General features: G+C 71.5%; 54 protein-coding genes and 2 tRNA genes (1 of these 56 only partly in view). 47 read left to right on the top strand and 9 right to left on the bottom strand.

Going from position 1 to position 57,303, the window contains the following annotated elements:
- A protein-coding gene (locus UW392_RS27540; protein WP_320777824.1) for an aminodeoxychorismate lyase crosses the window boundary here: on the top strand, positions 1–629 show its 3' portion. 193 nt of this gene lie to the left of the window's left edge; only the last 629 of its 822 coding nucleotides appear in the window; its start codon lies beyond the left edge, outside the window; its stop codon occupies positions 627–629.
- Positions 630–670: 41 nt separating this feature from the next.
- Positions 671–1,495, top strand: a complete 825-nt coding sequence (locus UW392_RS27535) for a GNAT family N-acetyltransferase (protein ID WP_320777823.1) — start codon at positions 671–673, stop codon at positions 1,493–1,495.
- Here UW392_RS27535 and UW392_RS27530 read toward each other — a convergent pair.
- Complete coding sequence (locus tag UW392_RS27530; protein ID WP_320777822.1) at positions 1,492–2,007, bottom strand: DsbA family protein; 516 nt, start codon at positions 2,005–2,007, stop codon at positions 1,492–1,494. The genes UW392_RS27535 and UW392_RS27530 overlap by 4 nt on opposite strands.
- A gap of 262 nt (positions 2,008–2,269) precedes the next feature.
- Between UW392_RS27530 and UW392_RS27525 the strand changes: the two genes are divergently transcribed.
- Together UW392_RS27525 and UW392_RS27520 are read left to right on the top strand one after the other, a co-directional pair.
- A complete protein-coding gene (locus UW392_RS27525) occupies positions 2,270–2,713 on the top strand; it encodes a hypothetical protein (protein ID WP_320777821.1) in 444 nt (147 codons plus the stop codon).
- A gap of 146 nt (positions 2,714–2,859) precedes the next feature.
- Positions 2,860–3,012 carry a hypothetical protein gene (locus UW392_RS27520; protein WP_320777820.1) on the top strand — a complete coding sequence of 51 codons (153 nt, stop codon included), beginning with the start codon at positions 2,860–2,862 and terminating at the stop codon, positions 3,010–3,012.
- An 81-nt stretch (positions 3,013–3,093) separates the two neighbouring features.
- Here UW392_RS27520 and UW392_RS27515 read toward each other — a convergent pair whose 3' ends face one another.
- Both UW392_RS27515 and UW392_RS27510 read right to left on the bottom strand, forming a co-directional pair.
- A complete protein-coding gene (locus UW392_RS27515) occupies positions 3,094–3,654 on the bottom strand; it encodes a CGNR zinc finger domain-containing protein (protein ID WP_320777819.1) in 561 nt (186 codons plus the stop codon).
- Between the two features lie 365 nt (positions 3,655–4,019).
- Entirely contained in the window at positions 4,020–4,433 is a 414-nt protein-coding gene (locus tag UW392_RS27510; protein ID WP_030577202.1) for an SsgA family sporulation/cell division regulator, read from the bottom strand.
- Positions 4,434–4,624: 191 nt separating this feature from the next.
- Between UW392_RS27510 and UW392_RS27505 the strand changes: the two genes are divergently transcribed.
- The 9 genes from UW392_RS27505 (at position 4,625) to UW392_RS27465 (ending at position 13,541) form a co-directional block, all read left to right on the top strand.
- Positions 4,625–5,104, top strand: coding sequence for a TIGR02611 family protein (locus UW392_RS27505; protein ID WP_320777818.1), 480 nt, complete (start codon positions 4,625–4,627; stop codon positions 5,102–5,104).
- A gap of 90 nt (positions 5,105–5,194) precedes the next feature.
- A tRNA-Val gene (locus UW392_RS27500) sits at positions 5,195–5,266 on the top strand.
- A 959-nt stretch (positions 5,267–6,225) separates the two neighbouring features.
- Positions 6,226–7,518: a sugar ABC transporter substrate-binding protein gene (locus tag UW392_RS27495; RefSeq protein ID WP_320777817.1), complete on the top strand. Its 1,293-nt coding sequence runs from the start codon at positions 6,226–6,228 to the stop codon at positions 7,516–7,518.
- On the top strand, positions 7,518–8,489 hold the full coding sequence (locus UW392_RS27490; protein ID WP_320777816.1) for a sugar ABC transporter permease: 972 nt from the start codon (positions 7,518–7,520) through the stop codon (positions 8,487–8,489). The genes UW392_RS27495 and UW392_RS27490 overlap by 1 nt, the downstream gene beginning before the upstream one ends.
- Positions 8,486–9,388 (top strand): carbohydrate ABC transporter permease, encoded by a 903-nt coding sequence (locus UW392_RS27485; protein ID WP_320777815.1) that lies wholly within the window; start codon positions 8,486–8,488, stop codon positions 9,386–9,388. Before UW392_RS27490 ends, UW392_RS27485 begins: the two co-directional genes overlap by 4 nt.
- A gap of 12 nt (positions 9,389–9,400) precedes the next feature.
- Entirely contained in the window at positions 9,401–10,033 is a 633-nt protein-coding gene (locus tag UW392_RS27480; RefSeq protein ID WP_320777814.1) for a hypothetical protein, read from the top strand.
- A 116-nt stretch (positions 10,034–10,149) separates the two neighbouring features.
- A complete protein-coding gene (locus UW392_RS27475; protein WP_320777813.1) occupies positions 10,150–12,909 on the top strand; it encodes a Tat pathway signal sequence domain protein in 2,760 nt (919 codons plus the stop codon).
- Positions 12,910–12,960: 51 nt separating this feature from the next.
- Positions 12,961–13,407 (top strand): SRPBCC family protein, encoded by a 447-nt coding sequence (locus UW392_RS27470; RefSeq protein WP_320777812.1) that lies wholly within the window; start codon positions 12,961–12,963, stop codon positions 13,405–13,407.
- A gap of 62 nt (positions 13,408–13,469) precedes the next feature.
- Positions 13,470–13,541 (top strand) — tRNA-Val (locus UW392_RS27465).
- 78 nt (positions 13,542–13,619) lie between these two features.
- Here UW392_RS27465 and UW392_RS27460 read toward each other — a convergent pair.
- A complete protein-coding gene (locus UW392_RS27460) occupies positions 13,620–14,345 on the bottom strand; it encodes a 3'-5' exonuclease (protein ID WP_320777811.1) in 726 nt (241 codons plus the stop codon).
- Between the two features lie 167 nt (positions 14,346–14,512).
- On the opposite strand from UW392_RS27460, the gene UW392_RS27455 reads away from it, so the two are divergent.
- The 3 genes from UW392_RS27455 (at position 14,513) to thrS (ending at position 18,377) form a co-directional block, all read left to right on the top strand.
- A complete protein-coding gene (locus UW392_RS27455; protein ID WP_320777810.1) occupies positions 14,513–15,076 on the top strand; it encodes a DUF4365 domain-containing protein in 564 nt (187 codons plus the stop codon).
- Positions 15,073–16,275: a hypothetical protein gene (locus UW392_RS27450; protein ID WP_320777809.1), complete on the top strand. Its 1,203-nt coding sequence runs from the start codon at positions 15,073–15,075 to the stop codon at positions 16,273–16,275. Before UW392_RS27455 ends, UW392_RS27450 begins: the two co-directional genes overlap by 4 nt.
- 125 nt (positions 16,276–16,400) lie before the next feature.
- Entirely contained in the window at positions 16,401–18,377 is a 1,977-nt protein-coding gene (gene thrS / locus UW392_RS27445; protein WP_320777808.1) for a threonine--tRNA ligase, read from the top strand.
- Positions 18,378–18,407: 30 nt separating this feature from the next.
- On the opposite strand, the gene UW392_RS27440 is transcribed toward thrS, so the two are convergent.
- On the bottom strand, positions 18,408–19,088 hold the full coding sequence (locus UW392_RS27440; protein WP_320777807.1) for a potassium channel family protein: 681 nt from the start codon (positions 19,086–19,088) through the stop codon (positions 18,408–18,410).
- Between the two features lie 68 nt (positions 19,089–19,156).
- On the opposite strand from UW392_RS27440, the gene UW392_RS27435 reads away from it, so the two are divergent.
- The gene (locus tag UW392_RS27435; protein WP_320777806.1) at positions 19,157–19,717 is read left to right on the top strand and encodes an HIT domain-containing protein; all 561 of its coding nucleotides are present in this window, start codon (positions 19,157–19,159) and stop codon (positions 19,715–19,717) included.
- A gap of 41 nt (positions 19,718–19,758) precedes the next feature.
- On the opposite strand, the gene UW392_RS27430 is transcribed toward UW392_RS27435, so the two are convergent.
- Positions 19,759–21,462, bottom strand: coding sequence for a hypothetical protein (locus UW392_RS27430; protein ID WP_320777805.1), 1,704 nt, complete (start codon positions 21,460–21,462; stop codon positions 19,759–19,761).
- A gap of 256 nt (positions 21,463–21,718) precedes the next feature.
- On the bottom strand, positions 21,719–23,923 hold the full coding sequence (locus UW392_RS27425) for an elongation factor G-like protein EF-G2 (protein ID WP_320777804.1): 2,205 nt from the start codon (positions 23,921–23,923) through the stop codon (positions 21,719–21,721).
- Positions 23,924–24,237: 314 nt separating this feature from the next.
- Here UW392_RS27425 and pgsA point away from each other — a divergent pair, with 314 nt between their 5' ends.
- The 15 genes from pgsA to UW392_RS27350 all read left to right on the top strand — a co-directional run bounded on the left by pgsA (position 24,238) and on the right by UW392_RS27350 (position 39,494).
- On the top strand, positions 24,238–24,933 hold the full coding sequence (gene pgsA, locus UW392_RS27420) for a phosphatidylinositol phosphate synthase (RefSeq protein WP_320777803.1): 696 nt from the start codon (positions 24,238–24,240) through the stop codon (positions 24,931–24,933).
- A complete protein-coding gene (locus UW392_RS27415; protein ID WP_320777802.1) occupies positions 24,930–25,865 on the top strand; it encodes a phosphatidylinositol mannoside acyltransferase in 936 nt (311 codons plus the stop codon). Before pgsA ends, UW392_RS27415 begins: the two co-directional genes overlap by 4 nt.
- Entirely contained in the window at positions 25,862–27,022 is a 1,161-nt protein-coding gene (locus UW392_RS27410) for a glycosyltransferase family 4 protein (RefSeq protein WP_320777801.1), read from the top strand. Before UW392_RS27415 ends, UW392_RS27410 begins: the two co-directional genes overlap by 4 nt.
- Before the next feature lie 58 nt (positions 27,023–27,080).
- Positions 27,081–27,626 (top strand): hypothetical protein, encoded by a 546-nt coding sequence (locus tag UW392_RS27405; RefSeq protein ID WP_320777800.1) that lies wholly within the window; start codon positions 27,081–27,083, stop codon positions 27,624–27,626.
- Positions 27,627–27,777: 151 nt separating this feature from the next.
- Positions 27,778–28,692 (top strand): pyridoxal 5'-phosphate synthase lyase subunit PdxS, encoded by a 915-nt coding sequence (pdxS, locus tag UW392_RS27400; protein ID WP_320777799.1) that lies wholly within the window; start codon positions 27,778–27,780, stop codon positions 28,690–28,692.
- Entirely contained in the window at positions 28,689–29,297 is a 609-nt protein-coding gene (gene pdxT, locus UW392_RS27395; RefSeq protein ID WP_320777798.1) for a pyridoxal 5'-phosphate synthase glutaminase subunit PdxT, read from the top strand. Before pdxS ends, pdxT begins: the two co-directional genes overlap by 4 nt.
- 48 nt (positions 29,298–29,345) lie before the next feature.
- Positions 29,346–30,098 (top strand): YebC/PmpR family DNA-binding transcriptional regulator, encoded by a 753-nt coding sequence (locus tag UW392_RS27390; RefSeq protein WP_320777797.1) that lies wholly within the window; start codon positions 29,346–29,348, stop codon positions 30,096–30,098.
- Between the two features lie 116 nt (positions 30,099–30,214).
- A complete protein-coding gene (ruvC, locus tag UW392_RS27385; RefSeq protein ID WP_320777796.1) occupies positions 30,215–30,778 on the top strand; it encodes a crossover junction endodeoxyribonuclease RuvC in 564 nt (187 codons plus the stop codon).
- Complete coding sequence (ruvA, locus tag UW392_RS27380; protein WP_320777795.1) at positions 30,775–31,380, top strand: Holliday junction branch migration protein RuvA; 606 nt, start codon at positions 30,775–30,777, stop codon at positions 31,378–31,380. The genes ruvC and ruvA overlap by 4 nt, the downstream gene beginning before the upstream one ends.
- 72 nt (positions 31,381–31,452) lie before the next feature.
- Positions 31,453–32,523, top strand: coding sequence for a Holliday junction branch migration DNA helicase RuvB (gene ruvB / locus UW392_RS27375; RefSeq protein WP_320777794.1), 1,071 nt, complete (start codon positions 31,453–31,455; stop codon positions 32,521–32,523).
- Between the two features lie 167 nt (positions 32,524–32,690).
- Positions 32,691–33,194 carry a preprotein translocase subunit YajC gene (gene yajC / locus UW392_RS27370; RefSeq protein WP_320777793.1) on the top strand — a complete coding sequence of 168 codons (504 nt, stop codon included), beginning with the start codon at positions 32,691–32,693 and terminating at the stop codon, positions 33,192–33,194.
- 142 nt (positions 33,195–33,336) lie between these two features.
- Entirely contained in the window at positions 33,337–35,133 is a 1,797-nt protein-coding gene (gene secD, locus UW392_RS27365) for a protein translocase subunit SecD (protein WP_320777792.1), read from the top strand.
- Position 35,134: 1 nt separating this feature from the next.
- Positions 35,135–36,247 (top strand): protein translocase subunit SecF, encoded by a 1,113-nt coding sequence (secF, locus tag UW392_RS27360; protein WP_320777791.1) that lies wholly within the window; start codon positions 35,135–35,137, stop codon positions 36,245–36,247.
- Positions 36,244–36,783 carry an adenine phosphoribosyltransferase gene (locus UW392_RS27355; RefSeq protein WP_320777790.1) on the top strand — a complete coding sequence of 180 codons (540 nt, stop codon included), beginning with the start codon at positions 36,244–36,246 and terminating at the stop codon, positions 36,781–36,783. The genes secF and UW392_RS27355 overlap by 4 nt, the downstream gene beginning before the upstream one ends.
- A 185-nt stretch (positions 36,784–36,968) precedes the next feature.
- Positions 36,969–39,494: a RelA/SpoT family protein gene (locus tag UW392_RS27350; RefSeq protein WP_320777789.1), complete on the top strand. Its 2,526-nt coding sequence runs from the start codon at positions 36,969–36,971 to the stop codon at positions 39,492–39,494.
- Between the two features lie 82 nt (positions 39,495–39,576).
- On the opposite strand, the gene UW392_RS27345 is transcribed toward UW392_RS27350, so the two are convergent.
- Entirely contained in the window at positions 39,577–40,806 is a 1,230-nt protein-coding gene (locus tag UW392_RS27345; RefSeq protein WP_320777788.1) for a DUF349 domain-containing protein, read from the bottom strand.
- Positions 40,807–40,941: 135 nt separating this feature from the next.
- Positions 40,942–41,781, bottom strand: a complete 840-nt coding sequence (locus UW392_RS27340) for a peptidylprolyl isomerase (protein ID WP_320777787.1) — start codon at positions 41,779–41,781, stop codon at positions 40,942–40,944.
- 192 nt (positions 41,782–41,973) lie between these two features.
- Between UW392_RS27340 and UW392_RS27335 the strand changes: the two genes are divergently transcribed.
- The 15 genes from UW392_RS27335 to UW392_RS27265 all read left to right on the top strand — a co-directional run.
- On the top strand, positions 41,974–42,696 hold the full coding sequence (locus tag UW392_RS27335) for an MBL fold metallo-hydrolase (RefSeq protein ID WP_320777786.1): 723 nt from the start codon (positions 41,974–41,976) through the stop codon (positions 42,694–42,696).
- A gap of 13 nt (positions 42,697–42,709) precedes the next feature.
- The gene (gene hisS, locus UW392_RS27330) at positions 42,710–43,978 is read left to right on the top strand and encodes a histidine--tRNA ligase (protein ID WP_320777785.1); all 1,269 of its coding nucleotides are present in this window, start codon (positions 42,710–42,712) and stop codon (positions 43,976–43,978) included.
- Between the two features lie 176 nt (positions 43,979–44,154).
- The gene (locus UW392_RS27325) at positions 44,155–44,796 is read left to right on the top strand and encodes a vitamin K epoxide reductase family protein (protein ID WP_320777784.1); all 642 of its coding nucleotides are present in this window, start codon (positions 44,155–44,157) and stop codon (positions 44,794–44,796) included.
- A 79-nt stretch (positions 44,797–44,875) separates the two neighbouring features.
- Positions 44,876–46,231, top strand: a complete 1,356-nt coding sequence (locus tag UW392_RS27320; RefSeq protein ID WP_320777783.1) for a replication-associated recombination protein A — start codon at positions 44,876–44,878, stop codon at positions 46,229–46,231.
- Positions 46,232–46,526: 295 nt separating this feature from the next.
- Positions 46,527–47,141 (top strand): 30S ribosomal protein S4, encoded by a 615-nt coding sequence (rpsD, locus tag UW392_RS27315; protein WP_030681098.1) that lies wholly within the window; start codon positions 46,527–46,529, stop codon positions 47,139–47,141.
- Positions 47,142–47,334: 193 nt separating this feature from the next.
- The gene (locus UW392_RS27310) at positions 47,335–47,790 is read left to right on the top strand and encodes a DUF948 domain-containing protein (RefSeq protein ID WP_320777782.1); all 456 of its coding nucleotides are present in this window, start codon (positions 47,335–47,337) and stop codon (positions 47,788–47,790) included.
- A gap of 7 nt (positions 47,791–47,797) precedes the next feature.
- Positions 47,798–48,172 (top strand): hypothetical protein, encoded by a 375-nt coding sequence (locus UW392_RS27305; protein WP_320777781.1) that lies wholly within the window; start codon positions 47,798–47,800, stop codon positions 48,170–48,172.
- Positions 48,172–50,844: an alanine--tRNA ligase gene (gene alaS, locus UW392_RS27300; RefSeq protein WP_320777780.1), complete on the top strand. Its 2,673-nt coding sequence runs from the start codon at positions 48,172–48,174 to the stop codon at positions 50,842–50,844. Before UW392_RS27305 ends, alaS begins: the two co-directional genes overlap by 1 nt.
- Positions 50,845–50,855: 11 nt before the next feature.
- Positions 50,856–51,320, top strand: a complete 465-nt coding sequence (gene ruvX / locus UW392_RS27295; RefSeq protein ID WP_320777779.1) for a Holliday junction resolvase RuvX — start codon at positions 50,856–50,858, stop codon at positions 51,318–51,320.
- A gap of 121 nt (positions 51,321–51,441) precedes the next feature.
- Positions 51,442–53,127 (top strand): endolytic transglycosylase MltG, encoded by a 1,686-nt coding sequence (gene mltG / locus UW392_RS27290; RefSeq protein WP_320777778.1) that lies wholly within the window; start codon positions 51,442–51,444, stop codon positions 53,125–53,127.
- Positions 53,108–53,947: a shikimate dehydrogenase gene (locus tag UW392_RS27285; protein ID WP_320777777.1), complete on the top strand. Its 840-nt coding sequence runs from the start codon at positions 53,108–53,110 to the stop codon at positions 53,945–53,947. The genes mltG and UW392_RS27285 overlap by 20 nt, the downstream gene beginning before the upstream one ends.
- A gap of 232 nt (positions 53,948–54,179) precedes the next feature.
- Positions 54,180–55,364, top strand: a complete 1,185-nt coding sequence (gene aroC, locus UW392_RS27280) for a chorismate synthase (protein ID WP_320777776.1) — start codon at positions 54,180–54,182, stop codon at positions 55,362–55,364.
- Positions 55,361–55,876: a shikimate kinase gene (locus tag UW392_RS27275; RefSeq protein WP_320777775.1), complete on the top strand. Its 516-nt coding sequence runs from the start codon at positions 55,361–55,363 to the stop codon at positions 55,874–55,876. The genes aroC and UW392_RS27275 overlap by 4 nt, the downstream gene beginning before the upstream one ends.
- Positions 55,873–56,967, top strand: coding sequence for a 3-dehydroquinate synthase (gene aroB / locus UW392_RS27270; RefSeq protein WP_320777774.1), 1,095 nt, complete (start codon positions 55,873–55,875; stop codon positions 56,965–56,967). Before UW392_RS27275 ends, aroB begins: the two co-directional genes overlap by 4 nt.
- Positions 56,968–57,140: 173 nt before the next feature.
- Positions 57,141–57,303: Pro-rich N-terminal domain-containing protein (locus UW392_RS27265; protein ID WP_320777826.1), on the top strand; the 163-nt coding region annotated here is incomplete at its 3' end.

The following is a 57,303-nucleotide window of genomic DNA, read 5'->3' as shown; positions in this document are numbered from 1 at the left end:
TCGACGAGGTGCGCCGGGCCTGTGCGGCCGTCCTGGACGCCGACCGGAAGCCGCTCGGGCGGCTGCGCATCACGTACACCGGCGGTGTGTCGCCGCTGGGCTCCGAACGCGGCGACCAGGCCCGTACCCTCGTCGTCGCCCTCGGGGACGCGACGCGCCGGCCCGACTCCACCGCCGTGATCACCGTCCCGTGGACCCGCAACGAGCGCTCCGCCCTGACCGGCCTGAAGACCACCTCGTACGCCGAGAACGTCGTCGCCCTGGCCCGCGCGCACCGGGACGGCGCGACCGAGGCGCTGTTCGCCAACACGGTGGGCCGGCTGTGCGAGGGCACGGGGTCGAACGTCTTCGTCGTCCTGGACGGCGAGATCCACACCCCGCCGGTCGCCTCCGGCTGCCTCGCGGGCATCACGCGCGCGCTGGCCGTGGAGTGGACCGGGGCCCGGGAGACCGACCTGCCGCTGGACGTCCTCGAGCGCGCCGACGAGGTCTTCCTGACGTCCACCCTGCGTGACGTCCAGGCCGTGCACCGGGTCGACGCCCGGGACCTGCCCGGCGCACCCGGACCGGTGACCGCCAAGGCCATGCGGATCTTCGACGAGCGCGCCGGTGCCGACCTGGACCCGTGACCGGCGGATCCGGGCTCCCGCACGCGGGTAGAACCCCTTCGATGACCACCACCCTGCGGCCGGCCGAGCCGCTCCAGCGCGATGCCGACGGGACCCGTTCACGCCGCTACCAGGTGTGTGTGAACAGCCGTCCGGTCGGCGCGGTCCACCTCGGCACGCACCCCGTCCTCGGCGACGAGGTGGCCCGGATCCGTGACCTGCGGATCGCGGAACCGGACCGCCGCCGGGGCCGGGGCACCGTGGCGGCGCTCGCCGCGGAGGAGGTGGTACGCGGCTGGGGCTGCCGGCGGATCGAGGCCGCGGTACCCGCCGGCGCCGCACCGGCGCTGACACTGGCGACCGCGCTCGGTTACGTGCCCGTCAGCCGCCTCATGGAGAAGCCCGTCGGCGGCACCCCTCCCGCACTGCCCGCGGAGAGCCGGAGCCGGCCCATGACCGAGGCGGAGTTCGCGGACTGGAGCCGGCACCGGCAGGACGCGTACGCCCGGGAGCGGGCCGCCCGGGGCGAACCGGAGGCCGAGGCCGGCGCCCTCGTCCGAAGAGGCCACCCCGCGGTGCTCCCCGACGGCGCGGGCACCGCGGGCACGACACTCAGCGTCCTGGAGCACGAGGGGACGGCCGTCGGCACGCTGTGGCTGGGCGAACACGAGGGGCGGGCCTTCGTACACGACGTGGAGACGGACGAGCGGCACCGCGGCCGGGGCCACGGCCGGACGCTCATGCGCCTGGCGGAGGCCCAGGCGCACGCGGCCGGCCACCCGACGATCCGCCTGAACGTGCGGGCGGACAACGTCCCGGCCGAGCGCCTCTACGCCTCACTCGGCTACCGGACCCTCGTCCACCACCTGTACAAGGAGCTGGTCTAGGCTCCGGCCAGCAGACGGTCGGCGATCTCCTCGACGCGCTCCCGCAGCCCCTCCTGGCTGCTGCCGCCGTCGAGGCGCTCACCGCCGATGACGTACGTCGGGGTGCCGGTCACCTTGATCGCCTTGCCCTCGGCCTGGTCGGCGTCCACGGCCAGGATGTGCCGGCCGTCGATCAGCGCGGTGTCGAACTCCTCGGCGTCCAGCCCGAGTTCCCGGGCCACTTCGACGAGGAGGGACTCGCCCGCACGGGCCAGCTCCTCGACGCGGCCCAGCACGGCCTCGACGTACGGCCACCCCTTGCCCTGCTCCGCCGCCTCCTCCGCGGCCTGCGCGGCGGCGAACGCGTACTTGTGCTTCTCCAGCGGGAAGTGCCGCAGCCGCACGTCGAGCCGGTCGCCGTAGCGGGCGCGCAGGGCGCGGACGTCGTCGAGGGCGCTGTGGCAGTCGGGGCACTGGAGTTCGCACCAGACGTCCAGGACGACGGCGGGGCGTGCGGGGGAGGAGTCGCTCATGGCACCAGTCTCGCAGTCCGGGCGCGGCCGGCCCAGCCGGGGCCGGGGCCGGGGCGGGGAGGGGCGCGCCCGGTGGCGGGGCCGGTAGGAGCGTGCCTGGTACCAGGGGTGGAGCCGGCCCCGGGGGAACCCGGAGATCTCCCTGAGGTCCGGCCGGACCATGGCATACCGGGCGGGCGGCGGTGCAGGATGGAAGGGACGGGCCGCGTACCGCCCCGATCACGCTCGACCCACGCTCGACGAGCTCCGCCTGGAGGACCGGATGATTGCCGAGACCGTCTTTTCCGCCGTCTCCGCGGCCGGCCTGGGCATCGCCGCGATCACGGCCTACCGCAGGCGTTTCCTGCGGGCGACCCGCATCGCCGCCTACTCGCTGGTGCCCATCGGCCTGGTGCTGACCGGGGCCGTCGAGTGGGCGGCCGACACCGCCTTCAGCCCGACGGCGTGGGCCGGTTTCGGCCTGCTCGGCGCCGCCTGGCTGCTCTTCGTGAGCACCCGGGCCGTGGAGCGGCGCGGCGGCGGGACGCGCAAGGAGCGCAAGGCCGCCAGGTCGGCGCAGCGCGACGCGGTCGCTCCGGCGGCCTCGGCGCCCTCCCTGCCCCAGGACTCCCGTACGGCGACCCGTCCGGCCCCCGCGGCACGCACCACGGAGCCCGCGGACGACTTCAGCGACATCGAGGCCATCCTCAAGAAGCACGGCATATGAGAGGCGCCCGGAACACGGCTCGGGCGGATCGCGGCGCGGAAGCGATCACATCTGCTCGCGTACGAGCCGGATATCAGTGAACCACCGGTCATTTCGGTCGTGTTGATCGCGTAGGGGGTGTCCGCTGCGCCATCATCGCCCGCGAGATGCTGGACACAACCGAGAGCGACCCCGCCGCCCCTCCCGAGGAGCGGAAAGGATGTCTCTTCGCACTTTCCCAGCCACCGCTGATGATCTTCCTTGCGGTGATCGGCTGCCTGCTGCTCATGACATCACTGCACGATCTGCTGATGCTCTGAGCCGGAAACGGAGCCCAGGCGCCACCCGCCGAGGGCTCCGTCGGCCTCCTCCCCCTTCCGCCCCCCGGTGGCGGTCGCGCGTCAGCCCGTGGCCTCCTTGCGGCGGGCGCGGTACGCGGCCACGTGGAGGCGGTTGCCGCAGGTGCGGCTGTCGCAGTAGCGACGGGAGCGGTTGCGCGAGAGGTCGACGAAGGCGCGCCGGCAGTCCGGCGCCTCGCAGCGGCGCAGGCGCTCCTGCTCCCCGGCGACCACGAAGAAGGCGAGTGCCATTCCGCAGTCGGCCGCGAGGTGGTCGGCGACCGAGGCACCCGGCGCGAAATAGTGCACGTGCCAGTCGTAACCGTCGTGGTCGGTGAGGCGCGGCGTGGTGCCCGCCGCGGCCACCAGCTCGTTGAGGACCACGACCGCCGAGCGCGCGTCGGGCGCCGCGAAGACCTCGGCGAACCGGCCGCGCACCTTGCGCACCGCGGCCAGATCGAACTCCGACAGCGCCCCTACGTCGCTCATCTGGTGGTTCCGTACGAAGTCACCGAGTGCCGCGACATCCTCCAGCCCGTCGGGCGTGGTCTCGTCGTCCGGCGCGGTGTTCACCAGATCCACCACGGTGTCGAGGGCGCACCGGGTGTCGTGGGTGATCAGCACGTTTCGCTCTCCCTGGCCTGAAGGTCGGGCGGGCGCCCGCAGATGCTGGCCGATGGTAGTGGCTGGACGGCCGCCGTGACCGGCGCGGGCCGCGCCCGTGACCGGCGGCCACGGCCACGGCGCACCGGGCGCACCGGGCGTACGGTGCTGTCACTCCCGCCTCGGCCGTCCCGTGCCCGCACGGCCCACGCGGCCGCACGTACGCCTGCCCAGCCCGCACATGCACACGCGCACCGGCGCCGTCGCGCGAGGATCCGTGCGACGGCGCCGGTGCGTGCCGTATGCGTATGCGGTTGTCTCGGCCCGAGCCGTCTCCCCGAGTGGACGGCGCCGGGCGGCTCTAGGGGATCGTGCCCCGGTGGTGTCTAGCTTTCCGCAAGGATGTGCGACAACTCCTGATCGAGATCGAAGTGGCGGTGCTCCGTGCCGGGCGGCACGGCGGTGTCCGTCCGCTTCAGGAACGACTCCAGCGCCCGCGCCGGGGCTTCGAGCAGAGCCTCACCCTCCGGAGAGCTCAGGGCGATGCAGACGACGCCCTGACCGTGGCTCCGGGACGGCCACACGCGGACGTCGCCGGTCCCGGTGGGCCGGTGGAGGCCCTCGGCGAGGAGGTCGCGGGCGAAGACCCACTCGACGGTCTCCTCGGCTCCGGTGTGGAAGGTGGCGTGCACGGCGTAGGGATCGGCCGTGTCATACCGTAGTCCCGCGGGTACAGGCAGTGAGGACTCGCTCGACACAACGAGGCGCAGGTGCAGCTCGCAGCTGACCGTGGTGTTCATAAGCGCCAAGGCCTTTCGCTCAGTGTGCGCTCGGGGATTCGCACGTCGGCGAAATCGACATCCCACCTACGGTGCCGTTGTAAACCCCTCTGAGTGTTTTGCGTCGCTTTTGGTAGCTCATACGGCCGAGAACCTCTTCGTCGGATACGGCCATTACGGTGACCGGAATCTCTCGGGTAGGGTTTGGCCGTATGAATACGGGGAGTCACGACACGGGGGAGGTCGCCGTGGCGGCCGACGCGACCAGGACCAGGACCGGTGCGCCCGGGGAGGAGGCCGCCGAGACGGCGGTTCCGGCCCCGCTGGGCTCGCGCGCGCCGGAGTTCGTCAAGGCGCGGCGGATGCTCCACCTCAGCTGGCAGGTGGGCGTCTTCGTCATCGGGCTCGCGGTGGTCTGCGCGGGCGTGGCCATGCTGGTGCTGCCCGGTCCCGGCTGGGTGGTCATCTTCGCCGGCATGGCGATCTGGGCCACCGAGTTCGTCTGGGCGCAGCTGGTGCTGCGCTGGACGAAGCGCAAGGTCACCGAGGCGGCGCAGCGGGCCCTCGACCCCAAGGTCCGCCGGCGCAACATCATCCTGACGACCACCGGCCTGGTGATCGTGGGCGTGCTCGTCGGGGTCTACCTGTGGAAGTTCGGCCTGGAGATGCCCTGGAAGATCAAGGATCAGTGAGCGGGCGGTGAGCCGGTACGCGGTCCGGCTCGTGGTCCGGTACATGGTCGGAGGCACCCCCTGACTTGGGGTAATGTTCTTCCTGCACCCGGGCGATTAGCTCAGCGGGAGAGCGCTTCGTTCACACCGAAGAGGTCACTGGTTCGATCCCAGTATCGCCCACAGGATCATCGGACGACCCGGCCCACAGGCACTGTGGGCCGGGTCGTCCGATTGTGTGCGTACGGCCCCGCGACTGCCGGGGCCCCGCGTCCCGTCCGGGGCGGACGTGGAGTACGGGGCGCGGCAGGGCGGCTGGACGGTCCCTGGTGGCACCGTCCCGCGGAGTCCGCCCCGAGCCGCCCGCAGGGGCCGACTGTTCGTCCACGCCCGCTCCTCGGCTCTCCCGCGCCACCCTTGAGAACACCCCCGCCCGGCGGCCTCGCCCTCCCCGTCGGTTCGGTGCCGCCCGGTGCCCCCGCTCCCCGCGTCGCTTCGATGCCGCCCGGGTGCGCTGCTCCTCGCCGTCGGTACGGCGTCGCCCGGGTGCGCTGCTCCTCGCCCTTCGGCGTCGTCCCGGTTTCGTGCCGCTCCGTCGTGGGGCGGGCGGTGTCGTCGGCCGAGGGGTCGGCGGTGAAGCAGGCGAGAGGCGGCGTGTTCGTCGCCCTCCGTGATCGGCCGCCGTGCATCCTCGTCCGCCGGAACTCGGGCCCGGCACGTCGGCGCTGCGCCCTGCGCCCCTCGCGCACCTCCGCCCCTCGCGCACCGTCGTCCCTCGCCCACCGTCGTCCAACGCCGGTCCGCTCTCCCGTCTCTCCGCCCGCCCCTCCGGAACGGCGCCGCGCCCCGCGACCGCCGTTGCCCGATCCGGTCGGCCGCCGCCCTCCGGCCGCCTCTCCCCGTAGCGGGTGATTTCCCGCCATTCCCGTGTTCGGCAGGCCGATCGCGCGGTTCCGACCAGCGCACTCCCTCCCCCCGCTCCCGCCCGGCCCCCGGCCCGCGCCCTCCGTGCCCGCGACGGCCTTTCCATCAATTCCTGTCCGAGTCATTGACGCGCCCCTAGGGCCTCCGTACCTTGTGCCAGCAAGCGCTTACTTGAAACGATTCACGAGGCGGAAGCACTGCCGCGGGGAGGCACAACCATGCACAGAAGCGGGAACCTTGAGAGGCGGTCGGTCCTGAAGGTGGCCGGCGTTTCACTGGCCGCCGCGGGGCTCGGGGCGACCGCCACCGCGTGCGGCGGAGGCAGTGGTGCCTCCGGGGACGGAACGGTCGAACTCCGCTTCAGCTGGTGGGGCGCGGACGAGCGGGCGAAGCGGGTCAACGAATCCATCAAGCTCTTCGAGAAGAAGTTCCCGAAAATCAAGGTGAAGACGGACTTCCAGGATTACCAGTCCTTCTGGGAGAAATTCCAGACGCAGGCGGCCGGTGGAAATCCGCCGGACGTGTTCCAGAACTCCCTCACCTTCCTCCGGAAGTACGACAAGAGAAGCGTTCTGCTGGACCTCAAGTCCCAGGTGGACGCGGGCAACTTGAGCCTGGACAACCTCCGCTCGGGCCTGGAGAAGCTCGGCGAGGTCGACGGGAAGCTGGTCGGTGTCCCCGTCGGATCCAACGTCATGTCCCTCGTCATCGACGAGAAGATGTTCAAGGCGGCCGGCGTCACGCCGAAGCAGGGCTGGACCTGGGACGACTACTTCGACGCCCTCCAGAAGATCCGCGACACCCAGAAAGTGGCCGGAGACACCGGCTACTTCGGCATCATGTACCTCTACGACCTCTACCTGCGGCAGAACGGCAAGGCGTTCTTCACCGACGACGGGCTCGGCTTCACCGAGGCCGAACTGCTGGAGTGGTGGCAGGACGGGTACAACCGGGTCAAGGCCGGGATCATCACCGACCCGAAGATCGTCGAGCAGACCAAGCCCAAGTCGTCGCTGGCCGCCGCCCACGGCGCGTCGGAATTCACCTGGGACAACTTCACCGTCCGGTACACGACGGAGGGCGACAGCACCTACGGCCTCGCGCCGATCCCCACCACCGACGGCAAGCAGACCGGCCAGTGGCTCGGCGGGCTGATGCTGAGCGCCTCGGCGCGCACCAAGCACCCCGAGGAAGCGGCCCAGTTCATCGACTTCATGGTCAACGACCCCGAGGTCGGCAAGGTCATGGGCTACGACCGGGGCACCCTCACCTCCACCCCGCAGTTCGAGGCGTACCAGCCGGCCGACGCCCCGAACAAGGCGATCGCCCAGTACGAGGAGGACGTGGCCGCCGCCGGGGTCCTCGGCGAACCCACCCCGCACCCGGCCGGCGCCGACACCGTCGAGGCCGCCTTCCTGCGGATCTCCGGTGACATGTCGCAGGGCAAGACCAAGGTGTCGGACGCCGTGAAGCAGTTCTTCTCCGAGGCGGAAACCGCCCTCGCCGGCTGATGGGAACCGCAGTGTCGACGCTCGTCAAGGAATCTCCGCCCGACACGCCGGAGAAGCGCCCCGCGGTTCCTTCCGCACCCAAGCGGGCCCGCCGTCGCGAGAACCTCGCCGGCTACCTCTTCATGTCCCCCTGGATCGCGGGCTTCGTCCTGCTGACCGCGGGCCCGATGGTCGCCTCGCTGTACTACGCGTTCACCGACTACAACCTCTTCAGCCCGCCGCAGTGGGTGGGGTTCGACAACTTCACCACGATGTTCGAGGACCCCCGCTGGCAGAAGTCGGTGGAGGTGACCGCGAAGTACGTCGTCATCGGCACCCCGCTGAAACTGCTGCTCGCCCTCGGTGTCGCCCTGCTGCTCGCGCAGAGCCGGCGCGGGCAGGGCTTCTACCGGGCCGCGTTCTACGCCCCGTCGCTGGTCGGCGCGAGCGTGTCCGTGGCCTTCGTCTGGCGGGCCCTGTTCTCCGACGGCGCGATCGTGGACCGTACCCAGTCGTATCTCGGCTGGGAGGTCGGCGGCTGGGTCGGCAACCCGGACTGGATCCTGTACTGCCTGGTGGCGCTCACCGTCTGGCAGTTCGGCGCACCCATGGTCATCTTCCTCGCCGGGCTCAAGCAGGTCCCGAGGGAGCTCTACGAGGCCGCCGAGGTGGACGGCGCGGGACCGCTGCGCCGGTTCTGGAGCATCACGCTGCCGATGATCTCCCCGGTGCTGTTCTTCAACGTGCTCCTGGAGACCATCCACTCCTTCCAGATCTTCGGCTCGGCGTACGTCGTCTCCAACACGTTCTGCGGTCCGGCCGACTCCACGCTCGTCTACACCTGTTACCTGTACCAGAAGGGCTTCAAGGAGGCCCAGATGGGCTTCGCCTCCGCGATGGCCTGGATGCTGCTGCTCGCCGTGGCCCTGGTGACGGCCGTCCTCTTCTGGTCCCAGAAGAAGTGGGTGCACTACGAGGAGGCCACCCGATGACCCTGACCACGACCCCGCCGGCGCCCGCTCCCTCGCCCGCGCCCCGCAGAACGCCCGCCTCCGCCCGGAAGCGGACCGGTTCGGTCGTCTGGCACCTCGGCTCCCTGCTGGTCCTCGCGGTCGTCCTCTACCCGGTCGTCTGGGTGATCGGCGCCTCGTTCAAGCCCAGCAAGGACATCATCAACAGCCTGGAGCTGTTCCCCGCCCAGCCGATCCTCGACAACTTCAAGGGGCTCGCCGACGGCATCGCCGACATCCCGATCTCCACCTTCTTCTCCAACTCCCTCTTCTACGCGTTCGGCTCGGTCGTCGGCATCCTGGTCTCCTGCTCGCTGACCGCGTACGCCTTCTCGAAGATCAGGTTCGCCGGACGGAACCTGATGTTCACGATGATGATCGGCACCCTGCTGCTGCCGTACCACGTGCTGCTGATCCCCCAGTACGTGATGTTCCAGAAGCTGGAGCTGATCAACACCTACGTACCGCTGCTGATCGGCAAGTACCTCGCCACCGAGGCCTTCTTCGTCTTCCTCATGGTGCAGTTCATGCGGAACCTGCCCCGGGAACTGGACGAGGCGGCGCGGCTCGACGGGTGCGGGCACTTCCGGATCTACTGGTCGATCGTGCTGCCGCTGTGCCGGCCCGCGCTCATCACCAGCGCGATCTTCACCTTCATCAACGCCTGGAACGACTTCATGGGCCCGCTGATCTACCTCAACGAGCCCGGCAAGTACACCGTCTCGCTCGGCATGATGATGTTCCGCGACCAGGAGACGGTCTCCAACTACGGCGGTCTGATCGCGATGTCGCTGGTCGCACTGCTGCCGGTGCTGCTCTTCTTCCTCGCCTTCCAGCGGTACCTGATCGACGGCATGGCGACGTCCGGACTGAAGGGCTGAGGGGGAGCGGTCATGGCCCAGGCACGTGTGAAGGCCCGAGCGGACCGGACGGCCGCGACGGCCCGGACGGCACGACGGGAGTCGGTGCTCGCCGAGCGGTTCGCGGTCTTCGCCGAGTGCCTGCTCACCGGTGTGTGGATCGCGGTGGCCGCGCTGCCGCTGGTCACCTACCCGGCGGCGTTCGCCGCCGGGGCCCGGCACCTGCGGCGGCGCACCGCCCACGAGGGCGGCGGCTGGCGGGAGTTCGTCGCCGACTTCCGCTCGGCCCTGCGGGGCGGCTGGCTCGCCGGCCTCCTCGGCTGGGCCGCCGCGGCCGCCGTGTGGGTGAACGTGCAGGCCGTACGCGCCGGGCTGCCCGGCGGGCCGCTGGTGGGCGCGATCGCGCTGTTCGCGCTGATCGGCCTCGTCGTCGCCGGACTGCGTGCCGCGGCGGTGTGGCGGCCCGGCGACCGGTGGCGGTCGCTGCTCGCCGAGGCCGGGCGGCGGACCGTGCTCGACCCCGCCGGATCCTTCCTGCTCGTCTCCGGACTGGCCGTGGTGGCCGTCTCCGCCTGGGTCGTCGTGCCGTTCGCGGTCCCGGTGCTCGGAGCCCTGACGGCGGCGGCCGTCGCCGTCGAGGAGCGGTACCGGCACCGGCACCGCTGACACCCGCCCGCTGCGCCCCGCCGGGTCGGCGCCCTCCGGGCGTCGCACCTGCGGTTGTCATGCCCTGCTCAATAACATCGACATACCGCACCCTCTCCGTACGGAAAGGAAAGGCCATGTCCCCCCTGGACCGCAGGTCCCTCCTCAAGGCGGCCGCCGGCGCCGGCGCCGCCGCCCAGTTCAGCTGGGCGCTCGGCCCGACCGCCCAGGCCGCGCCCGCAGCAGGGGCAGCGGCCGCCGCCGCCCCGGACCCGGTCACCCTGCACTGGCTGGAGGACGGCGGCCTCGGCGCCGCCCCCGGCTCCACCGTGGGCGTGCCGTGGCCGAAGGGCGCGTACGGCAAGGACCAGGCGTTCTCCTTGACGGACGCCGACGGCGGGGCGGTCCCCGTCCAGACCTGGCCCCTCGCCCAGTGGCCCGACGGCTCCCTGAAGTGGACCGCGCACGCGGTCGGCGCCGGCGCCGGCGCGGGGAAGCTCACCTTGACCGCGGGCGCCCCCGCCGCGCCCGCGCCCGGAAGGAAGGTCACCGTCTCCCGCGGCGGCGGCACCGTCGACGTCTCCACCGGCGTGATCACCGCCAGACTCGGCAGAGACGGCTCGACCCTCGTGAAGTCCGTACGGCGCGGCTCGACGGAGATCGCGAAGAACGGCCGCCTGGTGCTGCTGCGCCAGCCCGAGATCGAGGACGGCGACCAGGGCACGGCCGAGTACGAGCGGTTCGAGAGCGTCGTCGAGGAGACCGTCGTCGAGCAGGACGGGCCGGTCCGCGCGGTCGTCCGGATCGACGGCAGGCACCGCAAGGGCGGGCGCGGCTGGCTGCCGTTCTCGGTGCGGCTGTACTTCTACGCGGGCGCCGAATCGTTCCGCATGGTGCACACGATCACCTTCGACGGGAAGCAGGAGCCCGGGAAGGCGAGCGGCGACTTCGTCCGGGGCATCGGCGTCCGCTTCCAGGTGCCGATGCGGGACGAGGCGTACGACCGGCACATCCGCATCGGCGGCGAGGGCACCGGTCTGCTGCGCGAGGCCGTCAAGGGGATCACGGGCCTGCGCCGTGACCCCGGGGAGGCCGTGCGCACCGCCCAGTTCGAGGGCCGGAAGCTGCCCGACCCGTCCACCTGGGACCAGCGGGTCACCACCCGGCTCCAGTACATCCCCGAGTGGGGCGACTACACCCTCTCGCAGCTCTCCGCCGACGGCTTCACCCTCCGCAAGCGCACCAAGAAGGGCCACGGCTGGATCGGTGCGGGCGGCGGCCGGCGCGCCTCCGGCTTCGGGTACGTCGGCGGCGCGAGCGGCGGCCTCGCCTTCGGCCTGCGCGACTTCTGGGAGAAGTTCCCCGCCCAGCTCGACATCCGCGACGCCCACACCGACGAGGCCGAGGTCACCCTCTGGCTCTGGTCGCCCGAGGCGCTCCCCATGGACCTGCGCTTCTACCACGACGGCATGGGCCAGGACACGTACCCCGAACAGCTCGAAGGCCTCAACATCACCTACGAGGACTACGAGCCCGGCTTCGGCACCCCCTACGGCATCGCCCGCACCAGCGAGCTGCTCTTCTGGGCCCACGACTCCACTCCGGCCGCCGAGGACCTGGCCCGGCAGGTCGAGGCCGTACGCACCCCGCCGCAGCTCGCCACCCCGCCGAAGCAGCTGATCGGGGCGGGCGTCTTCGGACGGCTGTTCTCCGAGCCGGACCGCTCCACCCCCGCCAAGGCGAAGATCGAGGACCATCTCGACTTCCTCTTCACCTACTACAAGGACCAGGTGGAACAGCGCCGCTGGTACGGCTTCTGGGACTACGGCGACATCATGCACAGTTATGACGCCAGCCGACACCAGTGGTCGTACGACGTCGGCGGCTACGCCTGGGACAACAGCGAGCTCTCACCGGACCTGTGGCTGTGGTTCGCCTACCTCCGCAGCGGCCGCGCGGACATCTTCCGCTTCGCCGAGGCGATGACCCGGCACACCGGCGAGGTCGACGTCTACCACCTCGGCGAGTGGGCGGGCCTGGGCACCCGGCACGGCGTCCAGCACTACGCCGACAGCGCCAAGCAGCAGCGCATCGCCAACACCACCTACCGGCGCTACTACTACTTCCTCACCGCCGACGAGCGCGTCGGCGACCTCTGCCACGCCAACGTCGACTCCGACGAGACCTTCCTCGCCCTCGACCCCATCCGCAAGATCCGTACCGAGCCCTACACCCCCGACCGCAACGCCCTCTCCATCGGCTTCGGCACCGACTGGAGCGGTCTGGTCTCCGCCTGGCTCACCGAATGGGAGCGGCGCGGCCCGAAGTGGGAGAAGGCACGCGCGCGCGTGCTGTCCACCATGGAGACCATCGCCGCCCAGCCCAACGGCTTCGTCCAGGGAAGCGCGCTGTACGACCTGGACACGGGGGAGTTCGCCGTCGCCGAGCAGCCGGTGGTGAGCGTCTCGCACCTGTCGGCGATGTTCGGCCTGGTCGAGCTGTGCGCCGAGCTCCTCGACCAGATCGACATGCCGGAGTTCGAGGCGGCCTGGCTCGACTACTGCCGCTACTTCAACGCCACCAAGGCCGAACAGGCCGCCCGCTACGGCTCGAACTTCGGCTCGCTCCTCCTCTTCCAGGGCCACTCGCGCCTCGACGCGTACGCGGCCGTCCGCGCCGACGACGGCAAGCTGGCGGAGCGCGCGTGGCGGCAGTTCCACAGCAGCGCCGACGCCTGGGACTACAAGGAGTCCACCGACTGGTCCACGAAGGAGATCGAGGGCCCGACCGCCCTGGTCCCCGGCAGCGAGGCGGCCTGGGTCTCCACCAACACCACTGCCCTGTACGGACTGGCCGCGATCCAGAACCTGGCCCTGATCGGCGACAGGATGCCCTGACACCGCACCGCGCGGGGCGCATCATGCGCCCCGTGCGGGCACTCGCGTCCCATGGACCTCCATCACTACCGCTTCCGCAGCCTGTGGCCCCTGCCCGCCGCGCCCGCCACCGTCCACCAGGTGCTGGAGCGCGTCGAGGACTACCCGAGGTGGTGGCCCCAGGTGCGCGAGGTGGCCCGGATCGACGACACGCGCGCGGGGCTGCGGATACGGTCGGTCGTCCCGTACGACCTGACGTTCACGGGCAGGGAGGTACGGCGCGACGCGGCGGCCGGGATCCTGGAGCTCGCGATGACCGGTGACCTCGTCGGGTGGGCGCGCTGGACGCTCACCGCCGACGGGACCGGCACCCTCGTCCGCTACGACCAGGTGGTCGACGTCACCAAGCCGCTGCTCAGACGGTTCGCGGTGCCGGGGCGGCCGCTCTTCCGCGCCAACCACGCGCTGATGATGCGGGCGGGGCACCGGGGGCTCGCCGCCCACCTCGGGGCCGGCTGATCCCGTACGGGCAAGCGGTTTGAACCGAACCCACGGGGACCTGTATTGTTCAGTGCGTTCCCGGGCGATTAGCTCAGTGGGAGAGCGCTTCGTTCACACCGAAGAGGTCACTGGTTCGAACCCAGTATCGCCCACCCGGAGAATGCCGGTCCGTGCTCCACGGACCGGCATTTCGCATGTCCGGGCACGTCCGCGGACCGTGACGCAGGCGCTCAGGCCGCCGCCGGCAGGTTCGGCCGCAGGGGCCACGCCGGATCCACCGTCTCCTCCGTGCCGGTGCGCGCGAACCACGCCTGCAGACCGCGCGCCTGCGCCGCGTGCCACACCGCCTGCAGCGTGTGCAGCTCGGCGGGGGAGAGGCGCTCCAGCCGGGCCGGGAACCGCCGCCCCACCGCCCGGACGACCTCCATCGCCGCCAGCGCGTCCGCCGCCGCGTCGTGCGCGCCGTCCAGGGGTACCTCGTAGTGCGCGCACAGGGCTCCGAGCGTGCGGCGGCCCTTGCGGTAGCGGTCCAGGTGCTTGTCGAGGACGAGCGGGTCGAGCACGAACAGCGGCGTGGACTCGAACCAGCGGCACAGCGAGGACGCGCGGTGGCGGCGCAACTCCCGGTCCAGCAGGGTGAGGTCGAACGGCGCGTTCATCACCACGAGCGGGCGGCCCCGGACCGCCTGCTCCGCCAGCTGCCTGGCTATCTCGTCCATCACCGGTGACGGCCAGCGCCCGTTGCGCTGCACCTGCTCCTGGGTCAGCCCGTGCACCGCCGTCGCCGCGGCGGGCACCGGCACACCCGGGTTGACCAGCCAGCGGGTCACCCGCGGCCGGGCCCCCGGCGCCTCCTGGACGACGACGGCCGCCGACACGATCCGGTCGGTTTCGACGTCCACACCCGTGGTCTCCGTGTCGAAGGCGGCCAAGGGGCCCTCGTACCAGCACGTCATGCGTATCCAACTCCTCGCGGCGCTCCAGCAGTTGACGCACGTCCCCTGCCCGGTTCGGTGATACCCGGGCTGTTTGCGCCATACGCCGCGAGGAGACAACAGAAGTACTGGTCTTGGCAGTTCAGAGGCCTGTGTCGGGAATCCGACCGCTTCGGGAGGCTGTTGGCATGGCGATCGCGCAGCCCGAACAGGGCGGGCTGCCGCCGCGCGGAACCGCGGCGCGGGGCACCCTCGCCACCACCGCCTGCATGGAGACGCTCCAGGTGGGCCACCTGCACGCCGTCGCGGCGGCCGCCGGCTGCTCGCTGTCCCAGCCCTTCCCGGACAACGGCATCGACTGGCACGTCAGCCACAGTGCCCCCGGGCACACGGTCGACGACGAGGTCACCATCAAGGTCCAGCTCAAGGCGACGTACCAGATACCGCCGAACCCCCCGGGCCGCTCCTTCTCCTTCACGCTCGACAACGCGCACCTGGTGAAGCTCGCCCGCACCCCGGTCTCGGTGCACAAGATCCTGGTCGTGATGATCGTGCCCCGCTCCCAGGACGACTGGCTGCGGGCCGGCCACGACCGGCTGGACCTGCGGCACTGCTGCTACTGGACCAACCTCGCCGGGCACCCGGTCACCGGCCGGCACAGAACCACCGTACGGATCCCCACCGCGCGCGTCTTCGACGACCGCGCGCTCTGCGACATCATGACGAGAGTCGGAACGGGAGGCAGACCGTGACGCACCACCCCACCGACGGACCCCTCCGGCCCGCCCGGCCGCACCCGCCCGACCCCGCCCGGGTGGACCCGGCCGTCCTGACCGCGCTCCTGCGCCGCCACGGCTGGCAGCGCCGAGGCGGCGCCCCCGGACGCTACGGACGCTGGACCCCGCCCGGCCCCGGCGAGAGCCGTACGAGCCTGCTGGTGCCCGTCAGCCGGGCCTTCCCCGACAGCGACGACCTGCTCGGCGAGGCCCTCGCCGCGCTCGCCCGGAGCGGCTCGCCCGCCGCCCGCGAGGTGCTGCTCGGCCTCGCCGTGCCGAGCGACGAGGTCCGCTGGTCGCGCGACGTGCCCGAGGGGCCCGCCGACGCCGCCCCCTGGAGCGCCGAGGAACGTCTGCGCACCGCCGCCCGCCACATGCTCCTCGCCGCCGCGCTGGCCACCCGCGCGCGGGCCGGCTACCACGGCGCCCGCCACCGCCGCCAGGCCGCGGACTCCCTGGACGGCGTGCTCGTCGGCGCGGCCTCCGACGGCCGGCACCTCACCGCCTTCGTCCCCGTCGCGACCGGCCGCCCCCTCGCCGTCCGCCTCCACCAGGCGCTGCGCGCGGCCCGCGGGGCCGTCGACCACCAGCGGGCCACCGGCTGCGCGGACGCCTTCGACGGCGCGGTCGGGGCGGGCGTCAGCCACGAGCTGACCCGGTCCCTGATCGCCCTCGTCCGCGGCACCGAGGGCGCCCGGATCGCCGTCGCGTGGGCTCCCGCCGCCGAAGTCCCCGAGGGCTGTGCCGGGTCCGCCGAACCCGTCGAGTTCACCCCGGGCGACCTGCCCGTCCTGCGCGAGGCCGGGGCCCGCTACCTGATCGAGGAGCCCTCGGTGCCCGCGAGCGTCACCGGCACCGTCGTACGGATGCGCAGACCGGGTCCGCACGGCCCGGGCACCGTACGCCTGCGCGTCCTCGCGGGCGCCGAGGTGACGCACGTCCGGGCGACGGTGGACGAGGAGGCCTACCGGGTGGCCGGGCACGCCCATCTGGTCGGGCTGCCGGTGCGGCTGGACGGGCGGCTGGAGAGCCGGGGCGGCTTCCGGCGGCTTCAGGACGTCTCCGCGGTCGTCCCGGTCGCGGTGGACGACGCCGAACGGGACCGGCTGATGAAGTCGGTCCAGGAGAACGCCTACCTCACGGACGTCTTCGAGGGGGCGTGCGACGGGGAGTGACACGGGCGCCGAGGGCGGCCGGGGCGTAACCGTTTCGCGGAGGGCACCCGCGGCTCGGTACGATTCCCCTCGGCGTACCCGTACGCGTACGCCCACCCCAGCAGGCCATCAGGCAGGAGAGACCGGTGTCAGACGTCCGTGTGATCATCCAACGCGATTCCGAGCGGGAAGAGCGCGTGGTGACGACGGGCACTACGGCCGCCGACCTCTTCCCCGGCGAGCGCTCGGTCGTCGCGGCCCGCGTGGGCGGCGAGCTGAAGGACCTCGCGTACGAGGTGAAGGACGGCGAGAGTGTCGAGCCGGTGGAGATCTCCTCCGAGGACGGCCTGAACATCCTGCGGCACTCGACCGCGCACGTGATGGCGCAGGCCGTGCAGGAGCTGTTCCCCGAGGCCAAGCTGGGCATCGGCCCGCCGGTCAAGGACGGCTTCTACTACGACTTCGACGTGGAGCGGCCCTTCACGCCCGAGGACCTCAAGGCCGTCGAGAAGAAGATGCAGGAGATCCAGAAGCGCGGCCAGCGCTTCTCGCGGCGCGTCGTCACCGACGAGGCCGCCCGCGAGGAGCTGGCGGACGAGCCGTACAAGCTGGAGCTCATCGGCATCAAGGGCGCCGCCTCCTCGGACGACGGCGCGGACGTCGAGGTGGGCGGCGGTGAGCTGACCATCTACGACAACCTGGACGCCAAGACCGGCGAGCTGTGCTGGAAGGACCTGTGCCGCGGTCCCCACCTGCCCACCACCCGGAACATCCCGGCGTTCAAGCTGATGCGCAACGCCGCCGCGTACTGGCGCGGCAGCGAGAAGAACCCGATGCTCCAGCGCATCTATGGCACCGCCTGGCCCTCCAAGGACGAGCTCAAGGCGCACCTGGAGTTCCTCGCCGAGGCCGAGAAGCGCGACCACCGCAAGCTGGGCAACGAGCTCGACCTGTTCTCCATCCCCGACGAGATCGGCTCCGGCCTCGCCGTCTTCCACCCCAAGGGCGGCATCATCCGCCGGGTCATGGAGGACTACTCGCGCCGCCGCCACGAGGAGGAGGGCTACGAGTTCGTCTACACCCCGCACGCCACCAAGGGGAAGCTCTTCGAGACCTCGGGCCACCTGGACTGGTACGCCGACGGCATGTACCCGCCCATGCAGCTCGACGAGGGCGTGGACTACTACCTCAAGCCCATGAACTGCCCGATGCACAACCTGATCTTCGACGCGCGCGGCCGCTCCTACCGTGAACTGCCGCTGCGCCTCTTCGAGTTCGGGACGGTGTACCGGTACGAGAAGTCCGGCGTCGTGCACGGCCTGACCCGCGCGCGCGGCTTCACCCAGGACGACGCGCACATCTACTGCACCCGCGAGCAGATGGCGGACGAGCTCGACAAGACGCTCACCTTCGTGCTGAACCTGCTGCGCGACTACGGCCTCACCGACTTCTACCTGGAGCTGTCCACCAAGGACCCGGAGAAGTTCGTCGGCACCGACGAGGTGTGGGAGGAGGCCACCGAGACGCTGCGGCAGGTGGCCGAGAAGCAGGGCCTGCCGCTGGTCCCGGACCCGGGCGGCGCCGCCTTCTACGGGCCGAAGATCTCCGTCCAGGCCAAGGACGCGATCGGCCGCACCTGGCAGATGTCGACGGTCCAGCTGGACTTCAACCTGCCGGAGCGCTTCGACCTGGAGTACACCGGCCCCGACGGGACCAAGCAGCGCCCGGTCATGATCCACCGCGCGCTCTTCGGCTCCATCGAGCGGTTCTTCGCGGTGCTCCTCGAGCACTACGCGGGCGCCTTCCCGGCGTGGCTCGCGCCCGTGCAGGCGGTCGGCATCCCGATCGGCGACGCGCACGTGGAGTACCTGGAGAAGTTCGCCGCCGAGGCCCGGCGCAAGGGGCTGCGCGTGGACGTCGACTCCTCCTCCGACCGCATGCAGAAGAAGATCCGCAACGCCCAGAAGCAGAAGGTGCCCTTCATGGTCATCGCGGGCGACGAGGACATGGCGAACGGCGCCGTCTCCTTCCGCTACCGCGACGGCTCCCAGGAGAACGGCATCCCCCTCGACGAGGCCATCGCCAAGATCGCCAAGGTCGTGGAGGACCGCGTCCAGGTCTGACCGGCACGGCACCGCGGGCCCCCGGGAAGTTCAGCTCCCCGGGGGCCCCGCGTCGTCCTCGGCGCTCTCCCGCGCGAACACCTGCAGCAGCCACGAGGAGAACGACCCGGTCACGGCACCGAGGAACCCCAGACCGCAGATCATCATGGCCACCGCCACCACCCGGCCCACCGGAGTCACGGGCACGAGGTCGCCGTAGCCGACGGTCGCCAGCGTGGCGCAGGCCCACCACACCGCGTCCCCGAAGGTACGGATCGACGCGTCCGGTGCCGCGTGCTCCTGCTGGTACACGGCGAGTGCTCCGGTGAGGGCGAGCAGCACGGCGCTGAGGCCCGCGTAGACCATCACCCGGGTGTACAGCGCCAGCCGGGGCCGGCCCCTCCGCCGCAGCACGGCCTGGTGGACCCGGACGAGCCGCAGCGGCCGCAGCAGCGGCAGGAGCAGCACCAGCGTGTCCAGCGCGTGCGTGCGGACGAACGCCGTCCCGCGCCCGCTCAGCCGCCACCGCACCGCGTAGTCGACGGCGAACACGGCCCACGCCGTCAGCAGCACCCCGAGACAGGCCGTCCGCCCCGCGCCGGACAGACCGGGCGCGAGCACCCACACCGCGTACGCGGCGAGGAAGAGCATCGACGTACAGGCGAGCGGCACCTCCGCCCGCCGTTCCCAGCGGGCCCCTCGCCCGTGGTCCTTGCGGCTGTCGTCCTCCATCCCGCCAGCCTGTACCCCGGGCCCGCCCGCCGGAGCCCCGGCGACACGTTCCGCCGGGGCGAAGCCATATGCTGCACCTCATGACGAGTGAGCCGGAGCAGCAGATCGGAGTGGGAACGCAGGACGCGTTCCAGCGCCTGTGGACGCCCCACCGGATGGCGTACATCCAGGGCGAGAACAAGCCGAGCGGCCCGGGTGCCGACGACGGCTGTCCGTTCTGCTCCATCCCGGCCAAGTCCGACGAGGACGGGTTGGTCATCAGGCGCGGGGAGCACGTCTACGCGGTGCTCAACCTCTACCCGTACAACGGCGGCCACCTCATGGTCGTGCCCTACCGCCACGTCGCCGACTACACGGACCTGACCGCCGTGGAGACCGTCGAGCTCGCCGAGCTGACCAAGCAGGCGATGACCGCCCTGCGTACCGCCTCCGGCGCCCACGGCTTCAACATCGGCATGAACCAGGGCTCGGTCGCGGGCGCAGGGATCGCCGCCCACCTGCACCAGCACGTCGTGCCCCGCTGGGGCGGCGACACGAACTTCATGCCGGTCGTGGGCCACACCAAGGTCCTGCCGCAGCTGCTGGCCGACACCCGCAAGATGCTGGCGGAGGCGTGGCCGGCGGTCTGACGGCCTGACATCGCGTGCCGTGCCGCCGGGAGCCGGCGGCCTCACGCGTCGTAGACGTCCGCCTTCTTGGGCGTCGGGTCCTGCACCGCGCCGCTGAGCGCCGACGACCGGCTGTCGAACTTCGCCGTGTCCACGCCGTGCTCCTTCAGGAACTCGATGACGGACGCGTGCACCACCCGCAGCACCGGGGTGGCGGTGCGCAGGACGTCGTCGGTCATGAAGCGGTGCTTCCACGGCTGTTCGGCCCAGGCGTGCCGCAGGCCGAAGGGCTCGGGCAGCACCAGGGAGCCGCCGAGCCAGTTGAGGAGCGGCGGGTACCAGGTGAGCGGCGCGCGGGCGGCGAGACGGACCACCTCGTCGTTGTCGACGATCGGCAGGGTGATGGTGCGGGTCTCCCAGAACCGGACGGTCTTGGAGACGGTCCGCGTCTTCGCCGCCGGCTTGCTCAGGAACAGCCCGTTCACCGGTCCCAGCGCGTGGCCGGTCAGCTCGATGCGCAGCGTCTTGTGCAGCACGGTCACGGTGACCAGCATGTCGATCACCAGCTGCCCGTCCCAGAGCGTCCACTGCACACCCAGGTAGTGCCGGTCGCCCTTGTCGAACTGCTGGTTGTTGCAGATGTCGCTCAGCTGCTTGGTGTTGGCCCGGTGCGCCGTGTACTCGGCGGGGCGCGCCACCTCCGTCGCGCCCGCCGGGACGGGCGTGACGATCCAGTGGCCCACGTCCGGCTTGGGGAAGCCACCCGTGGTCAGCGGGCTCTTGGGCAGGTCACCCAGCGCCCGCTCGATGACGTTGGCGAGCTCGAAGCTCTGGAAGCTGGCGACCTCCGGACCCGGCACCAGGTGCTTGGCCAGCTCCACGCTCAGCGAACCGGTGCCGCGCACCTCCTCCGTGCGCGCGGAGGGGAGCGGGACCAGGTCCTCGGCGAGGTACCAGTGCCCCCAGCGGGTGCCCATGCCGAGGACGCCCTTGGGGCCCGCGTAGAACAGGTGGTTGGACGCCTGCTCGTCCCGCAGCTCGCCGAAGGCCTGGCGCAGCCGCTCGGCGCGCACGTCACCGGGGCTGCTCGGGACCGATTCGGGCACCCTGGCACCGACGGCGCCGCCCGAGAGCAGGGCCACCCAGCGTTCGCGCAGGTCCTTCGCCGTGCTCTCGCAGATCCGCTTGGCCAGGAACCAGCCGACGACGGGGGCGACGAGCGCGATGCGGAAGTACCAGGCCCAGAAGCCGGTGAACGGCATCGCGACGAGGAAGAGCACGACGAGTGCTCCCACGGCGAGCAGCACGATGGTGGCCAGGGTCCCGGCGCGCTTGTCGTCGCGCTTGGCGACCGTCGAGCGGATCTGGAAGACCAGCAGCCAGAGCAGCAGGCCGGGCAGGAAGAGCAGTCCGCAGACCGCCATGACGGCCGTCAGGCGGATGTCGCGTTCCCGGCGGAGGTGGTTGGCCGCCATGCAGTGCTCGACGACGACCTGCGGTTCGATGCCGAAGGACTGGATGAGCGGCTTGCGGCCGACGCCGAGCGTGCGGGAGACCACCGCCTGGGAGAAGGCCTCGCCCAGGTTGGGCCGGAAGATCTTCGCCCACTTGCGGGGCGGCTTCACGGTCGACTGGTGCCACTCGTTGTTCGCCTCGAGGATCTTGCTTGCCTCGTCGTCCCGGTAGGCCGCGGACGCCAGCGCGAACGTCGCCATCGCCCGGGAGTTCGAGCGTGGCACCTCTGGACCGATATCGCCGAAAGACATTCCGCCCCCATCAGCCGCTGCACTTGCTCCTGCGGCCTTCCCGACTTCGGTGCTCCGCACACCTGTTGATCAGTTCATCGCCTCGACGGCGACTCGGTCGAGAGGTGATCACACCGCATCCTCGATCAGGTGATCAGCGTATCCCGAGGCCGCCGGCATCCGTCGGCGGACGGCCGAAGCCGCCCGCCGACACGGCGGTTCCGGCCGCTCCGGGGCCGGCCGCGGGCGGACGCGGCCACCGGGATCCGGAGAACTCTCATGTCTCCTTGGCCTGTTCACGCATCCTCTCGGCGAGCTGGGGCGGCATCGGCTCGTGCCGGGCGTAGCGGCGGCCGAAGCGCGCGGTGCCGTGGGAGAGCGAGCGCAGATCGACGGCGTACCGGCCGATCTCGATCTCCGGCACCTCGGCCCGGACGACGGTGCGCCCGCCGCCGGCCTGCTCGGTGCCGACCACCCGGCCGCGCCGCCCCGACAGATCGCTCATAACGGCGCCCACGTAGTCGTCCCCGACCAGGACGCTCACCTCGGCGACCGGCTCCAGCAGGTGGATCCTGACGTCGGCCGCCGCCTCGCGCAGGGCGAGCGCGCCGGCCGTCTGGAAGGCGGCGTCCGAGGAGTCCACGGAGTGCGCCTTGCCGTCGAGCAGCGTGACCCGTACGTCGACGAGCGGGTACCCGGCGGCGACGCCCCGGGCGGCCTGGGCCCGTACCCCCTTCTCCACCGACGGGATGAACTGCCGCGGTACGGCACCGCCGACGACCTTGTCCACGAACTCGATGCCCGAGCCGTTCGGCAGCGGCTCGACCTCGATCTCGCAGATCGCGTACTGCCCGTGCCCGCCGGACTGCTTCACGTGCCGGCCGCGCCCCGCCGACCGGCCGGAGAACGTCTCCCGGAGGGACACCTTGTGGGGGACCAGGTCGACCTGGACGCCGTACCGGTTGCGCAGCCGTTCCAGTGCCACGTCGGCGTGTGCCTCGCCCAGGCACCAGAGCACCACCTGGTGGGTGTCCTGGTTCTGCTCCAGCCGCATCGTCGGGTCCTCGGCGACCAGCCGGGCCAGGCCCTGCGAGAGCTTGTCCTCGTCCGCCTTGCTGTGCGCCTGGATGGCGAGCGGCAGCAGCGGGTCGGGCATCTCCCACGCCTCCATGAGCAGCGGGTCGTCCTTGGCCGACAGGGTGTCCCCGGTCTCCGCGCGGGACAGCTTGGCCACGCACGCGAGGTCGCCCGCTATGCAGTGCGTGAGGGCGCGCTGCTGCTTGCCGAACGGCGTGGACAGGGCACCGATCCGCTCGTCCGCCTCGTGCAGGGCGCGGCCTTCGGGCCCGCGGCCGGCCGGCCCGTGCCCGCAGACGTGCACCGTCTCGTCGGGGCGCAGGGTGCCGGAGAAGACCCGTACCAGCGACAGGCGGCCCACGTACGGGTCGCCGGCGGTCTTCACGACCTCGGCGACCAGCGGGCCGTCCACGTCGCAGGAGGCCGGCCCGCGCGGGTGGCCGTCGACCGTGGTGACCGCGGGCGCCTCGCGTTCCAGGGGGGTCGGGAAGCCGCCGGTGACGAGTTCCAGGAGCTCCACCGTGCCGAGGCCCTGCCGGGCGCCCTCGGCCGCGGGGGCGGCGGCCAGCACCGGGTGGAAGATCCCGCGGGCGACGGCCCGCTCCAGGTCCTCGATCAGCGTCTTGACGTCGACGCTCTCCCCGCCGAGGTAGCGGTCCATGAGGGTCTCGTCCTCGCTCTCGGAGATGATCCCCTCGATGAGCCGGTTGCGGGCCTCCTCGATCAGCGGCAGCTGGTCGGGGCCCGGTTCGGACTCCTTGCGCTCCCCGGAGGAGTAGTCGAACAGCCGCTGCGTCAGCAGCCCGACCAGGCCGGTCACGGGCGCGTGCCCGTCCGGCCCCGCGGGGCCGTGCAGCGGCAGGTACAGCGGCAGTACGGCGTCGGGGTCGTCCGCGCCGAACGCCGCCGCGCAGATCCGCGTCATCTCGTCGAAGTCGGCGCGGGCCGCCTCGAGATGGGTGATCACGATGGCGCGCGGCATGCCGACCGCCGCGCACTCCTCCCACACCATCCGGGTCGAGCCGTCGACGCCGTCGGAGGCCGAGACCACGAAGAGGGCCGCGTCCGCGGCGCGCAGACCGGCCCTCAGCTCCCCGACGAAGTCGGCGTAACCGGGAGTGTCCAGGAGATTGACCTTGAACCCGTTCCATTCGACGGGCACCAGGGAGAGTTGCACCGAGCGCTGCTGCCGGTGCTCGATCTCGTCGTAGTCGGAGACGGTGCCGCCGTCCTCCACCCGGCCCGCCCGGTTCACCGCCCCCGCGGTCAGCGCGAGGGCCTCCACCAGAGTCGTCTTGCCCGATCCGCTGTGGCCGACCAGCACCACATTCCGTACGGACGCGGGGTGGTCGGCCGCCGTGGCCCTGCCGGCGGCTCCAGGGTGTGCGTTCGCCTTGTCGCCCATGGTCCAGCCTCCCGTGCACGGTGAGGTCACTGTGGGCGCGGACACGCGGAGCCCTCCCCCTCCAAGGGGCACCCCGGCGGTGGCGGCTCCGATGACGCCCGCGGTGCCTCGAGCTTTCCACCGCCGTCACGGTGCGTCCATACGGCGGACGCCATCGCGGCGCCCGGGGCGCGGACCGGGCGGGGCGCCCGGGCGTGACCAGGACGTGACAGCGGGGCGCGGGTGCCAGGCCGCCGCCCCCGCGCGCGCGTGACTACGATGGGCCCGCCGGTGGCCAGCAGGGGCCGCGCGGCCCACCGACCCTCGGGAAGGCCATGCTGAACAAGTACGCGCGTGCTTTCTTCACGCGTGTTCTCACGCCGTTCGCCGCGTTTCTCATCCGTCGTGGGGTGAGTCCCGACACGGTCACCCTCCTCGGGACCGCGGGAGTGGTCGCGGGCGCGCTGGTCTTCTACCCCCGCGGTGAGTTCTTCTGGGGCACGATCGTCATCACGCTGTTCGTCTTCTCCGACCTCGTCGACGGCAACATGGCCCGCCAGCTCGGCCGCTCCAGCCGCTGGGGCGCCTTCCTGGACTCCACGCTGGACCGGGTCGCCGACGGGGCGATCTTCGGCGGGTTCGCCCTCTGGTACGCGGGACGGGGCGACGACAACGTCCTGTGCGCGGTGTCGATCTTCTGCCTGGCCAGCGGCCAGGTGGTGTCGTACACCAAGGCCCGCGGCGAGTCGATCGGGCTGCCGGTCGCGGTCAACGGACTGATCGAGCGCGCCGAGCGGCTGGTGATCTCGCTGGTCGCGGCCGGGTTCGCGGGCCTCCACACGTTCGGCGTGCCCGGCATCGACGTGCTGCTGCCGATCGCCCTGTGGATCGTCGCCGTCGGCTCCCTCGTCACCCTGGTCCAGCGGGTCGTCACCGTCCGCCGGGAGTCCGCGGAGGCCGAGGCCGCGGAGGCCGCGGCCGCCCCGGGGACGAACGGACACGCCTCCCACGGCAGCGAGGCCACCTCATGAGCGGCGTCCAGGACCGGCTCACGGACTCCCTGTACGGGCTCGGCTGGAGCACCGTCAAGAAGCTCCCCGAACCCGCCGCCGCCCGCCTCGGCCGCACCATCGCCGACACCGCCTGGAAGCGGCGCGGCAAGGGCGTGCTCCAGCTGGAGCGCAACTACGCGCGCGTGGTGCCGGACGCGTCCCCGGAGGGCCTCGCCGAACTCTCGCGCGCGGGCATGCGGTCCTACCTGCGGTACTGGATGGAGTCGTTCCGGCTGCCCGTGTGGAGCGAGGAGCGGATCAGGAACGGCGTCGAGGTGAAGGGCATGCACCACGTGACCGACGCCCTCGCCGCCGGCAAGGGCGTCGTCGCGGCCCTCCCGCACCTGGCCAACTGGGACCTCGCGGGCGCCTGGGTCGCCTCCGAACTGAAGATACCCTTCACGACCGTCGCGGAGCGCCTGAAGCCCGAGACCCTGTTCGACCGCTTCGTCGCCTACCGCGAGGGCCTGGGCATGGAGGTGCTGCCGCACACCGGCGGCACCGCGTTCGGCACCCTGGCCCGGCGGCTGCGCGACGGCGGCCTGGTCTGCCTGGTCGCCGACCGCGACCTGTCCGCGTCCGGGGTGGAGGTCGACTTCTTCGGCGAGACGGCCCGGATGCCGGGCGGACCGGCCCTGCTGGCCCAGCACACCGGCGCCGCGCTGCTGCCCGTGACGCTCCGGTACGACGACTCGCCCGTGATGCGGGGGCGCGTGCACCCGCCGATCGCGGTGCCCGAGTCAGGTGGACGCCCGGAGAAGACGTCCGTCATGACACAGGCGCTGGCCGACGCCTTCGCCACGGGGATCGCCGACCACCCGGAGGACTGGCACATGCTGCAGCGCCTGTGGACCGCGGACCTGGAACCCCGCCCGGAACCGTCGTCCGAGGCGGAAGGTGGGCGTCCGTGAGGATCGGCATCGTCTGCCCGTACTCCTGGGACGTCCCCGGCGGTGTCCAGTTCCACATCCGTGACCTGGCCGAGCACCTCCTCGGCCTCGGGCACGAGGTGTCCGTCCTCGCCCCGGCGGACGACGACACCCCCCTGCCGCCGTACGTCGTCTCGGCGGGCCGCGCCGTCCCCGTCCCGTACAACGGCTCGGTGGCCCGCCTGAACTTCGGCCTCCTGTCGGCGGCGCGGGTGCGGCGCTGGCTGCACGACGGCGCCTTCGACGTGATCCACATCCACGAGCCCGCCTCCCCGTCGCTGGGCCTGCTGGCGTGCTGGGCCGCGCAGGGCCCGATCGTCGCCACCTTCCACACCTCCAACCCGCGCTCCCGGGCCATGATCGCCGCGTACCCGATCCTGCAGCCCGCCCTGGAGAAGATCAGCGCCCGCATCGCGGTGAGCGAGTACGCGCGCCGCACCCTCGTCGAGCACCTGGGCGGCGACGCCGTCGTCATCCCGAACGGCGTCGACGTCGACTTCTTCGCCGGCGCCAAGCCGAACCCCGAGTGGCAGGGGGAGACCCTCGGCTTCATCGGCCGCATCGACGAGCCCCGCAAGGGCCTGCCCGTGCTGATGCGGGCCCTGCCGGGGATCCTCGCCGGGCGGCCGCGCACCCGGCTGCTGGTCGCCGGGCGCGGCGACGAGGAGGAGGCCGTGGCGAGCCTGCCGGAGGAGATGCGGTCGCGCGTCGAGTTCCTCGGCATGGTCAGCGACGAGGACAAGGCGCGCCTCCTGCGCAGCGTCGACGTGTACGTCGCCCCCAACACCGGCGGCGAGAGCTTCGGCATCATCCTGGTCGAGGCGATGTCGGCGGGCGCGCCGGTCCTCGCCTCCGACCTGGACGCCTTCGCGCAGGTGCTGGACCAGGGCGAGGCGGGGGAGCTGTTCGCGAACGAGGACGCGGACGCGCTGGCCGCCGCGGCCGTACGGCTGCTCGGCGACCCGGAGCGGCGCCAGGAGCTGCGGGAGCGGGGCAGCGCCCACGTCCGGCGCTTCGACTGGTCCACGGTGGGGGCGGACATCCTGTCCGTGTACGAGACGGTCACCGACGGAGCGGCCGCCGTCGCCGCCGACGAACGCACCGGGCTGCGCGCACGGTTCGGGCTGGCCCGGGACTGACCGGCGCCCTCCCGAGCCGTACGAGCCGTCCCGACCCGTACGGGTAGCCTTGCCGCCCGTGAGCGCAACCCTCATCTGGATCCTCGTCGCCCTGGTCGCCACCGGCCTCTACCTGAGCTGGACCGCGGGCCGCCTCGACCGGCTGCACGCCCGGATCGACGCCGCCCGCGCCGCCCTGGACGCGCAGCTGCTGCGCCGCGCCTCGGTGGCCCAGGAACTGGCCACCTCCGGGGTGCTCGACCCGGCCGCCTCGATCGTGCTGTACGAGGCGGCCCACGCGGCCCGGCAGGCCGAGGAGGAGCAGCGGGAGGTCGCCGAGAGCGAACTGAGCCAGGCGCTGCGGGCCGTCCTCGCGGAGCTGGCACAGGTCGAGGCGGTACGGGAGGCGCCGGGCGGCGAGGAGGCCGCCCGCGAACTGGCCCAGGCGGTGCGCCGGGTGCCCATGGCGCGCCGCTTCCACAACGACGCGGTACGGGCCGCCCGCGCGCTGCGCCGCCACCGCAAGGTCCGCTGGTTCCGGCTCGCGGGTCACGCCCCCTTCCCGATGGCCTTCGAGATGGACGACGAGCCGCCGACGGCGCTGGTGGACCGCGCCGGGGTGTGATCCGCGCCGTACGGGCCCGCCCACCGGCGCCCCAGAACGAGCCACCGCCTCGGCATTGGCCCTTGCCGTGGCCTGCACGCCTCACGTTTCCTCGGTGATGGCATCAACCCGTGATGGCAGCAGCCCTCTTCACCGAGTGAGGTCCCCACCCGTGTCCACCACGCTTCCCACCCCCGCCCCCACCTCCGAGACCGGCACCGCGCGCGTGAAGCGCGGCATGGCCGAGCAGCTCAAGGGCGGCGTGATCATGGACGTCGTCACTCCGGAGCAGGCGAAGATCGCCGAGGACGCGGGCGCCGTCGCCGTCATGGCCCTGGAACGGGTCCCCGCGGACATCCGCAAGGACGGCGGCGTGGCCCGCATGTCGGACCCCGACATGATCGAGGGCATCATCGGGGCGGTCTCGATCCCCGTGATGGCCAAGTCCCGCATCGGCCACTTCGTCGAGGCCCAGGTCCTGCAGTCCCTCGGCGTCGACTACATCGACGAGTCCGAGGTCCTCACCCCGGCCGACGAGGTCAACCACTCCGACAAGTGGGCGTTCACCACGCCCTTCGTCTGCGGCGCGACCGGCCTGGGCGAGGCGCTGCGCCGCATCGCCGAGGGCGCCGCGCTGATCCGCTCCAAGGGCGAGGCCGGCACCGGCAACATCGTCGAGGCGGTCCGCCACCTGCGGCAGATCAAGAACGAGATCGCCAGGCTCCGTGGCTGCGACAACCATGAGCTGTACGCCGCCGCCAAGGAGCTGCGCGCCCCGTACGAGCTGGTCAAGGAGGTCGCGGAGCTCGGGAAGCTGCCGGTCGTGCTGTTCTCCGCCGGTGGTGTGGCCACTCCGGCCGACGCCGCTCTCATGCGCCAGCTCGGTGCCGAGGGCGTCTTCGTCGGCTCCGGCATCTTCAAGTCGGGCGACCCGGCCAGGCGCGCCGCCGCCATCGTCAAGGCCACCACCTTCTTCGACGACCCGAAGACCGTCGCGGACGCCTCCCGCAACCTCGGCGAGGCCATGGTCGGGATCGACTGCGACACCCTGCCCGAGGGTGAGCGCTACGCGAACCGGGGCTGGTGATGTCCGCGCCCGTGATCGGGGTGCTCGCCCTCCAGGGCGACGTCCGTGAGCACCTCATCGCCCTGACCGCGGCCGGCGCCGCGGCCCGGGCGGTGCGGCGCCCCGAGGAACTCGCCGTGGTCGACGGCCTGGTCGTCCCCGGCGGCGAGTCCACCACCATCTCCAAGCTGGCCGTCCTCTTCGGCCTCATGGAGCCGCTCCGCGCGCGCGTGCGGGACGGCATGCCGGTCTACGGCACCTGCGCGGGCATGATCATGCTGGCCGAGAAGATCCTCGACCCGCGCTCGGGCCAGGAGACCTTCGGCGGCATCGACATGATCGTGCGCCGCAACGCCTTCGGCCGGCAGAACGAGTCCTTCGAGGCTGCGGTCGACGTCCGCGGCGTCGAGGGCGACCCCGTGGAGGGCGTCTTCATCCGCGCCCCCTGGGTGGAGTCCGTCGGCGCGGCGGTCGAGGTGCTCGCCGAGCACGAGGGCCACGTCGTCGCCGTCCGCCAGGGCAACGCGCTCGCCACGTCGTTCCACCCGGAGCTGACCGGTGACCACCGGGTGCACGCGCTGTTCGTCTCGATGGTGCGCGCGAACCGGGCACCGGAGTCCTTGTAGGATCTCTGAGGTCGTTGCAGAGATGGGTTACGCGAAGGAGACAGGCAGATGTCCGGCCACTCTAAATGGGCCACGACGAAGCACAAGAAGGCCGTCATCGATGCCAAGCGCGGCAAGCTCTTCGCGAAGCTGATCAAGAACATCGAGGTCGCGGCGCGGATGGGCGGCGTCGACCTGGAGGGCAACCCGACGCTCTACGACGCCGTCCAGAAGGCGAAGAAGCAGTCGGTCCCGAACAAGAACATCGACTCGGCCATCAAGCGTGGCGGCGGCCTGGAGGCCGGCGGCGCCGACTACGAGACGATCATGTACGAGGGCTACGGACCGAACGGCGTCGCGGTGCTCATCGAGTGCCTCACCGACAACCGCAACCGCGCCGCCTCCGACGTCCGCGTCGCCATGACCCGCAACGGCGGCTCGATGGCCGACCCGGGCTCGGTGTCGTACCTCTTCAACCGCAAGGGCGTCGTGATCGTCCCCAAGGGCGAGCTGTCCGAGGACGACGTTCTCGGTGCCGTGCTCGACGCGGGCGCCGAGGAGGTCAACGACCTGGGCGAGTCCTTCGAGGTGCTCAGCGAGGCCACCGACCTGGTCGCGGTCCGCACCGCCCTCCAGGAGGCCGGCATCGACTACGACTCCGCCGAGGCCAACTTCGTCCCGACCATGCAGGTCGAGCTGGAGGAGGAGGGCGCCAGGAAGATCTTCAAGCTGATCGACGCCCTCGAGGACAGCGACGACGTGCAGAACGTCTTCGCCAACTTCGACGTGAGCGACGAGGTCATGGCGAAGGTCGACGCGTAACCGCGAGCCGCGAGCTGAACGGGCCGACGGGACATCCCGTCGGCCCGTCGCGTTGGGTCCGCTGTCGGTGGCACCCGATAGCCTGCGGAAACAGGAGTGCGGAGGGAGGGGCGCGCGTGCGCGTACTGGGGGTGGACCCGGGGCTGACCCGGTGCGGTGTCGGCGTCGTCGAGGGCGTGGCCGGACGGCCGCTCACCATGATCGGCGTCGGTGTCGTCCGGACGCCCGCGGACGCCGCGCTCGGGGACCGCCTCGTCGCCATCGAGCAGGGCATCGAGCAGTGGCTGGACGAGCACCGGCCCGAGTGCGTCGCCGTGGAGCGCGTCTTCAGCCAGCACAACGTGCGTACGGTGATGGGCACCGCCCAGGCCAGCGCCGTCGCCATGCTCTGCGCGGCCCGCCGCGGACTCCCCGTCGCCCTGCACACCCCGAGCGAGGTCAAGGCCGCCGTCACCGGCAGCGGCCGCGCGGACAAGGCCCAGGTGGGCGCCATGGTCACCCGTCTGCTGCGGCTGGCGGCGCCCCCGAAGCCGGCCGACGCCGCCGACGCGCTCGCCCTGGCCATCTGCCACATCTGGCGCGCCCCCGCGCAGAACCGGCTCCAGCAGGCCGTCGCCCTGCACACCCCGAGAGCCCCGCACGCAACGAACCCGCACGCAACGAAAGGCCGTACGGCATGATCGCCTCCGTCAGCGGCACGGTCGCCACCCTCGCCCCCGGCACCGCGGTGGTCGAGGTCGGCGGCGTCGGCATGGCCGTCCAGTGCACTCCGGACACGCTGTCCACGCTCCGCGTCGGACAGCCCGCCCGGCTCGCCACCTCCCTCGTGGTACGGGAGGACTCGCTCACCCTGTACGGCTTCGCGGACGACGACGAGCGGCAGGTCTTCGAGCTCCTCCAGACCGCGAGCGGGGTCGGCCCGCGCCTCGCCCAGGCCATGCTCGCCGTACACCGCCCCGACGCCCTGCGCCGCGCGGTCGCCACCGGCGACGAGAAGGCGCTCACCGCCGTCCCCGGCATCGGCAAGAAGGGCGCCCAGAAGCTCCTCCTGGAACTGAAGGACCGCCTCGGGGAGCCGGTCGGCGCCCCCGCGGTCGGCGCCCCGGTCACCGCCGGCTGGCGCGACCAGTTGCACGCCGCCCTCATCGGCCTGGGGTACGCCACCCGGGAGGCCGACGAGGCGGTGACCGCGGTGACCCCGCAGGCGGAGGCCGCCCAGGGCACGCCGCAGATCGGCTCGCTGCTGAAGGCCGCGCTGCAGACCCTCAACCGGGCGCGCTGACCGTACGGCGCCGCGCCCCTCTCCCCGTAGCTTCCCGCCCACCCGACCGCGACCACCCGCGAGGCACACGCAATGAACTGGGACGACACGACCGACCCGACCGCCGGCGAGCGGCTGGTGGGCTCGGTCGCCGACCGCGAGGACCAGGCCGTCGAGGCCGCCCTGCGCCCCAAGGACCTGCACGAGTTCATCGGCCAGGAGAAGGTGCGCGAGCAGCTCGACCTCGTGCTGCGGGCGGCACGCGCGCGCGGGGCGACCGCCGACCACGTCCTGCTCTCCGGCGCGCCCGGCCTCGGCAAGACCACCCTCTCCATGATCATCGCGGCCGAGATGGAAGCACCGATCCGCATCACCAGCGGCCCCGCCATCCAGCACGCCGGCGACCTCGCCGCGATCCTGTCCTCCCTGCAGGAGGGCGAGGTCCTCTTCCTCGACGAGATCCACCGCATGTCCCGGCCCGCCGAGGAGATGCTCTACATGGCCATGGAGGACTTCCGCGTCGACGTCATCGTCGGCAAGGGCCCCGGAGCCACCGCCATCCCGCTCGAACTGCCGCCGTTCACGCTGGTCGGCGCCACCACCCGCGCGGGCCTGCTGCCGCCCCCGCTGCGCGACCGCTTCGGCTTCACCGCGCACATGGAGTTCTACGAGCCCGCCGAACTGGAGCGGGTCATCCACCGCTCGGCGAACCTGCTGGAGGTGGAGATCGACCCCGCGGGCGCCGCCGAGATCGCCGGCCGCTCCCGCGGCACCCCCCGCATCGCCAACCGGCTGCTGCGCCGCGTACGGGACTACGCGCAGGTCAAGGCCGACGGAGTGATCACCGAGGAGATCGCCGCGGCCGCCCTCGCCGTCTACGAGGTCGACTCCCGGGGCCTCGACCGCCTCGACCGCGCGGTCCTGACCGCCCTGCTGAAGCTGTTCGGCGGCGGACCCGTCGGCCTCTCCACCCTCGCCGTCGCGGTGGGGGAGGAGCGGGAGACCGTCGAGGAGGTCGCCGAGCCCTTCCTCGTCCGGGAGGGACTCCTCGCCCGCACCCCCCGCGGCCGCGTCGCGACGCCCGCCGCATGGGCGCACCTCGACCTCACCCCGCCCCAGCAGGCCCTCGGGGGAAACGGACAACAGGACCTGTTCGGGACGTGACGGCGCGGGACTCGACCGCTTCCGGAACCCCGGTGCCATGCTGTGCGTTGTTCCCGGCGTGCGGACTCGCCTAGACTCCGCCGGTGCCGCCCTTGTCGGCAGCACCCCCACATCCCCAACCATCAGGCCGCTTCACCACCGCGGTCGTGTGAAGGAAGTTCCGACCCGTGAGTCTCATGACCCTCCTCCCGTTCGTCGTGCTCATCGGGGCCATGTTCCTGATGACCCGGTCGGCCAAGAAGAAGCAGCAGCAGGCCGTCGACATGCGGAACTCGATGCAGCCCGGTTCCGGCGTCCGCACGATCGGGGGCATGTACGCCACGGTCAAGGAGGTCAACGAGGACACGGTCCTCCTCGACGCCGGCCCCGGCGTCGAGCTGATCTTCGCGAAGAACGCCATCGGCAGCGTCCTCGACGACGACGAGTACAACCGCATCGTGCACGGCATCGAGCACGACCTGCAGTCCGACGGCACCCTGGTCCCGGACGACGCCTCCTCCCTCACCGGGATCGACGAGCCCGCCGCCGACGCCCCCGCCGACAAGCCCCTCGACCTCGGCAAGAAGGACACGGCCGGCGAGGAAGCCGTGACGGACGCCGTGCCGGACAGCGCGCCGAAGGCCGAGCAGGCGGAGCCGAGGAAGACCGACGGCGAGACCGACGCGAAGTAGGCACGCCCCGGGAGCGCGGCGCGACCTGTTCGCGTCCCGCTTCACCCGGGACCTGCCGTTACCGCACGGAGTCCCGACACCATGGCACGGCCGCCCGCGGGTCCTTCCGGCACCGGGCGGCCCGAGAGGGAGACACGAGAAGGTGGCAGCACCCAAGAAGGGCCGGAGCGCGAGCGCCCAGAGCAGACCAGGTCGCGTCCTGGTGCTCATGTTGATCGCCATCGTGGCGCTCACCGGGGCGATGTTCGCCTCGGGACACACCACCCCGCGTCTCGGCATCGACCTCGCCGGCGGTACGAGCATCACGCTGACGGCGGTCACCGAGCCCGGCCAGGCGAACGCGATCAACCCGACCAACATGGACACCGCGGTCGAGATCATGGAGCGCCGGGTCAACGGTCTGGGTGTCCAGGAGGCCGAGGTACAGACCCAGGGCGATCGCAACATCATCGTCAACGTTCCCAAGGGCACCGACTCCGAGCAGGCCCGGGAACAGGTCGGCACCACCGCCAAGCTCTACTTCCGCCCGGTGCTGGCCACCGAGGTCTCCGGCACCGACGCGTCGGCCGCCCCGAGCACCAGCCCCAGCGGTGACGCCTCCCCGAGCGCGTCGGCCTCCCCCGACGAGTCGGCCTCGGACGAGCAAGCGAGCTCGTCCCCCTCCGGCGACGCGACCCCGTCGGCGAGCACCACCACGCAGGGCCGTGCGGTCACCGAGGCCCTCAAGGCCGACCCCACCCCGAGCGACTCGGCCTCCGCGAGCGCCGATGCCTCCGCGAGCGCCGACGCCTCCGCCTCCGAGGGCGCCGACACCGGCTCCGACCAGGCGGCCGCGCAGCTCCAGGAGCAGTACCTCGCGCTCGACTGCACCGTGGCCGACCAGCGCTCCGAGGCGGGCAGCGGCGCCAAGCCCACCGACTCGACCCTCGCCTGCGGCCAGAACGCGCAGGGCCAGTGGCAGAAGTACATCCTCGGCCCGGCCGAGGTCGACGGCACGGACGTCGACGACGCCGAGGCCCTGTTCGACACGCAGGGCGCCGCGGGCTGGAAGGTCACCATGGACTTCACGTCCAAGGGTGCCGACAAGTTCGCCGCCACCACCGGCAAGCTCGCCCAGAACCAGTCCCCGCAGAACCAGTTCGCGATCGTCCTCGACAACGAGGTCGTCTCCGACCCGTACGTCAACCAGTCGATCACCGGCGGCAACGCGGAGATCTCCGGCAGCTTCACCCAGGAAGAGGCCCAGGGCCTCGCCAACATGCTGTCGTACGGCGCGCTCCCGCTCTCCTTCAAGGAGTCGAGCGTCACCACGGTGACCGCCGCGCTCGGCGGCGAGCAGCTGGAGGCCGGTCTGATCGCCGGCGCCATCGGTGTCGCCCTGGTCGTGCTCTACCTGCTGATCTACTACCGCGGCCTGTCGTTCATCGCCATCGCCTCACTGCTGATCTCCGCGGCCCTGACCTACGTGATCATGTCGCTGCTCGGCCCGGCGATCGGCTTCGCGCTGAACCTGCCGGCCGTCTGCGGTGCCATCGTCGCCATCGGCATCACCGCGGACTCGTTCATCGTGTACTTCGAACGGGTCCGGGACGAGGTCCGCGAGGGCCGCTCGCTGCGTCCCGCCGTCGAGCGGGGCTGGCCGCGCGCCCGGCGCACCATCCTGGTCTCCGACTTCGTGTCGTTCCTCGCCGCCGCGGTGCTCTTCGTGGTCAGCGTCGGCAAGGTGCAGGGCTTCGCGTTCACGCTGGGCCTGACCACCCTGCTCGACGTGGTGGTCGTCTTCTTCTTCACCAAGCCGCTGCTGACGCTCATGGCGCGCACCAAGTTCTTCGGAGGCGGCCACAAGTGGTCCGGCCTGGACCCGAAGCGGCTCGGTGCCCGGCCGCCGCTGCGCCGCACCCGCCGTCCCGCCGTCACCGTCGACCCCAAGGAGGCGTGAGATGTCGAAGCTCGGCAACCTCGGCGCCCGGCTCCACCGCGGCGAGGTCGGTTACGACTTCGTCGCCCACCGCTTCATCTGGTACGGCGTCTCCATACTGATCACCATCCTGGCCATCGTGGGCCTGGGCGTCCGCGGCCTGAACATGGGCATCGAGTTCCAGGGCGGCGCGGTCTTCACCACCCCGGAGACCAGCGTCTCGGCCTCCCAGGCGGAGACGTACGCGGAGGACGCCGCAGGCCACGACGCCATCGTGCAGGAGCTCGGCTCCGGCGGGATGCGCATCCAGGTCTCCGGCGTGGACACCGCCAAGTCCGACGAGATCAAGCAGCAGCTCGCGCAGGACCTGAAGGTCGACGCGGACGAGATCAACGCCGACCTCGTCGGACCCAGCTGGGGCGAACAGATCGCCAACAAGGCCTGGCAGGGCCTTGCGATCTTCCTGGTCCTCGTGGTGATCTACCTGGCGATCGCCTTCGAGTGGCGGATGGCGCTCGCCGCGTTCATCGCCCTCATCCACGACATCACCATCACGGTCGGCATCTACGCCCTCGTCGGCTTCGAGGTGACACCGGGCACGGTGATCGGTCTGCTGACCATCCTCGGTTACTCGCTCTACGACACGGTCGTCGTCTTCGACAGCCTCAAGGAGCAGACGAAGGACATCACCAAGCAGACCCGCTGGACGTACAGCGAGATCGCCAACCGCTCGATCAACGGCACCCTGGTCCGCTCCATCAACACCACGGTGGTGGCGCTGCTGCCGGTCGCCGGCCTGCTCTTCATCGGCGGCGGTGTCCTGGGCGCCGGCATGCTGAACGACATCTCGCTGTCGCTGTTCGTGGGTCTCGCCGCCGGCGCGTACTCCTCGATCTTCATCGCCACGCCGCTCGTCGCCGACCTCAAGGAGCGCGAGCCGCAGATGAAGGCCCTCAAGAAGCGCGTGCTCGCCAAGCGGGCGCAGGGCCCCGACCGGGACGCGACGGACGGCGACGGGACCGCCGACGAGCCGTACGGTGACGAGCCCGAGGAAGCCGCCGCCGTCGTCGGCCCGCGCCACCAGCCCGCGCCCCGCAACCGGGGCCGCGGCCGACCCTCCGGAAAGCGTCGATGACCGACATCCAAGAACTCCTGCTCAGCCGCATCCGCGATGTCGCGGACTACCCGGAGCCGGGGGTGATGTTCAAGGACATCACGCCGCTGCTGGCCGATCCGGAAGCGTTCACCGCGCTCACCGGCACCCTGGCCGAGCTGGTCGTCCGCAACGGCGCCACGAAGATCGTCGGCCTGGAGGCCCGCGGCTTCATCCTCGGCGCACCGGCCGCCGTCCGGGCCGGCGTCGGCTTCATCCCCGTACGCAAGGCGGGCAAGCTCCCCGGAGCGACCCTCAGCCAGCGGTACGACCTGGAGTACGGCTCCGCGGAGATCGAGGTGCACGCCGAGGACCTGGCCACGGGCGACCGGGTCATGGTCATCGACGACGTCCTCGCCACGGGCGGCACCGCGGAGGCCTCCCTCCAGCTCATCCGCCGGGCGGGTGCCCGGGTCGCGGGTGTCGCCGTCCTCATGGAGCTGGGCTTCCTGGGGGGCCGGGCCCGTCTGGAACCGGCCCTCGAGGGCGCTCCGCTGGACGCGCTGCTGCAGGTCTGAGCGTCCCGCGTCACGTACGCGCGGCACCACGGAGGCGGGCCCCGGAGGAATCCGGGGCCCGCCTCAGGTGTTCCTCCAGTACAAGGCCGTCCCACCGGTCCGAGGAGAGGCCAGAGGCCCGGGATCGCTACCATGGGGTCTCCGGAGCCTGACCGGGGGACCCGGATCGCGCACGAGGAGCTCTCTTGGCAGACGAGGCCCAGCCACTGACCGCCGCCAAGCCGGAGCAGACGCCGGCATCCGCGGCCCCGCCCGCGCCGGGTACGGGAAACGCCGCGCAGGGTCCGGGCGAGCGTGCCCGTTCCACCCCCGGCAAGGCCGCCGAGCAGCCGCGGCCCAAGCCCTCCTCGCCCGAGCGCGTGACGGCCGCACCCGCGCGCCCGACCCAGGGGCGGCCGGAACGCTCGGGCGGCTCCTCCAGCCGCGTCCGCGCCCGCCTGGCCCGCCTCGGCGTCCAGCGCTCCAACCCGTACAACCCGGTCCTGGAGCCGCTGCTGCGGATCGTGCGCAGCAACGACCCGAAGATCGAGACGGCCACGCTCCGCCAGATCGAGAAGGCCTACCAGGTCGCCGAGCGCTGGCACCGCGGCCAGAAGCGCAAGAGCGGCGACCCGTACATCACCCACCCGCTCGCGGTCACCACGATCCTCGCCGAGCTCGGCATGGACCCGGCGACCCTGATGGCGGGCCTGCTGCACGACACGGTCGAGGACACCGAGTACGGCCTTGAGCAGCTCCGCCGTGACTTCGGCGACGTGGTCGCGCTGCTCGTCGACGGCGTCACCAAGCTGGACAAGGTCAAGTTCGGCGAGGCCGCGCAGGCCGAGACCGTGCGCAAGATGGTCGTCGCCATGGCCAAGGACCCGCGCGTCCTGGTCATCAAGCTCGCCGACCGCCTGCACAACATGCGCACCATGCGCTACCTCAAGCGCGAGAAGCAGGAGAAGAAGGCGCGCGAGACCCTGGAGATCTACGCGCCGCTCGCCCACCGGCTGGGCATGAACACCATCAAGTGGGAGCTGGAGGACCTTGCCTTCGCGATCCTCTACCCCAAGATGTACGACGAAATCGTCCGCCTGGTCGCCGAGCGCGCCCCCAAGCGCGACGAGTACCTGGCCGTGGTGACCGACGAGGTCCAGTCCGACCTGCGCGCGGCCCGTATCAAGGCGACCGTCACCGGCCGCCCGAAGCACTACTACAGCGTCTACCAGAAGATGATCGTCCGCGGCCGTGACTTCGCGGAGATCTACGACCTGGTGGGCATCCGCGTCCTGGTGGACACGGTCCGCGACTGCTACGCGGCGCTCGGCACGGTGCACGCGCGCTGGAACCCGGTCCCGGGCCGGTTCAAGGACTACATCGCGATGCCCAAGTTCAACATGTACCAGTCGCTGCACACGACGGTCATCGGGCCCAGCGGCAAGCCGGTCGAACTCCAGATCCGTACGTTCGACATGCACCGCCGCGCCGAGTACGGCATCGCCGCGCACTGGAAGTACAAGCAGGAGGCCGTCGCGGGCGCCTCCAAGGTCCGGACCGACGTGCCCAAGGCCGTCGGCAAGGACAAGGACGCCATCAACGACATGGCGTGGCTGCGGCAGCTGCTGGACTGGCAGAAGGAGACCGAGGACCCCAGCGAGTTCCTGGAGTCCCTGCGCTTCGACCTCTCCCGCAACGAGGTCTTCGTCTTCACGCCCAAGGGCGACGTCATAGCGCTGCCCGCGGGCGCCACCCCGGTCGACTTCGCGTACGCCGTGCACACCGAGGTCGGCCACCGCACCATAGGCGCACGTGTCAACGGCCGCCTGGTGCCGCTGGAGTCCACCCTGGACAACGGCGACCTGGTGGAGGTGTTCACCTCCAAGGCGACCGGCGCGGGCCCGTCCCGCGACTGGCTCGGCTTCGTCAAGTCACCGCGGGCCCGCAACAAGATCCGCGCCTGGTTCTCCAAGGAGCGCCGCGACGAGGCGATCGAGCAGGGCAAGGACGCCATCGTCCGCGCGATGCGCAAACAGAACCTGCCGATCCAGCGCATCCTCACCGGTGACTCGCTGGTCACCCTCGCGCACGAGATGCGCTATCCCGACATCTCCGCCCTGTACGCGGCGATCGGTGAGGGCCATGTCGCGGCCCAGGGCGTGGTGCAGAAGCTGGTGCAGGCCCTCGGCGGGGAGGAGGCGGCCAGCGAGGAGATCGACGAGGCCGTCCCGTCCACCCGCGGGCGCAGCCGCAAGCGCCGCAGCAACAACGACCCGGGTGTCGTGGTCAAGGGCGTCGAGGACGTCTGGGTCAAGCTCGCCCGCTGTTGCACCCCCGTCCCCGGCGACCCCATCATCGGCTTCGTGACCCGCGGCAGCGGTGTCTCGGTGCACCGCAACGACTGCGTCAACGTGGACTCGCTGTCCCGGGAGCCGGAGCGCATCCTCGAGGTCGAGTGGGCCCCCACCCAGTCCTCGGTCTTCCTGGTCGCCATCCAGGTCGAGGCCCTGGACCGCTCCCGCCTCCTCTCGGACGTCACCCGCGTCCTGTCCGACCAGCACGTCAACATCCTCTCGGCGGCGGTCCAGACCTCCCGCGACCGCGTCGCCACCTCCCGCTTCACCTTCGAGATGGGCGACCCGAAGCACCTCGGGCACGTCCTGAAGGCCGTACGGGGCGTGGAGGGCGTGTACGACGTGTACCGGGTGACGTCGGCGCGGCGGCAGTACTGACGGTCCGGCCCCCTCCTGCGCCAACGGCCGAGGGAGGTCCCGGGCGAGCCCGGAACCTCCCTCGTGCGTGTCGTCGGCGTCGTCAGCCGCCGAACTCCTGCAGACCCTTCAGCGCCTGGTCCAGCAGTGCCTGACGGCCGTCCAGCTCCTGCTGGAGCTTGTCGGCCCGGGCGTCGTTGCCGGCGGCACGGGCCGCGTCGATCTGGCCGCGCAGCTTGTCGACGGCCGCCTGCAGCTGGCCCGTGAGCCCCTCGGCCCGGGCGCGGGCCTCCGGGTTGGTCCGGCGCCACTCCGCTTCCTCGGAATCCTGCATGGCGCGCTCGACCGCGTGCATCCGGCCCTCCACCTTCGGGCGGGCGTCCCGCGGCACGTGGCCGATGGACTCCCAGCGCTCGTTGATGGAGCGGAACGCGGCGCGTGCCGCCTTCAGGTCCGTGATCGGCAGCAGCCGCTCCGCCTCCTCGGCCAGCTCCTCCTTGAGCTTGAGGTTCTCGGACTGCTCGGCGTCGCGCTCGGCGAACACGGCACCGCGGGCGGCGAAGAACACGTCCTGGGCGCCGCGGAAGCGGTTCCACAGCTCGTCCTCGTGCTCGCGCTGGGCGCGGCCCGCCGCCTTCCACTCGGTCATCAGCTCGCGGTAGCGGGCCGCGGTCGGCCCCCAGTCGGTCGAGCCCGACAGCGCCTCAGCCTCGGAGACCAGCCGCTCCTTGATCTTCCGGGCGTCCTCGCGCTGCGCGTCCAGCTGCGCGAAGTGCGCCTTGCGCCGCTTGGAGAACGCCGAACGGGCGTGCGAGAAGCGGTGCCACAGCTCGTCGTCCGACTTGCGGTCCAGCCGCGGCAGCCCCTTCCAGGTGTCCACCAGCGCCCGCAGCCGCTCACCGGCCGACCGCCACTGCTCGGACGCGGCCAGCTCCTCCGCCTCGGCGACCAGCGCCTCCTTGGCATGCCGCGCCTCGTCGGACTGCTTCGCCCGCTGAACCTTGCGCTCCTCGCGGCGCGTCTCGACCGTCGCGACGAGCTTGTCCAGCCGGGTGCGCAGCGCGTCCAGGTCGCCCACCGCGTGGTGCGCGTCGATCTGCTCCCGCAGATGACCGATCGCGGCCTGGGCGTCCTTGGCCGACAGGTCGGTGGTCCGCACCCGTCGTTCGAGGAGGCCGATCTCGACCACTAGGCCCTCGTACTTGCGCTCGAAGTAGGCCAGCGCCTCCTCGGGAGAGCCGGCCTGCCAGGAACCGACGACCTGCTCGCCGTCGGCCGTACGCACGTACACGGTCCCCGTCTCGTCGACGCGGCCCCACGGGTCGCTGCTCACAGCGCCTCCTCCACATGATGCCTGCGGGGGATTGCTGCATCCCCGGGCATCGTCCACAGTTTCGTCACGGCCAACATAGGCGACCGGCGGGGCGGCTGTCCGCATCCCGCGCGACCGAAATTCCGCAGTTGGCGGTCAGGATTTGGCGACCGTCGCCTTGTCGATCACGACGGTCGCGTTCGGGGCGCCGTCCCCCATGCCGGAGTTCTCGCCCGCATCGGCGATCTTCTTCAGGACCTCCATGCCCGAATCGGAAATCGTCCCGAACGGTGTGTAGTTGGCCGGGAGCTGACTGTCCTGGTAGACGAGGAAGAACTGGCTGCCGCCGGAGTCGCGGCCCTCGTCGGTCTGGGCGTTGTACTGGTTGGCCATGGCCACCGTGCCCGCCGGGTAGGTGTCGCCCTTCAGCCGCTCGTCCTTCAGGTTCTCGTCCGGGATCGTGTAACCGGGGCCACCCATGCCGGTCCCCTCCGGGTCGCCGCACTGCAGCACGTAGATGCCGGCGGTGGTGAGCCGGTGGCACTTGGTGTGGTCGAGGTAACCCTTGCCGACCAGGAAGTCGAACGAGTTCACCGTGTGCGGGGCCTTCGACGCGTCCATCGCTATGGAGATGTCACCGCAGGTCGTCTGCAGATCCATCGTGTACGTCGCGGACTTGTCGACGGTGAGCTCCGGCTCCTTGTCGTAGCTGAGCTTCTTCACCTCGCCCCCGGCGGGCTTCTCGCACGGGTCCTCCGCCGCCGCGCTGGCCGACGCGCTCGGCGTCACCTCCGAGCTCGCGTTCTCCTTGCTGTCGTCGCCCTTCAGTGCATCGGTCGTGTACAGCGCCACACTGCCGATGAGGATCACGCCGAGGACCGAGGCGATCACGGAGTTGCGGACGCGGGCCTTGCGCCGCGCCGACGTGCGCCGCTGCTGCTGCCGCAGAAACTTCTCCCGGGCGAGCTGACGCCGCCGCTGTTCCTGGCTGACCACCGGGTTCTCTCCTCATGCGTCGTGTACGTCGACCGGTACGCGGGCGTCTCCTGAGCGCCGACCGCGTGCGTGTGCCCCGTACCGTATATGGGTTCGCTGAGGAAACGGCAGCGCCGGTAGGCTTCGGCTTCGTGGCAGGCCGCTCCACGGCCTGCCACGAAGCCACCCTCGTACGACACAAGAAGGACGATCGTGCTCATTGCCGGGTTCCCCGCCGGGGCCTGGGGGACCAACTGTTACCTGGTCGCCCCCGCCGCCGGTGAGGAGTGCGTGATCATCGACCCGGGCCACCAGGCCGCGCAGGGCGTCGAGGAGGCACTGGAGAAGCATCGGCTCAAGCCCGTCGCCGTCGTCCTCACCCACGGCCACATCGACCACGTGGCCTCGGTCGTCCCGGTGTGCGGCGCGCACGACGTGCCGGCCTGGATCCACCCCGCGGACCGGTACATGATGAGCGACCCCGAGAAGGGGATCGGCCGCTCGATCGGGATGCCGCTGATGGGTGAGCTGACGGTGGGGGAGCCCGACGACGTGAAGGAGCTGACCGACGGGTCCCGGCTCTCGCTCGCGGGCCTGGACTTCTCCGTGGCGCACGCACCGGGCCATACCAAGGGGTCGGTGACCTTCCAGATGCCCGAGGCGGCGGACGTCCCCTCCGTGTTCTTCTCGGGCGATCTGCTCTTCGCCGGCTCCATCGGACGCACCGACCTGCCCGGCGGCGACATGGCCGAGATGCTCGACTCGCTGGCCCGCGTGTGCCTGCCGCTCGACGACTCGACCGTGGTGCTGTCCGGCCACGGCGCCCAGACGACCATCGGCCAGGAGCGCGCCACCAACCCGTATCTGCGGCAGGTGGCCGCCGGCCGTCAGGATCGCGGCGCGGACCCCGGGTCCGCTCCCCGACGAGGAATGTGACGAGAGACCTTTCGTGAGCACCTTCAAGGCCCCCAAGGGCACGTACGACCTGCTGCCGCCGGACAGCGCCCGGTACCTCGCCGTCCGCGAGGCGATCGCCGCTCCGCTGCGCGCCTCCGGGTACGGCTACATCGAGACGCCCGGCTTCGAGAACGTCGAGCTGTTCGCACGCGGCGTCGGTGAGTCCACCGACATCGTGACCAAGGAGATGTACGCCTTCGAGACCAAGGGCGGCGACAGGCTGGCCCTGCGCCCCGAGGGCACCGCCTCCGTACTGCGCGCCGCCCTGGAGGGCAACCTGCACAAGGCGGGCAACCTCCCGGTCAAGCTCTGGTACTCGGGCTCGTACTACCGCTACGAGCGCCCCCAGAAGGGCCGTTACCGCCACTTCTCGCAGGTCGGCGCCGAGGCGATCGGCGCCGAGGACCCGGCCCTGGACGCCGAGCTGATCATCCTGGCCGACCAGGCGTACCGCTCGCTGGGCCTCAGGAACTTCCGCGTCCTCCTGAACAGCCTCGGCGACAAGGAGTGCCGCCCGGTCTACCGCGCCGCCCTCCAGGAGTTCCTGCGCGGCCTGGACCTGGACGAGGAGACGCTGCGCCGCGCCGACATCAACCCGCTGCGCGTCCTCGACGACAAGCGCCCCGAGGTGCAGAAGCAGCTCGCGGACGCCCCGCTGCTGCGCGACCACCTGTGCGACGCCTGCAAGGCGTACCACGAGGAGGTCCGCGAGCTGATCACGGCCGCGGGCGTGGCCTTCGAGGACGACCCCAAGCTGGTCCGCGGTCTCGACTACTACACCCGTACGACCTTCGAGTTCGTCCACGACGGCCTCGGCTCCCAGTCCGCGGTGGGCGGCGGCGGCCGTTACGACGGCCTCTCGGAGATGATCGGCGGCCCCGCGCTGCCGTCCGTGGGCTGGGCCCTCGGCGTGGACCGCACGGTCCTCGCCCTGGAGGCGGAGGGCGTCGAGCTCGCCCTGCCCGCGACCACCAGCGTCTTCGCGGTGCCGCTCGGCGAGGAGGCCCGTCGGGTGCTGTTCGCCAAGGTCACCGAGTTGCGCAAGGTGGGCGTCGCGACGGACTTCGCGTACGGCGGCAAGGGCCTCAAGGGCGCCATGAAGAACGCCAACCGCAGCGGTGCGCGCTTCACGATCGTCGCGGGTGAGCGCGACCTCGCCGAGGGCGTCGTCCAGCTCAAGGACATGGAGTCCGGCGAGCAGCGGGCGATCGGCGTGAACGAGATCGTGGCGGAGCTGGAGTCGCTGCTCGGCCGTCCGTGACCGGCCGCACGACCGGCCCGGGGCCCCGGACCGCCGCGAGGCGGCCCGGGGCCCCTTGGTCCCTCCGGCGCCCGCCGAACGTCCTTCCTTACGTCCAACCGACGGTGGACGGACGACTGTGTACGGCAGAATGACCGTGTTGGACGGTTTCCTCGACGACGCTACGGACACGACTGATGACCAAGACGACAGTGAGAGACGTTCCCGTCGAACGGGAGCGGGGATCCGCGGACACCCCGCGTGCGGTGGGCACGGGGCGCGCTTTCGCGATCATGCTGCTGATCACCGGCGCGGCCGGGCTGCTGGCCTCCTGGATCATCACGATCGACAAGTTCAAACTGCTCGAGGACCCGAGCTTCCAGCCCGCGTGCAGCCTCAACCCGGTCGTCTCCTGCGGCAACATCATGAAGAGCGACCAGGCCTCGGTCTTCGGCTTCCCGAACCCGATGCTCGGTCTCGTCGCGTACGCCATCGTCATCGGCGTCGGCATGAGCCTGCTCGCCCGCGGCTCCTTCCCGCGCTGGTACTGGCTCACCTTCAACGCCGGCACGCTCTTCGGTGTCGGCTTCGTCACCTGGCTGCAGTTCCAGTCCCTGTACCGGATCAACTCGCTGTGCCTGTGGTGCTGCCTGGCCTGGGTCGCCACCATCGTCATGTTCTGGTACGTGACGTCGCTCAACGTCCGCAAGGGCTTCCTGCCCGCCCCCAGCTGGCTGCGGGGCTTCTTCGGCGAGTTCACCTGGGTCCTGCCGGTGGTGCACATCGGCGTCATCGGCATGCTGATCCTGACCCGCTGGTGGGACTTCTGGACCAGCTGACGGACGGGTCGACGGACCAGCTGACGGACGGACCGACGGCGCCCGCCGCGCTGTCGGTGCGGTGATTTAGGGTTTCACCGTGGAGCCCGACCTGTTCACCGCCGCCGCCGAAGACCGCCAGGAGAAGGAACCGTCCAGCAGCCCCCTGGCGGTCCGGATGCGCCCGCGCACCCTCGACGAGGTCGTGGGCCAGCAGCACCTGCTCAAGCCCGGTTCACCCCTGCGACGGCTCGTCGGCGAGTCCGGCGGGGGACCGGCCGGACCGTCCTCGGTGATCCTGTGGGGCCCGCCCGGCACCGGCAAGACGACCCTCGCGTACGTCGTCTCCAAGGCCACCAACAAGCGCTTCGTGGAGCTCTCCGCGATCACCGCGGGCGTCAAGGAGGTCCGCGCGGTCATCGACGGCGCCCGCCGCGCCACCGGCGGCTACGGCACCGAGACCGTCCTCTTCCTCGACGAGATCCACCGCTTCAGCAAGGCGCAGCAGGACTCCCTGCTCCCCGCGGTCGAGAACCGCTGGGTCACCCTGATCGCGGCGACGACCGAGAACCCGTACTTCTCCGTGATCTCGCCCCTCCTCTCCCGCTCCCTCCTCCTCACCCTCGAACCTCTCACCGACGACGACCTGCGCGGACTGCTCCGCCGGGCCCTCGCCGACGAGCGCGGCCTCAAGGGCTCCGTCACCCTCCCCGAGGAGACGGAGAACCACCTGCTGCGCATCGCCGGCGGTGACGCCCGCCGCGCGCTGACCGCCCTGGAGGCCGCGGCCGGAGCCGCCCTCGACAAGAGCGAGACGGAGATCAGCCTCCAGACCCTGGAGGAGACCGTCGACCGGGCCGCGGTGAAGTACGACCGCTCCGGCGACCAGCACTACGACGTGGCGAGCGCCCTGATCAAGTCGATCCGCGGCTCCGACGTCGACGCTGCCCTGCACTACCTGGCCCGCATGATCGAGGCGGGCGAGGACCCCCGGTTCATCGCCCGGCGGCTGATGATCTCAGCCAGCGAGGACATCGGCCTCGCCGACCCGAACGCGCTGCCCGTCGCGGTCGCCGCCGCCCAGGCCGTCGCCATGATCGGCTTCCCCGAGGCCGCCCTCACCCTCAGCCACGCCACCATCGCGCTCGCCCTCGCCCCCAAGTCCAACGCGGCGACCACCGCCATCGGCGCCGCCATGGAGGACGTCCGCAAGGGCTTCGCCGGCCCCGTGCCCACGCACCTGCGTGACGGCCACTACAAGGGCGCGGCCAAGCTCGGCCACGCGCAGGGGTACGTGTACCCGCACGACCTGCCCGAGGGCATCGCCGCCCAGCAGTACGCCCCGGACGAGCTCAAGGACCGTACGTACTACACGCCGACCCGGCACGGCGCCGAGGCGCGCTACGCGGACGCGGTGGAGTGGACGAGGAAGCACCTCGGTCGCAAGCGGTCCTGAGCACCCTGTAAACTCGCCCGGAGTGCCGAGTCCCGCGCTGTCAGAGCGGGACACCCGGCCGGAGCCCCCAGCGGGATCCAGGAGCGTCGCGCACCGTCGAAGGTGTCGCGGGCAGCCCACCACCATCCGGAGCTCCGGGAGAGGTCGGTGGGCCACTCGCGTGCTGCACATATGTGCCCAGACCAGGGGAGCGGCTACCCATCTCGGACCCGACCGGTCCGGGGCGGGATTCCCCGGCTGCGGATGCGACCTCCCTCAAACCCTGACGAGCCGAACACTTAAGAGAAGAGAAACAGTGGCGAACCAGTCCCGCCCCAAGGTCAAGAAGTCGCGTGCCCTCGGCATCGCGCTGACCCCGAAGGCCGTCAAGTACTTCGAGGCCCGCCCCTACCCGCCGGGCGAGCACGGCCGCGGCCGCAAGCAGAACTCGGACTACAAGGTCCGTCTGCTCGAGAAGCAGCGTCTGCGCGCGCAGTACGACGTCTCCGAGCGCCAGCTCGTCCGCGCCTACGAGCGTGCCGCCAAGACGCAGGGCAAGACCGGTGAGGCCCTGGTCATCGAGCTCGAGCGCCGCCTCGACGCCCTGGTCCTGCGGTCGGGCATCGCCCGCACGATCTACCAGGCCCGCCAGATGGTCGTCCACGGCCACATCGAGGTCAACGGCCAGAAGGTCGACAAGCCGTCCTTCCGTGTCAAGCCGGACGACGTCGTCATGGTCCGTGAGCGCAGCCGCCAGAAGCCGCTGTTCGAGGTCGCCCGCGAGGGTGGCTTCGCCGCGGACGGCGAGACCCCGCGCTACCTCCAGGTGAACCTCAAGGCCCTGGCGTTCCGCCTGGACCGTGAGCCGAACCGCAAGGAGATCCCGGTGATCTGCGACGAGCAGCTCGTCGTCGAGTACTACGCCCGTTGATCCTGCTTCGGCGGACGTAGTCCCCTCGCGCGTCAGCCCGTCGTTCCCCCGCCCTCTTCGAGGCGGGCGGGGCGGCGGGCTTTCCGCGTTCCGCGGCGAGGCGTTAATGCGGTACGAGGTGACATCCCCGGCGCGATAGGCTCGGGAGCACGACTTTTCGATGTTCAGGCAAGTGCCAGGGAGCGGGTGCGCAGTGTCCGGTGGAGAGGTGGCCGGGATCCTGGTGGCCGTGTTCTGGGCGATCCTGGTCTCCTTCCTCGCCGTCGCACTGGCGAGGCTGGCCCAGACGCTCAGGGCGACCACCAAGCTCGTCGCGGACGTGACCGATCAGGCGGTCCCGCTGCTCGCCGACGCCTCCTCCGCGGTCCGCTCCGCGCAGACGCAGATCGACCGGGTCGACGCGATCGCCTCCGACGTCCAGGAGGTCACCTCCAACGCCTCGGCGCTCTCCACCACCGTCGCCTCCACCTTCGGCGGCCCGCTGGTGAAGGTCGCGGCCTTCGGCTACGGCGTGCGCCGTGCCATCGGCGGCCGCAAGGAGGAGACGCCGGACAGGCCGGGCAGGGCACCCCGGCGGACCGTGATCGTCGGCCGTACCGTCCCGTCCGCGCGCCGGGCACGGCGCGACGCCCGGGGGAAGAAGGACTGACCCAGCGATGTTCCGTCGTACGTTCTGGTTCACCACGGGCGTCGCAGCCGGTGTGTGGGCCACCACCAAGGTCAACCGCAAGCTGAAGCAGCTGACCCCCGAGACGCTCGCCGCGGCCGCGGCCAACAAGGCACTCGAGACCGGTCACCGCCTCAAGGACCGCGCGGTGGGCTTCGCGCTGGACGTCCGCGACGGGATGGCGCAGCGCGAGGAGGAACTGGGCGACGCGCTCGGCCTGCACGCGCCGGTCGACCGCGACGCATTGCCCGCGCCCGAGCGCTACGCCGCCATCGAGAACCGCAGCAACACCAAGTACGTCGAGGGCTCGACACAGCGCTCGACGCACCACACGAACTCGTACAACCGGAATGAGGACCACTGATGGAGTCGGCCGAGATCCGCCGCCGCTGGCTGAGCTTCTTCGAGGAGCGCGGGCACACCGTCGTCCCTTCGGCGTCGCTCATCGCGGACGACCCGACTCTGCTCCTGGTCCCCGCAGGCATGGTGCCCTTCAAGCCGTACTTCCTCGGTGAGGTCAAGCCGCCTTACTCGCGCGCCACCAGCGTGCAGAAGTGCGTGCGCACGCCCGACATCGAAGAGGTCGGCAAGACCACGCGCCACGGCACGTTCTTCCAGATGTGCGGCAACTTCTCCTTCGGCGACTACTTCAAGGAAGGCGCCATCACCTACGCCTGGGAGCTGCTCACCTCGCCCCAGGACAAGGGCGGGTACGGGCTCGACCCCGAGCGTCTGTGGATCACGGTCTACCTCGACGACGACGAGGCCGAGACCATCTGGCGCGACAAGATCGGCGTACCGGCCGAGCGCATCCAGCGGCTGGGCAAGAAGGACAACTTCTGGTCCATGGGCGTCCCCGGCCCCTGCGGCCCGTGCTCGGAGATCAACTACGACCGCGGCCCCGAGTTCGGCGTCGAGGGCGGCCCGGCCGTCAACGACGAGCGCTACGTGGAGATCTGGAACCTGGTCTTCATGCAGTACGAGCGCGGCGAGGGCACCTCGAAGGAGGACTTCGAGATCCTCGGCGACCTGCCGAGCAAGAACATCGACACGGGCCTCGGCCTGGAGCGCCTCGCCATGGTGCTGCAGGACGTGCGGAACCTGTACGAGATCGACACCTCGATGGCCGTCATCAAGAAGGCCACCGAGCTGACCGGCGTCGAGTACGGCGCCGCCCAGGACTCCGACGTCTCCCTGCGCGTGGTCACCGACCACATGCGCACCTCCGTCATGCTCATCGGCGACGGCGTCACCCCGGGCAACGAGGGCCGCGGCTACGTACTGCGCCGCATCATGCGCCGCGCCATCCGCAACATGCGCCTGCTCGGCGCCACCGGCCCGGTCGTCAAGGACCTCGTCGACACCGTCATCGAGATGATGGGGCAGCAGTACCCGGAACTGATCACCGACCGCGAGCGGATCGAGAAGGTCGCCCTCGCCGAGGAGGCCGCCTTCCTCAAGACGCTGAAGGCCGGCACCAACATCCTCGACACCGCCGTCACGGACACCAAGGCCGCCGGCGGCACCGTCCTCGCCGGTGACAAGGCGTTCCTGCTCCACGACACCTGGGGCTTCCCGATCGACCTCACCCTGGAGATGGCCGCCGAACAGGGCCTCTCCGTGGACGAGGACGGCTTCCGCCGGCTGATGAAGGAACAGCGGGAGCGCGCCAAGGCCGACGCCCGCGCCAAGAAGACCGGCCACGCCGACCTCGGCGCCTACCGTGAGATCGCCGACACCGCCGGCGCCACCGACTTCATCGGGTACACCGACACCGAGGGCGAGTCCTCCGTGGTCGGCATCCTCGTCGACGGCGTCTCCTCCCCGGCCGCCACCGAGGGCGACGAGGTCGAGATCGTCCTGGACCGCACCCCGTTCTACGCCGAGGGCGGCGGCCAGATCGGCGACACGGGCCGCATCAGGACCGACACCGGCGCCGTCGTGGAGATCCGCGACACGCAGAAGCCGGTCCCGGGCGTCTACGTCCACAAGGGCGTCGTCCAGGTCGGCGAGGTCACCGTGGGCGCCCGCGCCGAGGCCATGATCGACGTGCGCCGCCGCCGGGCCATCGCCCGCGCCCACTCGGCCACCCACCTCACCCACCAGGCGCTGCGCGACGCTCTCGGCCCGACGGCCGCCCAGGCCGGCTCCGAGAACCAGCCCGGCCGGTTCCGCTTCGACTTCGGCTCCCCGTCCGCCGTGCCCACGGCCGTGATGACGGACGTCGAGCAGAAGATCAACGAGGTGCTCGCCCACGAGCTGGACGTGCACGCCGAGGTCATGGGCATCGACGAGGCGAAGAAGCAGGGCGCCATCGCCGAGTTCGGCGAGAAGTACGGCGACCGCGTCCGCGTGGTCACCATCGGCGACTTCTCCAAGGAGCTGTGCGGCGGCACCCACGTGCACAACACCGCCCAGCTCGGCCTGGTGAAGCTGCTCGGCGAGTCGTCCATCGGCTCCGGTGTGCGCCGTATCGAGGCCCTGGTCGGCGTCGACGCGTACCACTTCCTCGCCCGGGAGCACACGGTCGTCGCCCAGCTCCAGGAGCTGGTCAAGGGCCGTCCGGAAGAGCTCCCGGAGAAGGTCTCCGCCATGCTCGGCAAGCTGAAGGACGCCGAGAAGGAGATCGAGAAGTTCCGCGCCGAGAAGGTGCTGCAGGCCGCCGCGGGGCTGGTCGAGTCCGCCAAGGACGTTCAGGGCGTCGCGCTGGTCACCGGGCAGGTACCGGACGGCACCGCCCCCGACGACCTGCGCAAGCTCGTCCTCGACGTGCGCGGCCGCATCCAGGGCGGCCGGGCCGCCGTGGTCGCCCTGTTCACCGTGAACAACGGCAAGCCGCTCACGGTCATCGCCACCAACGACGCCGCCCGCGACCGCGGCCTCAAGGCCGGCGACCTGGTCCGCACCGCCGCCAAGACCCTCGGCGGCGGCGGTGGCGGCAAGCCGGACGTCGCCCAGGGCGGCGGCCAGAACCCGGACGCGGTCGGCGAGGCCGTGCAGGCCGTCGAGCGGCTGGTCGCCGAGACCGCCAAGTAGGGACAGCGAGCATGCGCAGAGGACGTCGGCTCGCGATCGACGTCGGGGACGCCCGGATCGGGGTCGCCTCGTGCGACCCCGACGGGATCCTCGCGACACCGGTCGAGACGGTCCCGGGACGGGACGTCCCGGCCGCCCGGCGCAGGCTGGGACAGCTGGTGGAGGAGTACGAGCCGCTCGAGGTCGTCGTCGGTCTCCCGCGCTCCCTGAAGGGGGGCGAGGGCCCGGCGGCGGCCAAGGTCCGCGGTTTCGCCCAGGAGCTCGCGCGCGCCATCGCGCCCGTTCAGGTGAGACTGGTGGACGAGCGGATGACGACCGTGACGGCCAGTCAGGGACTGCGGGCCTCGGGGGTGAAGTCCAAGAAGGGCAGGTCGGTCATCGACCAGGCCGCCGCTGTGATCATCCTTCAGCAGGCGCTCGAATCCGAACGGGTGTCAGGTGAGCCGCCGGGCGAGGGCGTCGAAGTGGTTATCTGATCGCGATACGGTAACGTTCCGCGCGATGCGGGGTTTTCGAACAGCCACCGCACAGAGAGAGGCGGAACGGGCGCCGGACCAGGGAGCCGGACGGTCGCCGTCTCGCGGCTCTAGGGGATCGATGACTCAGTATGGCCGGGGCCAAGGCTCCGAACCGTGGCATCCGGAGGACCCGTTGTACGGGAACGACGGGTGGGAAGGGCAGCAGGCCCAGCAGCCCTCTTACGACGGCCGGCCCCAGCAGCAGCCGCAGTACGGCGAATGGGGCCAGGGTCCGCAGGAGGCCTATGCCCAGGGACAGCAGCCCTACCCGCAGCAGTACGACGGGCAGCAGCATGAGCCGTACGCCCACCAGGGCCAGCAGGAGTACCAGGGCGGCTGGTCCCCCGGCGCGCCGGAACAGCCGCAGATTCCGTACCCCGCCGACCCCCTGGACCCCTACGGCAACCAGGCCGGGGCGCACGGCGCCGACCAGGCCGATTTCTACGGCTCTCCCGAGGCCTATCCGCCGCCGGAGCCGCCGGCCCGCCGTCGCGCCGAGCCCGAGGAGCGATCCGGGGAGGCCGACTGGGATCCCGGCCCCGACCAGGGCGAGCACGCGTTCTTCGCGGGCGGCGGCGACGACGCGAACGAGGACGGCGACCTGGCCGGGGACCCGGGCGAGCGGGCCGCGCGCGGCGACCGCCGGGCCCGGGGCGGCAAGGGAGCGAAGGGCAGGGGCGGGAAGAAGAGCCGCAACGGCGTCGCCTGCCTGGTGGTCGTCCTGGTCCTCGGCGGGGGTGTCGGCGGCGTCGGTTACTTCGGCTACCAGTTCTACCAAAATCGTTTCGGCGCGGCACCCGACTACATCGGCGAGGGCACCGAGAAGACCGTGAGCGTCACCATCGCCGGCGGCGCGAGCGGTTACACGATCGGCCAGGAGCTGAAGAAGGCCGACGTCGTCAAGAGCGTCGACGCCTTCGTGACCGCGCAGGCGAACAACCCCGACGGTGACAAGATCCAGGCCGGTGTCTACGTCCTCAAGACGCAGATGTCCGCCGCGAACGCCGTCGCCCTGATGCTCGACCCCACGAGCCGGAACAACCTGGTCATCGCCGAGGGCAAGCGCAACGCCGCCATCTACGAGCTCATCGACGAGCGCCTCGAGGTGGACGAGGGCACCACGGCCGAGGTCGCCAAGGCCCAGTGGAAAAATGTCGGCCTGCCCGACTGGGCGATGAACCACGAGGACGTCAAGGATCCGCTGGAAGGGTTCCTCTACCCGTCGAGCTATCCGGTGGCCAAGGGCCAGAAGCCCGTGGACGTGCTCAAGGACATGGTGGCGCAGGCCAGCGCCCAGTACGAGAAGATCGGCCTCGAGCAGCACGCGGAGGAGCTCGGCCTCGACGGACCGTGGCAGCTGCTCACCGTGGCGAGCCTGGTGCAGGCCGAGGGGAAGACCCACGACGACTTCCGGAAGATGGCGGAGGTCGTCTACAACCGCCTCAAGCCCGACAACACCGAGACCAACCAGAAACTCCAGTTCGACTCGACCTTCAACTACCTGAAGGGCCAGAGCAACATCCACGTCGGCGAGTCCGAGATCAACAACAACTCGGACGTGTACAACACCTACTACCACAAGGGTCTGCCTCCCGGACCCATCGGCAACCCCGGTGAAGAGGCCCTCAGCGCGGCGCTGGACCCCACGGACGACGGCTGGATCTACTTCGTGGCGACCGACGGCGTGAGCAAGACCGAGTTCGCCACGAATCACGACGAGTTCCTGAAGCTGAAGGACAAGTTCAATGCCAGCTCGGGCAACTGACGGTCGCCGGGCCGCCGTTCTCGGCTCGCCGATCGCCCACTCCCTCTCCCCGGCGCTGCACCGCGCCGCCTACGCGGAGCTGGGCCTTCAGGGCTGGACGTACGACCGTTTCGACGTCGACGAGGAGGCGCTGCCCGGCTTCCTCGAGCGGCTGGGACCGGAGTGGGCCGGGCTGTCGCTGACCATGCCGCTCAAGCGGGCGGTCATCCCGCTGCTCGACGGGATCAGCGGGACGGCGGCCTCTGTCGACGCGGTCAACACCGTGGTCCTCCACCAGGACGGCCGGCGGACCGGCGACAACACCGACATCCCCGGGATGGTCGCCGCCCTGCGCGAGCACGGCATCGAGAAGGCGGAGTCCGCAGCGATCCTCGGCGCCGGCGCCACCGCCTCCTCCGCCCTGGCCGCACTCGCCCGCATCTGCACCGGCGAGGTCGTCGCCTACGTCCGCAGCGAGGCGCGCGCCGCCGAGATGCGCCAGTGGGGCGAGCGGCTCGGTGTCGCGGTGCGCACGGCCGACTGGTCGGACGCCGCCGAGGCGCTGCGCGCGCCCCTGGTGATCGCCACCACTCCGGCCGGCACCACGGACGCGCTGTCGGGCGCGGTCCCGGAGCGGCCCGCCACCCTCTTCGACGTGCTGTACGAACCGTGGCCGACCGAGCTGGCGGCGCGCTGGTCGGCGCACGGCGGAGCCGTCGTCGGCGGCCTGGACCTGTTGGTGCACCAGGCAGTGCTCCAGGTCGAGCAGATGACGGGGTGCGCGTCCGCGCCGCTGGGCGCCATGCGGCAGGCGGGCGAGGACGCGCTCGCGGCGCGCTGAGAGCCTGTGTGCCAGGCGTCGCGCGCCCGTCCGGGGACATGACACAGACTCTGAGGGACGGAGCGGTCACCACCGTCCCGTCTGGTGGACCTCCGGCCGGTGCCGGTGAGCGGACGTGAAAGGATCGGTCCCGGCGGGCCAGGGCCGCGCACCCGGTCTCGCCGTTGCCGTACGCGAGGACGCGTGGACACCGAGGCATACGCAGTACCGGGCGCGAGCATGAGGAGCACCGTTGAGCAGGTTGCGCTGGCTGACCGCGGGGGAGTCCCACGGTCCCGCACTCGTCGCGACGCTGGAGGGTCTGCCCGCCGGCGTGCCGATCACCACCGACATGGTGGCGGACCACCTGGCCCGGCGCCGGCTCGGCTACGGACGCGGCGCCCGCATGAAGTTCGAGCGCGACGAGGTCACCTTCCTGGGCGGGGTCCGGCACGGGCTCACCCTCGGCTCCCCGGTGGCGGTCATGGTGGGCAACACCGAGTGGCCGAAGTGGGAGCAGGTCATGGCGGCCGACCCGGTGGACCGGGAGACGCTGGACGGGCTGGCCCGCAACGCGCCGCTGACCCGGCCCCGGCCCGGCCACGCCGACCTGGCGGGCATGCAGAAGTACGGCTTCGACGAGGCCCGCCCGATCCTGGAGCGCGCCTCGGCCCGCGAGACCGCCGCCCGGGTGGCGCTGGGCGCCGTCGCGCGCTCCTACCTGAAGGAGACGGCCGGCATCGAGGTCGTCAGCCACGTGGTGGAGCTGGCCGCGGCCAAGGCCCCCTACGGCGTGTACCCGACCCCCACGGACGTGGAGAGGCTCGACGCCGACCCGGTGCGCTGCCTGGACGCCGACGCGTCGAAGCGAATGGTCGCGGAGATCGACCAGGCCCACAAGGACGGCGACACCCTGGGCGGCGTGGTCGAGGTGCTGGCGTACGGCGTGCCGGTGGGCCTGGGCTCGCACGTGCACTGGGACCGGCGGCTGGACGCCCGCCTGGCCGCCGCGCTCATGGGCATCCAGGCCATCAAGGGCGTCGAGGTCGGCGACGGCTTCGACCTGGCCCGGGTGCCGGGCTCCAAGGCGCACGACGAGATCGTCGCCACGGACGAGGGCATCCGCCGCGCGTCGGGCCGTTCCGGCGGCACCGAGGGCGGGCTGACCACCGGTGAGCTGCTGCGCGTACGCGCGGCGATGAAGCCGATCGCGACCGTGCCGCGCGCACTGCGCACGGTCGACGTCACCACGGGCGAGGAGACCCAGGCGCACCACCAGCGCTCGGACGTCTGTGCGGTGCCGGCGGCCGGGATCGTGGCCGAGGCCATGGTGGCGCTGGTGCTGGCGGACGCGGTGGCGGAGAAGTTCGGCGGCGACAGCGTGGTGGAGACCCGCCGCAACGTGGCGTCCTACCTCGAGCACCTGGCCATCCGGTGAGCGCTCCGTCGATCGTGCTGGTGGGTCCGATGGGGGTGGGCAAGTCCACCGTCGGGCAGCTGCTGGCCGAGCGGCTCGGCTGTGCCTACCGGGACACCGACGACGACATCGTCGCCGAGCAGGGCCGGGCCGTCGCGGACATCTTCGTCGACGAGGGCGAGGCGGCCTTCCGCGTACTGGAGAAGCGGGCGGTGGCCGCCGCGCTGGCCGGGCACCCCGGTGTCCTCGCCCTCGGCGGCGGCGCGGTCCTGGACGCCGACACACGCGCGCTGCTGGCCGGTCACCGGGTGGTGTACCTGTCGATGGACGTGGAGGAGGCGGCGAAGCGCACCGGACTGGGTGCCGCCCGGCCGCTCCTCGCGGTCAACCCGCGCAAGCAGTGGCGCGAGCTGATGGAGGCCCGCCGCCACCTGTACACCGAAGTCGCCCGCGCGGTCGTGCCGACCGACGGCCGCACCCCCGAAGAGGTCGCCCAGGCGGTCCTCGACGCTCTGGAGTTGAAGCACGCATGACCGAGCAGGAAGTCACCCGGATCCAGGTCGGCGGCACGGCGGGCACCGACCCGTACGAGGTCCTGGTCGGCCGGCAGCTCCTCGGCGAGCTCGGCGGGCTGATCGGGGACAGGGCCCAGCGGGTGGCGGTCATCCACCCCGAGGCGCTCGCCGGGACCGGCGACGCGCTCCGGGCCGACCTCGCCGAGCAGGGCTACGAGGCGGTCGCCATCCAGGTGCCGAACGCGGAGGAGGCCAAGACCGCCGAGGTCGCCGCCTACTGCTGGAAGGCGCTCGGCCAGTCCGGGTTCACCCGTACCGACGTGATCGTCGGCGTGGGCGGCGGCGCCACCACCGACCTGGCCGGGTTCGTGGCGGCCAGCTGGCTGCGCGGGGTGCGCTGGATCGCCGTCCCCACCACCGTGCTGGCCATGGTGGACGCGGCCGTCGGCGGCAAGACCGGCATCAACACCGCCGAGGGCAAGAACCTGGTCGGTGCCTTCCACCCGCCGGCCGGAGTCCTCTGCGACCTGGCCGCGCTGGACTCCCTGCCCGTCAACGACTACGTGTCCGGGCTCGCGGAGGTCATCAAGGCCGGCTTCATCGCCGACCCGGTGATCCTCGACCTGATCGAGGCGGACCCGCAGGCCGCCCGCACCCCGGAGGGCCCGCACACCGCCGAGCTGATCGAGCGGTCCATCCGGGTCAAGGCCGAGGTCGTCTCCGCCGATCTGAAGGAGTCCGGGCTGCGGGAGATCCTCAACTACGGGCACACCCTCGGCCACGCGATCGAGAAGAACGAGCGCTACAAGTGGCGGCACGGCGCGGCGGTCGCGGTGGGCATGCACTTCGCCGCCGAACTGGGGCGCCTGGCGGGCCGGCTGGACGACGCGACGGCGGACCGCCACCGCGCGGTGCTGGAGTCGGTCGGACTGCCGCTGACCTACCGCTACGACCAGTGGCCCAAGCTGCTGGAGAACATGAAGGTGGACAAGAAGTCCCGCGGCGACCGGCTGCGCTTCATCGTCCTCGACGGCCTGGCCAGGCCCACCGTCCTGGAGGGCCCCGACCCGGCCGTCCTGCTCGCCGCCTACGGCGAGGTGGGGGAGTAGCACCCGCCCGGGCCCGTCCACCGGCCCGAAGCGCCCTGCGGCGCGGGGCACTTCGAGCCCGCACCGGCCGTTCACCACAGGACGGCCGGGGACGGTACCGTTCGGTAGGGAGTGGGGCCCGAAGCCCCGTCCCGCCAGCGTCAACGCGACTGTACGAGACGGAGTGGCACCGGATGCAGCACGCAGTGGGGGCTCCGCTGCCGCCTCCCCATCAGCCGGGGCACGGTCCGGCGGCGGCCTGGTCGTCGGCCGAGCACCACGAGGGACACCCCGGCCACCCGGGCGGCGCGCCGACGGCTCCGCCCGGCGCGGGCTTCGCCGGTGCGCCGGTCCCGC

It is taken from the genome of Streptomyces sp. CRN 30, assembly GCF_034105845.1.
This window is presented reverse-complemented; position numbering and strand designations above follow the sequence as displayed.

Bases quoted from the DNA above. Each gene is read 5' to 3' on its own strand.
- UW392_RS27475 (WP_320777813.1), top strand. From the start codon at position 10,150: ATGTCCCCCCTGGACCGCAGGTCCCTCCTCAAGGCGGCCGCCGGCGCC.
- UW392_RS27435 (WP_320777806.1), top strand. From the start codon at position 19,157: ATGCTGCACCTCATGACGAGTGAGCCGGAGCAGCAGATCGGAGTGGGA.
- pgsA (WP_320777803.1), top strand. From the start codon at position 24,238: ATGCTGAACAAGTACGCGCGTGCTTTCTTCACGCGTGTTCTCACGCCG.
- UW392_RS27460 (WP_320777811.1), bottom strand. From the start codon at position 14,345: ATGACGTGCTGGTACGAGGGCCCCTTGGCCGCCTTCGACACGGAGACC.
- UW392_RS27505 (WP_320777818.1), top strand. From the start codon at position 4,625: ATGAATACGGGGAGTCACGACACGGGGGAGGTCGCCGTGGCGGCCGAC.
- UW392_RS27440 (WP_320777807.1), bottom strand. From the start codon at position 19,088: ATGGAGGACGACAGCCGCAAGGACCACGGGCGAGGGGCCCGCTGGGAA.
- ruvX (WP_320777779.1), top strand. From the start codon at position 50,856: ATGCGCAGAGGACGTCGGCTCGCGATCGACGTCGGGGACGCCCGGATC.
- secF (WP_320777791.1), top strand. From the start codon at position 35,135: ATGTCGAAGCTCGGCAACCTCGGCGCCCGGCTCCACCGCGGCGAGGTC.
- ruvA (WP_320777795.1), top strand. From the start codon at position 30,775: ATGATCGCCTCCGTCAGCGGCACGGTCGCCACCCTCGCCCCCGGCACC.
- UW392_RS27325 (WP_320777784.1), top strand. From the start codon at position 44,155: ATGACCAAGACGACAGTGAGAGACGTTCCCGTCGAACGGGAGCGGGGA.
- UW392_RS27470 (WP_320777812.1), top strand. From the start codon at position 12,961: ATGGACCTCCATCACTACCGCTTCCGCAGCCTGTGGCCCCTGCCCGCC.
- UW392_RS27415 (WP_320777802.1), top strand. From the start codon at position 24,930: ATGAGCGGCGTCCAGGACCGGCTCACGGACTCCCTGTACGGGCTCGGC.
- UW392_RS27510 (WP_030577202.1), bottom strand. From the start codon at position 4,433: ATGAACACCACGGTCAGCTGCGAGCTGCACCTGCGCCTCGTTGTGTCG.
- UW392_RS27535 (WP_320777823.1), top strand. From the start codon at position 671: ATGACCACCACCCTGCGGCCGGCCGAGCCGCTCCAGCGCGATGCCGAC.
- aroB (WP_320777774.1), top strand. From the start codon at position 55,873: ATGACCGAGCAGGAAGTCACCCGGATCCAGGTCGGCGGCACGGCGGGC.
- ruvB (WP_320777794.1), top strand. From the start codon at position 31,453: ATGAACTGGGACGACACGACCGACCCGACCGCCGGCGAGCGGCTGGTG.
- UW392_RS27530 (WP_320777822.1), bottom strand. From the start codon at position 2,007: ATGAGCGACTCCTCCCCCGCACGCCCCGCCGTCGTCCTGGACGTCTGG.
- UW392_RS27495 (WP_320777817.1), top strand. From the start codon at position 6,226: ATGCACAGAAGCGGGAACCTTGAGAGGCGGTCGGTCCTGAAGGTGGCC.
- UW392_RS27425 (WP_320777804.1), bottom strand. From the start codon at position 23,923: ATGGGCGACAAGGCGAACGCACACCCTGGAGCCGCCGGCAGGGCCACG.
- UW392_RS27285 (WP_320777777.1), top strand. From the start codon at position 53,108: ATGCCAGCTCGGGCAACTGACGGTCGCCGGGCCGCCGTTCTCGGCTCG.
- UW392_RS27305 (WP_320777781.1), top strand. From the start codon at position 47,798: ATGTTCCGTCGTACGTTCTGGTTCACCACGGGCGTCGCAGCCGGTGTG.
- alaS (WP_320777780.1), top strand. From the start codon at position 48,172: ATGGAGTCGGCCGAGATCCGCCGCCGCTGGCTGAGCTTCTTCGAGGAG.
- UW392_RS27355 (WP_320777790.1), top strand. From the start codon at position 36,244: ATGACCGACATCCAAGAACTCCTGCTCAGCCGCATCCGCGATGTCGCG.
- UW392_RS27485 (WP_320777815.1), top strand. From the start codon at position 8,486: ATGACCCTGACCACGACCCCGCCGGCGCCCGCTCCCTCGCCCGCGCCC.
- mltG (WP_320777778.1), top strand. From the start codon at position 51,442: ATGACTCAGTATGGCCGGGGCCAAGGCTCCGAACCGTGGCATCCGGAG.
- UW392_RS27490 (WP_320777816.1), top strand. From the start codon at position 7,518: ATGGGAACCGCAGTGTCGACGCTCGTCAAGGAATCTCCGCCCGACACG.
- UW392_RS27480 (WP_320777814.1), top strand. From the start codon at position 9,401: ATGGCCCAGGCACGTGTGAAGGCCCGAGCGGACCGGACGGCCGCGACG.
- UW392_RS27455 (WP_320777810.1), top strand. From the start codon at position 14,513: ATGGCGATCGCGCAGCCCGAACAGGGCGGGCTGCCGCCGCGCGGAACC.
- UW392_RS27520 (WP_320777820.1), top strand. From the start codon at position 2,860: ATGCTGGACACAACCGAGAGCGACCCCGCCGCCCCTCCCGAGGAGCGG.
- UW392_RS27525 (WP_320777821.1), top strand. From the start codon at position 2,270: ATGATTGCCGAGACCGTCTTTTCCGCCGTCTCCGCGGCCGGCCTGGGC.
- UW392_RS27430 (WP_320777805.1), bottom strand. From the start codon at position 21,462: ATGTCTTTCGGCGATATCGGTCCAGAGGTGCCACGCTCGAACTCCCGG.
- UW392_RS27390 (WP_320777797.1), top strand. From the start codon at position 29,346: ATGTCCGGCCACTCTAAATGGGCCACGACGAAGCACAAGAAGGCCGTC.